General features: G+C 65.9%; 50 protein-coding genes and 1 other RNA gene (1 of these 51 running past the window's edge). 14 read left to right on the top strand and 37 right to left on the bottom strand.

Annotated features, from left to right (window positions below; all coding sequences use genetic code 11):
• Positions 1-504, bottom strand: the 5' portion of a protein-coding gene (locus tag DI605_RS17175; RefSeq protein WP_293976324.1) for a pyrimidine 5'-nucleotidase. 162 nt of this gene lie to the left of the window's left edge; the window shows 504 of its 666 coding nt (coding positions 1-504); it begins with the start codon at positions 502-504; the stop codon falls past the left edge of the window.
• Positions 505-587: 83 nt separating this feature from the next.
• On the opposite strand from DI605_RS17175, the gene DI605_RS17170 reads away from it, so the two are divergent.
• Positions 588-2,894 (top strand): S8 family peptidase, encoded by a 2,307-nt coding sequence (locus tag DI605_RS17170; protein ID WP_293976323.1) that lies wholly within the window; start codon positions 588-590, stop codon positions 2,892-2,894.
• A gap of 66 nt (positions 2,895-2,960) precedes the next feature.
• On the opposite strand, the gene DI605_RS17165 is transcribed toward DI605_RS17170, so the two are convergent.
• The 10 genes from DI605_RS17165 to DI605_RS17120 all read right to left on the bottom strand — a co-directional run bounded on the left by DI605_RS17165 (position 2,961) and on the right by DI605_RS17120 (position 15,548).
• A complete protein-coding gene (locus DI605_RS17165; protein WP_293976322.1) occupies positions 2,961-4,394 on the bottom strand; it encodes a lipopolysaccharide biosynthesis protein in 1,434 nt (477 codons plus the stop codon).
• A 9-nt stretch (positions 4,395-4,403) separates the two neighbouring features.
• Positions 4,404-4,979, bottom strand: coding sequence for a hypothetical protein (locus tag DI605_RS17160; RefSeq protein WP_293976321.1), 576 nt, complete (start codon positions 4,977-4,979; stop codon positions 4,404-4,406).
• Positions 4,976-6,310: an O-antigen ligase gene (locus DI605_RS17155; RefSeq protein WP_293976320.1), complete on the bottom strand. Its 1,335-nt coding sequence runs from the start codon at positions 6,308-6,310 to the stop codon at positions 4,976-4,978. Before DI605_RS17155 ends, DI605_RS17160 begins: the two co-directional genes overlap by 4 nt.
• 168 nt (positions 6,311-6,478) lie before the next feature.
• Positions 6,479-7,582, bottom strand: coding sequence for a glycosyltransferase family 1 protein (locus tag DI605_RS17150; protein WP_293976319.1), 1,104 nt, complete (start codon positions 7,580-7,582; stop codon positions 6,479-6,481).
• Positions 7,579-8,799, bottom strand: a complete 1,221-nt coding sequence (locus tag DI605_RS17145; protein ID WP_293976318.1) for a glycosyltransferase family 4 protein — start codon at positions 8,797-8,799, stop codon at positions 7,579-7,581. Before DI605_RS17145 ends, DI605_RS17150 begins: the two co-directional genes overlap by 4 nt.
• A 3-nt stretch (positions 8,800-8,802) precedes the next feature.
• Positions 8,803-10,014 (bottom strand): glycosyltransferase family 4 protein, encoded by a 1,212-nt coding sequence (locus tag DI605_RS17140; RefSeq protein ID WP_293976317.1) that lies wholly within the window; start codon positions 10,012-10,014, stop codon positions 8,803-8,805.
• Position 10,015: 1 nt separating this feature from the next.
• On the bottom strand, positions 10,016-11,026 hold the full coding sequence (locus DI605_RS17135; protein WP_293976316.1) for an NAD-dependent epimerase/dehydratase family protein: 1,011 nt from the start codon (positions 11,024-11,026) through the stop codon (positions 10,016-10,018).
• A 120-nt stretch (positions 11,027-11,146) separates the two neighbouring features.
• Complete coding sequence (locus DI605_RS17130) at positions 11,147-13,150, bottom strand: glycosyl hydrolase (protein ID WP_293976315.1); 2,004 nt, start codon at positions 13,148-13,150, stop codon at positions 11,147-11,149.
• A gap of 367 nt (positions 13,151-13,517) precedes the next feature.
• Positions 13,518-14,279 carry a metallophosphoesterase family protein gene (locus DI605_RS17125; RefSeq protein ID WP_293976314.1) on the bottom strand — a complete coding sequence of 254 codons (762 nt, stop codon included), beginning with the start codon at positions 14,277-14,279 and terminating at the stop codon, positions 13,518-13,520.
• A gap of 12 nt (positions 14,280-14,291) precedes the next feature.
• Positions 14,292-15,548: a hypothetical protein gene (locus tag DI605_RS17120; protein WP_293976313.1), complete on the bottom strand. Its 1,257-nt coding sequence runs from the start codon at positions 15,546-15,548 to the stop codon at positions 14,292-14,294.
• 301 nt (positions 15,549-15,849) lie between these two features.
• Between DI605_RS17120 and DI605_RS17115 the strand changes: the two genes are divergently transcribed.
• Both DI605_RS17115 and DI605_RS17110 read left to right on the top strand, forming a co-directional pair.
• Positions 15,850-16,119 carry a hypothetical protein gene (locus DI605_RS17115; RefSeq protein WP_293976312.1) on the top strand — a complete coding sequence of 90 codons (270 nt, stop codon included), beginning with the start codon at positions 15,850-15,852 and terminating at the stop codon, positions 16,117-16,119.
• A 3-nt stretch (positions 16,120-16,122) separates the two neighbouring features.
• Positions 16,123-17,532: a hypothetical protein gene (locus DI605_RS17110; protein ID WP_293976311.1), complete on the top strand. Its 1,410-nt coding sequence runs from the start codon at positions 16,123-16,125 to the stop codon at positions 17,530-17,532.
• Between the two features lie 60 nt (positions 17,533-17,592).
• On the opposite strand, the gene DI605_RS17105 is transcribed toward DI605_RS17110, so the two are convergent.
• From DI605_RS17105 to DI605_RS17070, 8 genes are all read right to left on the bottom strand, one after another.
• On the bottom strand, positions 17,593-18,738 hold the full coding sequence (locus DI605_RS17105) for an acyltransferase (protein ID WP_293976310.1): 1,146 nt from the start codon (positions 18,736-18,738) through the stop codon (positions 17,593-17,595).
• A 196-nt stretch (positions 18,739-18,934) separates the two neighbouring features.
• A complete protein-coding gene (locus DI605_RS17100) occupies positions 18,935-20,251 on the bottom strand; it encodes a Gfo/Idh/MocA family oxidoreductase (RefSeq protein WP_293976309.1) in 1,317 nt (438 codons plus the stop codon).
• Entirely contained in the window at positions 20,248-21,063 is an 816-nt protein-coding gene (locus DI605_RS17095) for an aldo/keto reductase (protein ID WP_293976308.1), read from the bottom strand. Before DI605_RS17095 ends, DI605_RS17100 begins: the two co-directional genes overlap by 4 nt.
• Positions 21,054-21,959 (bottom strand): glycosyltransferase, encoded by a 906-nt coding sequence (locus DI605_RS17090; RefSeq protein ID WP_293976307.1) that lies wholly within the window; start codon positions 21,957-21,959, stop codon positions 21,054-21,056. Before DI605_RS17090 ends, DI605_RS17095 begins: the two co-directional genes overlap by 10 nt.
• Positions 21,956-23,281 (bottom strand): hypothetical protein, encoded by a 1,326-nt coding sequence (locus DI605_RS17085; protein WP_293976306.1) that lies wholly within the window; start codon positions 23,279-23,281, stop codon positions 21,956-21,958. Before DI605_RS17085 ends, DI605_RS17090 begins: the two co-directional genes overlap by 4 nt.
• 40 nt (positions 23,282-23,321) lie before the next feature.
• The gene (locus DI605_RS17080) at positions 23,322-25,433 is read right to left on the bottom strand and encodes an AAA family ATPase (protein WP_293976305.1); all 2,112 of its coding nucleotides are present in this window, start codon (positions 25,431-25,433) and stop codon (positions 23,322-23,324) included.
• 61 nt (positions 25,434-25,494) lie between these two features.
• Positions 25,495-26,853, bottom strand: a complete 1,359-nt coding sequence (locus tag DI605_RS17075; RefSeq protein WP_293976304.1) for an outer membrane beta-barrel protein — start codon at positions 26,851-26,853, stop codon at positions 25,495-25,497.
• The gene (locus DI605_RS17070; RefSeq protein WP_293976303.1) at positions 26,853-27,410 is read right to left on the bottom strand and encodes a polysaccharide biosynthesis/export family protein; all 558 of its coding nucleotides are present in this window, start codon (positions 27,408-27,410) and stop codon (positions 26,853-26,855) included. Before DI605_RS17070 ends, DI605_RS17075 begins: the two co-directional genes overlap by 1 nt.
• 321 nt (positions 27,411-27,731) lie before the next feature.
• On the opposite strand from DI605_RS17070, the gene DI605_RS17065 reads away from it, so the two are divergent.
• Positions 27,732-28,892: a glycosyltransferase gene (locus DI605_RS17065; protein WP_293976302.1), complete on the top strand. Its 1,161-nt coding sequence runs from the start codon at positions 27,732-27,734 to the stop codon at positions 28,890-28,892.
• A gap of 187 nt (positions 28,893-29,079) precedes the next feature.
• Here the strand turns inward: DI605_RS17065 and guaA are convergent, their stop codons facing one another.
• Positions 29,080-30,642, bottom strand: coding sequence for a glutamine-hydrolyzing GMP synthase (gene guaA, locus DI605_RS17060; protein ID WP_293976301.1), 1,563 nt, complete (start codon positions 30,640-30,642; stop codon positions 29,080-29,082).
• 213 nt (positions 30,643-30,855) lie between these two features.
• Here guaA and DI605_RS17055 point away from each other — a divergent pair, with 213 nt between their 5' ends.
• A complete protein-coding gene (locus DI605_RS17055) occupies positions 30,856-31,941 on the top strand; it encodes a methyl-accepting chemotaxis protein (RefSeq protein ID WP_293976300.1) in 1,086 nt (361 codons plus the stop codon).
• Positions 31,942-32,060: 119 nt separating this feature from the next.
• Positions 32,061-33,314: a nucleoside transporter C-terminal domain-containing protein gene (locus DI605_RS17050; protein ID WP_293976298.1), complete on the top strand. Its 1,254-nt coding sequence runs from the start codon at positions 32,061-32,063 to the stop codon at positions 33,312-33,314.
• Between the two features lie 47 nt (positions 33,315-33,361).
• Here DI605_RS17050 and DI605_RS17045 read toward each other — a convergent pair whose 3' ends face one another.
• From DI605_RS17045 to DI605_RS17025, 5 genes are all read right to left on the bottom strand, one after another.
• Positions 33,362-33,853 (bottom strand): flavodoxin family protein, encoded by a 492-nt coding sequence (locus tag DI605_RS17045; protein ID WP_293976296.1) that lies wholly within the window; start codon positions 33,851-33,853, stop codon positions 33,362-33,364.
• 14 nt (positions 33,854-33,867) lie between these two features.
• Positions 33,868-34,833: a zinc transporter ZntB gene (locus DI605_RS17040; protein WP_293976294.1), complete on the bottom strand. Its 966-nt coding sequence runs from the start codon at positions 34,831-34,833 to the stop codon at positions 33,868-33,870.
• Positions 34,830-35,579 carry an NAD(P)-dependent oxidoreductase gene (locus DI605_RS17035; RefSeq protein ID WP_293976292.1) on the bottom strand — a complete coding sequence of 250 codons (750 nt, stop codon included), beginning with the start codon at positions 35,577-35,579 and terminating at the stop codon, positions 34,830-34,832. The genes DI605_RS17040 and DI605_RS17035 overlap by 4 nt, the downstream gene beginning before the upstream one ends.
• A 98-nt stretch (positions 35,580-35,677) precedes the next feature.
• Complete coding sequence (gene dnaN / locus DI605_RS17030; protein WP_293976290.1) at positions 35,678-36,790, bottom strand: DNA polymerase III subunit beta; 1,113 nt, start codon at positions 36,788-36,790, stop codon at positions 35,678-35,680.
• A gap of 119 nt (positions 36,791-36,909) precedes the next feature.
• On the bottom strand, positions 36,910-37,500 hold the full coding sequence (locus DI605_RS17025; RefSeq protein WP_293976288.1) for an outer membrane beta-barrel protein: 591 nt from the start codon (positions 37,498-37,500) through the stop codon (positions 36,910-36,912).
• A gap of 137 nt (positions 37,501-37,637) precedes the next feature.
• Between DI605_RS17025 and DI605_RS17020 the strand changes: the two genes are divergently transcribed.
• The 3 genes from DI605_RS17020 to DI605_RS17010 all read left to right on the top strand — a co-directional run bounded on the left by DI605_RS17020 (position 37,638) and on the right by DI605_RS17010 (position 40,631).
• Positions 37,638-38,117: a hypothetical protein gene (locus DI605_RS17020; RefSeq protein ID WP_293976286.1), complete on the top strand. Its 480-nt coding sequence runs from the start codon at positions 37,638-37,640 to the stop codon at positions 38,115-38,117.
• Between the two features lie 72 nt (positions 38,118-38,189).
• Positions 38,190-39,380 (top strand): 23S rRNA (adenine(2503)-C(2))-methyltransferase RlmN, encoded by a 1,191-nt coding sequence (gene rlmN, locus DI605_RS17015; protein WP_293976284.1) that lies wholly within the window; start codon positions 38,190-38,192, stop codon positions 39,378-39,380.
• A gap of 18 nt (positions 39,381-39,398) precedes the next feature.
• Positions 39,399-40,631 (top strand): cyclopropane-fatty-acyl-phospholipid synthase family protein, encoded by a 1,233-nt coding sequence (locus DI605_RS17010; protein ID WP_293976282.1) that lies wholly within the window; start codon positions 39,399-39,401, stop codon positions 40,629-40,631.
• A 104-nt stretch (positions 40,632-40,735) separates the two neighbouring features.
• Here DI605_RS17010 and DI605_RS17005 read toward each other — a convergent pair whose 3' ends face one another.
• The 7 genes from DI605_RS17005 to DI605_RS16975 all read right to left on the bottom strand — a co-directional run bounded on the left by DI605_RS17005 (position 40,736) and on the right by DI605_RS16975 (position 48,627).
• Positions 40,736-41,521 carry an EF-hand domain-containing protein gene (locus DI605_RS17005; protein WP_293976280.1) on the bottom strand — a complete coding sequence of 262 codons (786 nt, stop codon included), beginning with the start codon at positions 41,519-41,521 and terminating at the stop codon, positions 40,736-40,738.
• A gap of 166 nt (positions 41,522-41,687) precedes the next feature.
• Positions 41,688-43,166 carry an RNA polymerase factor sigma-54 gene (gene rpoN, locus DI605_RS17000; protein WP_293976278.1) on the bottom strand — a complete coding sequence of 493 codons (1,479 nt, stop codon included), beginning with the start codon at positions 43,164-43,166 and terminating at the stop codon, positions 41,688-41,690.
• 127 nt (positions 43,167-43,293) lie between these two features.
• On the bottom strand, positions 43,294-44,064 hold the full coding sequence (gene lptB, locus DI605_RS16995) for an LPS export ABC transporter ATP-binding protein (RefSeq protein ID WP_293976276.1): 771 nt from the start codon (positions 44,062-44,064) through the stop codon (positions 43,294-43,296).
• Between the two features lie 104 nt (positions 44,065-44,168).
• Positions 44,169-45,350 carry a glycosyltransferase family 2 protein gene (locus DI605_RS16990; protein WP_293976274.1) on the bottom strand — a complete coding sequence of 394 codons (1,182 nt, stop codon included), beginning with the start codon at positions 45,348-45,350 and terminating at the stop codon, positions 44,169-44,171.
• Positions 45,347-46,534, bottom strand: a complete 1,188-nt coding sequence (locus DI605_RS16985) for a glycosyltransferase family 4 protein (RefSeq protein WP_293976272.1) — start codon at positions 46,532-46,534, stop codon at positions 45,347-45,349. The genes DI605_RS16990 and DI605_RS16985 overlap by 4 nt, the downstream gene beginning before the upstream one ends.
• Before the next feature lie 123 nt (positions 46,535-46,657).
• Positions 46,658-46,993 (bottom strand): YbaB/EbfC family nucleoid-associated protein, encoded by a 336-nt coding sequence (locus DI605_RS16980; RefSeq protein WP_293976270.1) that lies wholly within the window; start codon positions 46,991-46,993, stop codon positions 46,658-46,660.
• Positions 46,990-48,627 (bottom strand): DNA polymerase III subunit gamma/tau, encoded by a 1,638-nt coding sequence (locus DI605_RS16975; protein ID WP_293976268.1) that lies wholly within the window; start codon positions 48,625-48,627, stop codon positions 46,990-46,992. Before DI605_RS16975 ends, DI605_RS16980 begins: the two co-directional genes overlap by 4 nt.
• 225 nt (positions 48,628-48,852) lie before the next feature.
• On the opposite strand from DI605_RS16975, the gene DI605_RS16970 reads away from it, so the two are divergent.
• Entirely contained in the window at positions 48,853-50,142 is a 1,290-nt protein-coding gene (locus tag DI605_RS16970) for an NF038122 family metalloprotease (protein WP_293976266.1), read from the top strand.
• A 10-nt stretch (positions 50,143-50,152) separates the two neighbouring features.
• Here DI605_RS16970 and ffs read toward each other — a convergent pair.
• Both ffs and nhaA read right to left on the bottom strand, forming a co-directional pair.
• Positions 50,153-50,250, bottom strand: an RNA gene (ffs, locus tag DI605_RS16965) — signal recognition particle sRNA small type.
• Between the two features lie 93 nt (positions 50,251-50,343).
• Positions 50,344-51,501 (bottom strand): Na+/H+ antiporter NhaA, encoded by a 1,158-nt coding sequence (gene nhaA / locus DI605_RS16960; RefSeq protein WP_293976264.1) that lies wholly within the window; start codon positions 51,499-51,501, stop codon positions 50,344-50,346.
• 91 nt (positions 51,502-51,592) lie between these two features.
• Between nhaA and DI605_RS16955 the strand changes: the two genes are divergently transcribed.
• The 4 genes from DI605_RS16955 (at position 51,593) to infC (ending at position 56,735) form a co-directional block, all read left to right on the top strand.
• Positions 51,593-52,978, top strand: coding sequence for a glycosyl transferase family protein (locus DI605_RS16955; protein WP_293976262.1), 1,386 nt, complete (start codon positions 51,593-51,595; stop codon positions 52,976-52,978).
• Positions 52,975-53,991 carry a hypothetical protein gene (locus tag DI605_RS16950; RefSeq protein ID WP_293976260.1) on the top strand — a complete coding sequence of 339 codons (1,017 nt, stop codon included), beginning with the start codon at positions 52,975-52,977 and terminating at the stop codon, positions 53,989-53,991. The genes DI605_RS16955 and DI605_RS16950 overlap by 4 nt, the downstream gene beginning before the upstream one ends.
• Before the next feature lie 77 nt (positions 53,992-54,068).
• Positions 54,069-56,075 carry a threonine--tRNA ligase gene (gene thrS / locus DI605_RS16945; RefSeq protein ID WP_293976258.1) on the top strand — a complete coding sequence of 669 codons (2,007 nt, stop codon included), beginning with the start codon at positions 54,069-54,071 and terminating at the stop codon, positions 56,073-56,075.
• Between the two features lie 120 nt (positions 56,076-56,195).
• On the top strand, positions 56,196-56,735 hold the full coding sequence (gene infC, locus DI605_RS16940) for a translation initiation factor IF-3 (protein ID WP_293976256.1): 540 nt from the start codon (positions 56,196-56,198) through the stop codon (positions 56,733-56,735).
• Between the two features lie 44 nt (positions 56,736-56,779).
• Here the strand turns inward: infC and DI605_RS16935 are convergent, their stop codons facing one another.
• From DI605_RS16935 to DI605_RS16925, 3 genes are all read right to left on the bottom strand, one after another.
• Positions 56,780-57,058, bottom strand: a complete 279-nt coding sequence (locus DI605_RS16935; protein WP_293976254.1) for an acylphosphatase — start codon at positions 57,056-57,058, stop codon at positions 56,780-56,782.
• On the bottom strand, positions 57,055-57,408 hold the full coding sequence (locus tag DI605_RS16930) for a hypothetical protein (RefSeq protein WP_293976252.1): 354 nt from the start codon (positions 57,406-57,408) through the stop codon (positions 57,055-57,057). The genes DI605_RS16935 and DI605_RS16930 overlap by 4 nt, the downstream gene beginning before the upstream one ends.
• Before the next feature lie 76 nt (positions 57,409-57,484).
• Positions 57,485-57,671 (bottom strand): FAD-binding protein (locus DI605_RS16925; protein WP_293976250.1); only part of this gene is annotated, 187 nt, incomplete at its 5' end.

The following is a 57,671-nucleotide window of genomic DNA, read 5'->3' as shown; positions in this document are numbered from 1 at the left end:
GGCGAACAGCGCGCGCCGGGGATCGATGCCGAATGATTCGATCATCGAGGCATAGCTGTGGGCGCTGGGCTTCGGCTGATAGGCGCAGGCGTGGATGTCGTGGATCGCCTCGAACGTCTCGGACAGGCCGATCCGTTCCAGCACGCGGCGCGCATAAGGTGCATCGCCATTGGTGAAGATCAGCTTGCGGCCGGGAAGTGCGGCCAGCGCATCGATTAGCCGTCGATCCTCGGCCAGCACGTCCATCTCGATCGCATGCACATCCGCCAGGAAATGATGCGGATCGACATCGTGGAGCGTCATCAGGCCCGAAAGCGTGGTGCCATGTTCGCGAAACAGGCGCTTCTGAAGTTGGTAGGCGGCATCGCGATCGATCCCGGCCGTTCGCGCGACATAGTCCGTCATGCGCTGGTCGATCAGCCCGAACAGATCGCATGACGCCGGATACAGCGTGTTATCGAGATCGAAGATCCAGTTTTCGATATGGGCGAGTGCGGGCAGCATGGGAGCTTCGCTGCTAACCCTCTCGCAATATTCAGGCAATATGACCGCGCTTCCTTATGGTAAACGAGGCGTAGAGGAATCGAATGATCGGCAGGGGGATCAGGGCACGCGCATGTCTGGCGACGGCGCCGTTCGCATTGCTGGCGGGCTGCGGCGGGGGCGGCGGCACCGTCAATTCCACCCCGACGCCGACCAGCACGACGACGACCACCCCCACCACCACGACCCCGACGACCACCACGCCGACATCGACCGTCATCAATCCCACGGCGGCGGCGAGCGCACCGCCCGCCAACTACAATGACAGCCAGTATCAGATCTCGAACGCGGCGACCGCGATCAACGCCGTCACAGCCTATAATGCCGGGGTGAATGGCGAGGGCGTCACCGTGGCCGTGGTGGATACCGGGATCGCGGCGGTGGGCACCGAATTCACCGGGCGCATCACCAGCACGAGCCGCGCCTTCGGCAGCAATACGACCGTCGCCGATCCGGACGGGCACGGCACCGCGATCAGCGCGATCATCGCCGCCGCGCGCAACGGGACGGATATTCAGGGAATCGCCTGGGGCTCGTCCATCATGGCGCTCCGCACGGATACGGCCGGCACGTGCGGCACCACCGACGGCTGCAAGTTCGCCGATTCGACGCTGGCCAGCGCGGTGGACTATGCGCGCGCCAACGGCGCGAAGGTCATCAATCTCTCGCTGGGCGGATCGGCGGCCAACGGCCAGCTGAGCCAGGCGATCCAGCGCGCCACGGCGGCGGGCATCATCGTCGTGATCTCCGCCGGCAATGACGGCACCTCCAGCCCCGACGCCTTCGCGCAGGTGGCCTCTTCAAGCGCCGCGAACGGGCTCGTCATCATCGCCGGATCGCATGATGCCAGCGGCACCATTTCCACCTTCTCCGATCGCGCCGGCAGCTTCGGCCAATATTATCTCACCGCGCTGGGGGAGCGGGTCCGCTCGTTCAACCAGAATGGCGAGGATTATCTCTATTCGGGCACCAGTTTCTCCGCGCCGGCCATCGCCGCCGCAGTCGCCCTGCTTGAACAGGCCTTCCCGACGCTGACGCCGGCCCAGATCGTGGACATCCTCTATCGCAGCGCCACCGACGCCGGCGCCACCGGCACCGACGACGTCTATGGACGCGGCCTGCTGAACCTGACGAAGGCCTTCCAGCCGATCGGCACGACCAGCCTGGCCGGCAGCGCCGTGCCGGTTTCGACGACCGAGACGACGGTGCTGTCTTCCGCGATGGGCGATGCGAACTTCAGCAGTTCCTCACTCGGCAGCGCGATCATCCTCGACAGCTATGGCCGCGCGTTCGAGATGGGGCTCGCCACCCGCACGATCCGCACCGGCGGCGGACGGCCCCTGCGCGAGGGATTGCGCAGCGACTTCCTGACCCGCAACACGTCGCTGGGTCCGATCTCCGTTTCCACCACGATGGCGAGCCGATTCTCCGATGCGCCGTGGGAAGGCTTCGCGCAGCGAGGCATGGCCGGAAACGAGGAGCGCGCACGGCCAAGCTCCGGCACGATCGTCAGCCGCTTTTCGGCCAGCTTCGTCACCGGCATGGCCTTTGGCGAGGGCGCGGCGTCGCTGGCGAGCCGGCTGGAGGACAGCGCCGGACAGGGCAGCTTTCTCTCCGCCCGATCGGCCGCCATGGCGACGGACATGGCCCGGCGCCCGCAATTCGCGCTGGCGATGCGCCGATCGGACGGCGGCCTGGATTTCCACATGGAGGCCGAACAGGGCCGCATGGCACGCGCTTTGCCGGCGGATACGCTCGAGCCTTCCTATTCGCAGATCCGCGTCGGCATCGGCCGGAAAGTCGGCCGGCTCGTGATGAACGCCTATCTTGGCACCTTGCGCGAGGCCCGGACATTGCTGGGCGCACGCCTTTCGCCGGCGCTGGGCTCCGGCGGGGCGACGACGCGCTTCATCGATTTCGACGCGCGGCTGGATCTGGGCGCGGGCTGGTCCGCCAATGGCAGCGTGCGACAGGCGTGGACGCAGGGGCACACCGGAGGCGTGCTCGCCTCGGCCGACCTGCGCAGCATGGCGGCCTCCCTCGGCCTTGTGCGCGAGGCGCGGACGACGCGGCTGGGCTTCCGCTTCGCCTTGCCGACGCGGGTGACGGGCGGCGGCCTGGGGCTGATCGTTCCGACCAGCTATGATTATGAAACGGGCGCGATCGGCTATGACAGCCGGTTCGTGGCGCTCGCACCCCGGGGCCGCGAGACGGATGCGGAGGCGAATGCCGGCATCCGCGTGGGCGACGGCTGGCTGGAAACCAATCTCTTCTGGCGCCGCCAGCCCGGCAACATCGCCACCGCGCCCGACGATATGGGCGCTGGCCTGCGCTACAATCTGCAGTTCTGAGGCGAGGCCGACCCCCGGGCCGATTTGCGCCGCGACGGCCCGCCCCGCGAGCCCGGAAGCGCGGCGTCAGGCGACGACTGCCTCCGGTGCGCGGCGGCTGGCAAGCGTGCGCGCCCATGATTTGAACTGGCCCACGAACAGCGCGTAAACCGCGAGGATCGCGATCGCGAGCCCGATCGAGAGCAGGACGTAGGGCATGGGCAGACGCGGCGTCCACGTATGGAACAGTGCCGCGACCGCAAGTGCCACGGCACTGGAGCAGGCCGCCGGAACGAGCGCGCGGGCGAGCTTCAGCCAGTGCAGGCGCGCCACCCCGACGATCAGCGCGAGGAAGCCGAGCGACATGATCGTGCCGATCAGCGCCACCGCCTTCACCATCCCCATCAGGCCCCAGCGTATCCCGACGATGCAGAACAGCATTGTCGCCACCGTATTGAGCACCGAATAAAGGAATTGCGCGCGCGCCTTGCCCGCGACCAGCAGCAGCGCGCCATTATAGGCCGCGATCGACTGCAAAGCGCCCAACGGCGCCAGCCACGCGAGAATATCCCCGATCCCCTGCCATTTCGGCGACATCGCGCTATTGGCGAGTTCCGGAAAGACGAGGCTGAGGCAGATCATCAGCGGGAAGGTGATCGCCGCCGTGACGCCGATCGTCGCCAGCGTGATCCGCTCGGCCTGCTCGGCATCATAGCCGCCACGGCTCAGCGTCGCCAGCAGCACGCCGCTCGCCGGCCACGTTACCGCGATCATCGGGATCATCATGAACTGGTAGGAAAGGCCGTAGAGCCCCACGCTCGCCGCGCCCAGCACCGCACCGATCAGAAGATTGTCGAAATTGCGCGCGAGGAACGTCACCAGATTGGTGAGCAGCACCCAGCCGCCGAACGTGACGATGCCGGCGCAACGCCTCCACTCCAGCGAGAGGGAGAGGGTATGCCGGGCCAGGAAACAGAAGACGATCGCCCGCAGCGCATTGGTGATGATGGTGAAGGACACCAGCGCCCAAACGCCCGCGCCAGAAGCTGCCAGCGCCACCGCCGTCACCGCCGCAATGGTGACGGCCGCACTCTCGGTGAGCGCGATCTTGGAATAATCGAGCGCGCGTTCCAGCATCGCGCGGGGCACGATCGCCGCGATGCTGAGGATCGCGCCGAACGCCATGCCGCTTAGAACACCGGGAAGACCGGGCATGTGCACGCCATGCGCGATGAACGGTGTGCTCGCGATCAGCAGCGTGCCGAGCGCCACGCCAACGGAGATCAGCAATGTGAAGGCCGCACCGACCGTCTTGCGATCCAGTACCTCCATCCTCACCAGCGCGCTCGACATGCCGAGATCGGTGAGCATGCTGATGAGCACGATGAACGGCGTGGAGAAGGCGACCAGCCCATATTCGCCGGGATCGATGAAGAAGGCGAGCAGCACGTTGATGCCGAGCTGCACGGCGCTGCGGAACACGCTGAGCGCGGACATGGTGGCGAAATTCTTGAGGACCATGACTTGTCGCTATCCGACCTGATCGACACCGAGGACGGCATCCGGCCCGAGCGCCGCCGCGGGCAGGCGCACCGTCTGCGCCTGCGACACGACGATGGTGGCATGATCCGGCACATCAGCCTGGACGAGCGCCGTGGCGCCAATCACGGCACCAGCGCCGACCCGCACATCGCCGACCACCACCGATCCGGGAAACAGCATGGCCCCTGTGCCGATACGGGGATAGCCGCCCTTGCGATTCCGCCCGAGCGTGACGCCCTGATAGAGGCAGACATTCTCCGCCAGCACGGCGCCGGAACCGATCACCACCCCCACGGGATGCGGCAGGAAGAGGCCGGCGCCGATCACGGCATCCGGATGGAAATGGCACCCTGAGCGTCGCGTGTTGAAGGCCCAGAGCAGGAAGCCCGAGCGCCGATGACCCCGCGCCAGCAGATGCGTGGCGACACGATGAAGCCCGATCGCGGCAAAACCGGGATTGAGCAGCCACGCCCATGCCATAGCGCGCCAGCCGCTGCCGCCGGCGTTGGCGGCGAGATCGCTGGCCAGAAGCTGGCGGAGCGGCGGCCGACCGGCCTCGCTCACGTCGCCTGATCCAGCGGGTCCTGCGTCGCCGCCTGGGCATCCGCCTGCCGGCGGCCGGCGGACGCATTCCTCCTGCGCGGCGCGGCGAGCGTGACCGCCCCCGAATAGACGCGAGCCATGATGAGGCCGATGATTACCATGAAGGGATCGGCGAGGGACACGTCCTCGAACATGAACGAGAAGGAGGCCTGCACGGCCGCCAGCATCAGGAAGATATCGAGGGATAGTTTGCGCGGCTTGCGCAGACCCGCGAGCACCACGGTGACGAGCGCCACCAGATACATCAGCACGAAAGGCAGGCCGATGCTGTTCGTCATCGCGATGAAGCCATTGTGCGGAGTCGAAAAACCGGTGCGGCTGCGCAGCGCGGAGCGCCAATCCACACCGGACATTCCGAACGGATGCGTCACGGCCATTTCAAGCCCGGCGAGCGTCGTCCCCAACCGCCCCGAGGCATTGTTGTTGATGTTCGAATCCTCGGTGAAGCGGGCGAAGATGAATTCGGGCGCCGGCAGAAAATAGAGCGCGTAGCCGACCACCGCGAGCAGCGCCAAGGTGATGAGCAGCGGGCGACGCTGCTCCATCACGCTTTCCTTGCGCGCGAAGAACATCGCAATGCAGGTGATGATCGCCGCGATCATGCCACCGCGATTGGCGGTAAAGAAGAAACAGCCGCCCATGATGATCGCGAGCAGGACGAGCGGCGCCCGATCCCGTCTGGACACGAAGAGATAGCCGGCGGCGGGCGCCGAGATGGCGAGGATATGCCCCACTTCGTTCGCATGCCCCCACATGCCCGTAAGCCGGCTGCTGCCATCCACCAGCCCCTGAATCACCTGCCTCGGCTGGGAAAGGCCCAGGCTGATCGCCAGCCCGCCCAGCCCGATCGCCTGCATGACGAACACGAGGAGCGAGGTCAGCGCGCCGAAGAGGAGCCCCCAGCAGAACCAGGCGGTGCCGGATCGTTGCGCCAGGACGATATAGAGACCGACAGCACCGAGCAGATAGATCAGATAGCCCAGCGAAAGAGCCAGATCGACATTGCCGCCGCCGAAGGTGAGCGCCGTTCCGCTGAAGGCGAGATGCAGGAACACGAACAGCACGATAATGGCGCTGTACAGGATCGTGGAAAGCGGATTGGCCCGGCTCAGCAGACGATGGATCAGGAACGCGATCCACGGCAGCATCGCGATCAGCGAGATGCGTGTGACCGGGATATGCCATGCGGCCGGGACGAGATTGAACTGCAGCAGAAAGCCCGTGCCGAATGCGGCCCAGCGATAGACCCCGGCATCTCCCGCCGCCGCTGCCGGCATCAGACGTGTCGCCATAAAGAACTCGCCCCGCCTTGCGCTACTCTACGTCCGCGGCCGCCGACCGATATCGGCCTGCTGCACTGCGGAACCTATATGCGGGGCACCCTTTTGCCGCAACACGGCGCCGGGCGCCCGCCCGCCCCCACATCCGCGCCGGGCCACGATTGATCGTATCCGCCCGCATCAGCGCCCCTCCAGAACATCATCGATGGCGCGTTCATAGCCATCGACCGTGGCATCCCACGAAAAGCGGCGCGCATTCGCATGGCCACGCGCGACCATATCGGCGCGCAGGGCGGGATCCGCCGCAACCCGGCGCAGGATCGCTTCCAGCGCATCCACATCGGTGGGATCGAAAGGAATGCCCCCCTCGCCGCCGACTTCGCCGGTGGCTGATCGTTCCGAAAAGACGGTCGGGCAGCCGAAACGCTGGGCTTCCAGCAACGGCAGGCAGAATCCTTCATAAAGCGAGGGCACGACCAGACACAGGGCATCGCGATAGAGCGCCGCGAGCGTCGGATCGTCTATCCCCCGCAGGCGCCCGAGACGGCCGGACAGCCCGCGCGGAGCAAGCGCGCTTTCGAAGGTTTCACCCGCATCGCTGCCGACATGGACCAGCTTGAGATCGGGAAAATCGGGCGCGATCCGCGCGAACGCCTCCGCCAGGAGGCCGAAATTCTTGTTCGGCAGCACCTTCGCCACCGCCAGCACATAGCCGCCCCGAACAAGCCCCGGGGGCAGCGCGCCGGGGATCACATCATTCATCATCGAATCGGACAGGACAGTCCGCACCCTGGCGGCCGATGCCGGAAAATGGCGCCGCACTTCCGATGACGTCGCTTCCGAAATGCCGACGATCGAATGGCTCCGGCCGAGCACGATACGGTGGATCAGCCGTTCCTTCATCCGCGCGGAGCGGGAGAACATCTCCGGCACCGAGCAGAAATAGATATCGTGCACGATCGTCATGCGCCGCCGACCGCCCGTGGCGAAACCGAGCGAATCCAGATTGAACAGCAGATCGAATTTGGAGGCCGGATGCGTCCTGGGTCCCCGCGCCCAGGTGCGCACCAGATCCTGCAGATATTTCTCGATCGGCGGGATCACCTCGATCGCGGCGCCCTTTGCCAGCTCGGGCGGGAGCTGATCGGCGGACCATTGGCTGCGGAACGTGTAATCGTGCCGGCCACGCAGCACGAGGCGACGGGACAATTCGATGCCGAAGCGCGCAATCCCCCCCTGAACGCCCGCCGGCGGGCTGGAAAGGTTCAGAAGCACCCGGCTCACGAGAGGGCAGCCGCCTTCGCCCGATGCCCCGCCAGCGCCCCTTCGTAGAGATCCAGATATTTGGCCGCCACGGTCTGCGGCTGGGTTTCGGCGAGAATATCTCCAAAACGACCGAACGCCATGTCGTCACGCCCGCGCGCAATCAGCGCGGCCATGCGATCAGCCAGATCGACATCGTCGCCCGCATCGAACAGCCAATCCTTGTTGTCATCCCCGATCAGCTCCGGAATGCCGCCCGATCGCGCGCCCAGCGAGGGGACGCGCATGGCGCTCGCCTCCAGGATCGTGCGCGGCAGCGGCTCCGCCCAGAGCGACGGCACGATCAGGATATCGATCGCCTCGAAAAAGGCCTTGGGATCCATGAACCCCGCGAAATTCACGGGCATCCCGGCCGCCAGCGCCTCGAATTTCGCCATGTCGCTCGGCGCCTTGCCGGCGATGATCGCCTCCCAGCTGCCCGGCTCCAGCCGCCGGAGCGCGTTGAGCATCGTATCGACGCCCTTTTCGGCCGAGATCCGGCCAAGATAGCCGAAGCGGATCGGGCCATCGAGCCTCGGCTTCACATAATCGGGATCGGCGCCCTTCACGATCGCGGGATTCCAGATCACGCGGCGATAGGCCGGCGCGACATGGGAGAAATAGCCCTCGTCCACATGCGTTTGCAGGATCTGGCGGCCGACGCCCGCGACCGCGCCGATCGCCCGGTGCCGCAGCAATTTATCGAGCGTGAGCACCTGGCATTTCACGTGCCGCTTCGCGCACGGCTTGCCATTCTTGAACATGCCCGAATTGGTGCACAGCAGCTCATAATCGCGGATCGTGTGCGCCACCGCGATATTCCGCCTGGCCGCCTCGGACCAGAGCAGGCTGCTCACCTCCACCATCGAATGGCTATGCAGCAGATCGGGTTTGAACTGATCCAGCACCGCGCCGAACTGATGGGCGAGGAAACTGTTGAACGGCTGCTTCAGCTTGGCGACCGTGCGCTCCACGCGGCTGTGCTGATCGGCATCCTCCATCCAGAAGCTGTTGCCATGCTCCATGCGATAGACGGTCACGCCATTGCGCTCGACAGGCGCCACCGCCTCGCGATTCAGGCAGGCCGCGCCGACCTGATGACCCAGCGCCGCCTGCGCTTCCGCCAGCAGCTCGACCGAACGCTCCGCGCCGCCCACGATATGAGGGGGATAGAGTGTGCCCAGATGGAGGATACGCACCGTTTACTCCGCAGCCATTCGTTCAGACAGGACATGTTCGTAGAGGCTCAGATACGAGCGCACCATCTTCCCGGGCGCAACCGCATCCAGCAGGTCACCATAGCTTGCGGGGAAAGGCAGCGCCGCCCGCCGGCCATCGATCAGACCGCGCATCCTGGCCGCCAGCGCGGCAGGATTGCCCGCCGGCACGACCCAATCGCGGCCGAGCCCGCTTTTCTCGACGAGTTCGCCCACCGCGCCATTATCCGATCCCAGCACGGGCACGCCCCTTGCCAGCGCCTCCACCACGGTGAGGCCGAACGGTTCACGCCAGACCGGGGGCACGGCCAGCACATCGAGCGAATCCAGAAAGGCCCCCGGCTCCACGAAACCGCAAAATTCGACCGGCAGGCCGGCAGCGAGCGCCTGATAATCGACATCGCCACGCGCCTTGCCCGCGATCCGCAGCCGCCAGCCTTCCGCCGGCAGCAGGCGGCAGGCGGCCAGCAGCGTATCCAGCCCCTTTTCCGGCATGAGCCGCCCCATGAAACCGAAAGTGAGCGGCCCGTTGCGCTCGCGCCTCTCCGAGAACGACGCCTTTTCCAGCGCGACGCCATTCCAGATCACGGACCGGCGATCGGGCGACACACCCTTCAGCGCGCCCCGCTCCACATGCTCCGCCAGCACGGCCTGCGACACGCCGACGACGGCATCGAACAACGGCGCGTAACGCGCTTTCCAGCGCGAACTGTAATCGCAAGCAGCATGCGCCTTGCCGCAATTGTGGCCACCCTTGAACAGGGTCGCCTTCAGACAGACCATGTCATAATCGTGGAGCGTGTGGACGAGCCGCGCGCCGGCCGATTTCGCCCGCGCCCAGGCCATGGGCGAGAAGATCACCATCGAGTGGGAATGGACCACATCGGGCCGCCACTCCTCCACGATCCGGCCGAACGCCGCCGTGGACCGGGGATTCACGATCGTCAGGGCCTTGTTGGCGACGCGCAGCGGCGCGGGCTTCGAGGGGATATCCTCGATCCAGAAAAGATTGGGGTTGGCGATCGGAAAGGTCTTCACGCCATTGCGATCGCCGGCCGGATCCGGCCCCGGGGAAAGATAGGCGACACCCACCTCATGCCCCTCGCGCGCCTGTCCTTCGGCCAGCATCTCGACGACGCGCTCGGCCCCGCCCAGCACATAGGGCGGGTAGAGGGAACTGAGATGCAGAATGCGCATCTCAGCCGCCTCGCGACGCGCGATAGCCCTTGTACCAGTCCACGAAGATCGGAATGCCGACGGAGATTGGCGTGGTCGGCTGGAAACCCAGATCCTCGCGGATCGCGGTGAGATCCGCATAGGTGGCCGGCACATCGCCCGGCTGCATCGGCTTTTCGATCCGGATCGCCTTCCTGCCGCACGATTCCTCGATCAGCGCGATCAGCGTTTCCAACTGCTCCGCCTGATTGTTGCCGATATTGTAGAGACGGTGGGGCGAAACGCTGCCACCGGCCTTCGGCTGACCGTCATCGGGCGGAGGATTGTCGAGCGCGGCGACGATACCGGTCACGATATCGTCGATGAAGGTGAAGTCGCGGCGCATATTGCCGCCATTATAGACCTCGATCGGCACGCCCGAGAGGATCTTGTCGGTGAAACCCCACACGGCCATGTCCGTGCGCCCCCACGGGCCATAGACGGTGAAGAAGCGCAGGCCCGTCTGCGGGATGCGATAGAGATGCGAATAGGTCTCGCTGATCAGCTCGTCCGATTTCTTGGTGGCGGCATAGAGCGAGATCGGGAAATCCACCCGCTGCTCGACCCGGAAGGGCAGATCCGGGCTGGTGCCGTAGACCGACGAGGACGAGGCATAGACGAGATGCTCGACCTTTCGTTCGCGCGCCAGCTCCAGAATGTTGAGGTGGCCCGCAAGATTGGAGGCGACATAGGCGCGCGGATTGGTGATCGAATAACGCACGCCCGCCTGCGCCCCGAGATGGACGATGCGATCGATCGCGAGCGTCCCGAGCGCCGCATCCAGCGCCTCATGATCCGAAAAATCGACGTGGTGGAAGGTGAAGCGATCCCCACCCTCTCCCGCAGCGACGAGATCCAGCCGATCACGCTTCAGCTGGACGGGATTGTAATCATTGAGACTATCAATGCCGACAACGGTGTCACCACGGGCCAGCAGCCGGCGCGCGACATGGCTACCGATGAAGCCTGCAACACCCGTGACCAGAATCCGCATGGTCTTCCCCGCTACTGTGACGGAGCCGTCCTCCCCCAAGAGCGTGAATGCTGCAAGGGCTCAATGCTGCAGGTGCACACAAAAGCGGGGCGAGCGGGGCGGGTGCGTTGCCGGTGATCGTCATACGAAATGGAAGCCGGCGGAATCCTTGATGAGGTGCGACAAGGCGAGCCCCTCGATCAGGATCGACGTATTGGCATCGATCGTGAGCATCGCGCCCGCGGCGGTCTGCGCGAGAGTCGGTTGCTTGCCCGCTTTGAGCGACGCGGAGAGATCCAGCGTATCCCCGGCACCGAAATCCGCGATCCGGCTATGCCCGGCCTGCGTGAAGACGAAGCGGTCGCTTCCGCCGCCACCGAACAGCAGATCGTCTCCCCCCATCCCGTTGATGACGTTGTTCCCGCCATTGCCGTGCAGCGTGTTCGCCTGGCTGTTGCCGGTCGCATCGATATTGGCGGATCCCGTCAGCCACATCGTCTCGACGAAAGTCGCGGCGAGCCCGTAGCTGACAGAGGCATAGACGGTATCATTGCCCTCGCCGGCCGCCTGCAACTCCACGACTTTGTCGCCCGCATTGTCGACATAATAGATGTCGTCGCCCTTGCCGCCGGCCATCAGATCGGCCCCGCCGCGACCGTTCAGGACATTGTTGCCGGCATTGCCATAGAGCGAATTCACCTGGCTGTTGCCCGTCGCGTTGATGTTCGCGCTGCCCGTCAGCCGAAGCTCCTCCACGAAGGTCGCGGCGAGATCATAGCTGACTGAGGCATAGACCGTGTCATAGCCCTCGCCGACCGCCTGCAACTCCACAACCCTGTCGCCCGCATTATCGACATAATAGGTGTCGTTGCCCGAACCGCCGATCATCAGATCGGCCCCTCCGCGCCCGTCCAGAATGTTGTTGCCGGCATTGCCATGGAGCGCATTGGCCTGGCTGTTGCCGGTCGCATTGATGTTCGCGCTGCCCGTCAGCCGCAACTCTTCCACGAAGGTTCCGGCGAGGCCATAGCTGACCGATGCATAGACGGTGTCATAGCCCTCGCCGGCCGCCTGCAACTCGACCACCTCGTCGCCCGCATTGTCGACATAATAGGTGTCGTTGCCCGAACCGCCGATCATCAGATCGGCACCCGTTCCTCCATCGAGCAGGTCGTTGCCGCCCCGCCCATGGATAAAATCATCCTCGGCACCACCCTTCAGCATATCATTGCCGCCATGCCCGATCAGAAGATCGACGCCGGCCGTGCCAGTATCGACGATCGGATTCACATCCCACGCATAGGGATCCGCACCGTCCGCGAAGATCGCCCTGAAGACGGCCGACGCCGTGGGATACTGGCCGGTGAGCAGCGATCCCGGGAAGGCCGCGTTCGAATTCCAGTAATTCTGGTAGAGCATGCCGTGGTCCCTGGCCCACTGCGCGATCCGCTCAATGAAGGGACCGGCCGTATCGGAGCTCACACCCCATTCGCTGAGGGCCGTCTGCTTGCCGTGGGCGGCCGCGAAATCCTGCTGCCATTCCAGCCCATACGGGGCATTGACGAACCAGTTGAACACGGCCGCCTGATTGCTGGAGGCGACATTGTAGAGATCGAGCCCGATCACATCGACATATTTGTCGCCCGGATAGACGATGGTGGGATCGGTCGTCTTGTCGAGCCACGGATTGCCGGCCTGGGGCGTCCATTCGAACACGAACTTGTCAGATACCGAACGGAATGTATCCACGAACTGGCGGAAGGCGCCGACATAGGCGGCCTCATGCCCCTGCACGGACCAGGGCCAGCCCGGATAATTCATCTCCCAGCCGAGACGGACGTAGATCTTGTCGTCGCCACCGGCGCTGGCGACCATGCTCCTGGCGAGGGCAAGATACTGGCTGGCATATTTTCCGGCGGCGGCATCCTCCAGCGTGGCGCCCCACGGGATCAGGCCGATCGACCAGTGAATGTCCACATCCAATCCGGCGACCTGCTGCGCAATCCACGCCGGAGAATTGCTCCAGTCCCACCAGTTGGCGATTCCACCTACCAGCTGAATAGAATCGAGATGTCCGCCAAGCCATGACTGACTGGCAATAACGCTCGACGCCTTGTTATCGATATAGACGGAATTCTCGACCATCATGGACTTCCCGCGATGAGAGCCGCTTTTCGAACATTACCAGGGTTACGAATAATGCACTGCACAAGCATCACGCATAAGCGCGACAGGACAATCCCGCGCGCGGAGCCGGAATGATCTTGTGATCCGCAAAGGGATATTTCCCTGTTTACGTGGAAATACATGGTTAACAGGTCCGCGGTCCGCGAACAAGCGGCACGAAACCATCACGACGACAGGTCGGGCAAAAGTCCGGACGAGCACCGGCGGCGCTGGGAGCGACGGGACACGACGCCCCCACCCGATGAAATACCAAGCGGCCCGCAGCCCGCCCCCTGGCGCGATCATGAAGGGGGAGGCGCTGACGGCGCTTCGCCCCGAAGCTGCGCTATCCGGCGCCGGCCAGCCGCACCGGGAAGAGGCGCGGTTCCCTGACGCCCGTTTCTATGAGCCGGACCGCATCGCCCGCAAAGGCCGCCGCCGTGAGCCGGCCCGATATATAGCCGCCGCTATCCAGGCACAGCCGCCCCGGCGCGCCATAGGCCTCGGCCTTCGGCGTATGGCCATGCACCACGAGCCAGGGATCGGCCCGTTCGCTTTCCAGAAATTCACGCCGGATCCACAGCAGATCGCGCTTGCTCTGCTGATCGATCGCCACGCCCGGCCGGATGCCCGCATGGACGAACAGCGTCTGCCCGACCGCGATCATCAATTCCAGATCCTGCAGGAAATCGCGATGCGTAGCGGGAACGGCCGCGCGGAATGCCTCCCGCCGCGCCATCCAGGCGGATCGGGAATCCTCGCGCGGGGGCGCCACGCCATAGGATTTCAGCGTCTCGCCGCCGCCATGCCGGCTCCAGCCGAGGCCGCTGATCCGGCCTTCCAGATAATCCAGCATCGTATCTTCGTGATTGCCGAGCAGGAACCGGCATTCGAAGGCCGGATCCCGCCGGAAATCGAGCAGCAGATCGATCACCTCGCGCGACTGCGGGCCGCGATCCACATAGTCGCCCAGGAAGATCGTGAGCGTGGGCGCACCGTCCGCCGCCTCCCGCGCGCGATCGGCACGGATCTGATCGAGCAGCCGCGCGAGCAGATCGGCACGGCCGTGAATGTCCCCGATCGCGTAGGTAAGCCTGTCCACCAGCACCTGAGCGTCGCCTCATCCTGCCGGCACGGCGGCGGCCTGGATCGTGGCGGCCGCATTTGCGCTTTCGCCCCGGCTGGAAGAGCGGCGGCGCACCCTCTTCTCGTCACGCACCACGAACATCGTGGATAGCATCACGCAGAACAACGGATTGAGCGGTGTGAGCAGCGTGCCTTCGAACGAGAACCAGATCGCGATCACGAACGCGATCTGCTTGCTGGGCACGCGATCGAGCAGCGAGAACAGGAAGAAGGCGTAGAAGAGGACCGCCTCCAGCAGGCCATATTCCACCGTGGTCTTCACGATCGGCCACCAGAAGGTGTTGCCGCCTGTTTCGATCTGGCCCGCGCCGACACCGCCATAGATGCCATGCGGATTCAGAAGCGCCGCGCGGATCCGGTCCAGCGGCGCGATGAAGCGCGAATTGGCGCTGCTGCCCGTTTCCTGAAACTCGCCGAAACGATGCGCGACCAGATCGAACCAGTGGAGCTGGAGCGCGACGAACAGGGCGACGAAGGCGGTGGCCAGCAGGATCGCGAAGACGCGGGTGTTCATCTTGCTGAAGATGATCGGCAGGCTGACGATCAGGAGCAGCAGGCCGGTGCCCGCGAACGTCGCCAGCAGGGTGGCACCGAAGAAGATCGCCCGCCGCGCCCGCTGGAAAAACAGCATCTCGATGATCAGCGCGAACGTCAGGAATTGCGAGAGGATCGAGACTTCGAGGAAGGCGATCCCCGAAGGCTTCATCAGGTTCAGCCCCCATTCGATCGGCTGGATATAATTGAATTCGGGAATGATCAGCGTGGGGGGCAGCAACTTGTCCAGATTGGGCCAGTAGCGCCAGCCGATCGTGATCTGGATGGCATGCTGGAGCCATATGATGACGGCGAAGGCCAGCATCACCGTGCAGAAGAAATCCAGACAGCGGCGATAGGTGGCGCGTGTCGTATCGAAGGCCACGATGAAGGGCAGATAGAGGACGTAATAGAGCGCCATGCTCGATGGAGAAAAGGTCTTGGCGAAGAGCACGTTGCTCAGCGTCGAGAAGGTCACCAGCGCGAGATAGAGGATCGTGCGCTCCGGCCGGAATATGGGCCGCGCGAACAGCACACCCACGCCCAGCGCCGCATAGACGATCGGCAGGATGGCCGGGATGACGAACGCCTTGCTGGGCGCATAGCCGATCTTCTGGAGAACGGTGATCCCGATCGTCATGGCGACGAAGATGCCGAAGACGACCTTCTGCTGATCGGCCGTTACAAGATCGGCCACCTCATCGCCGGATCGAGAGTCGCGGCCCGAGGATCCGCCGCGCGAAGAGCCGTCCGACCGGCCCCGCCCGCCTCCACCGCTGCGGCGGCGTGCAGGCTTTCCGGACAGATCGAATGCGGAGGCGTCCTCCATCCGGCCGCTCGACTCACGATGTTCGGCCAAGTCCGGCGTCCCCCAGGTTACTCTACGTCCACGCGAAAATCGCAGAAGCTCGGTGCTTTGTCCACCGATGCCAAAAGGGGCTTTCCTACAGACACGAATAGAACATATCAGGAACATACGACTCGGGGAGACTATCGCCATGCCGACCGATGCCTTTGCCAATTTCACCGATTCCGCCGGCGCTCCGGCGCCCGCGCCCTATGCCATCACCCCCAGCGACAGCGTTGCGCTGCCGATCGTGCCGCGCGGCATCTATGTGGGAACGGGCGGGGACGTGACGTTGCGCGGCATCGGCGCGAGTGCCGACGTGACGTATCGCAACCTGCCCGACGCGAGCTATGTCGCCGTGCGCGCCGCATTCGTGCGTGCGACCGGGACCACCGCCACCGATCTCGTCGCGGAGGCCTGAGCCATGACCAGAACTTCCGGCGCCCTCGGCGGGGTGAGTGACAGCGCGCTCGCGATCCGCGGCATTGCCTTCGGCACGCCGCTCGCGCGGCCAACCGGCTTCACCTACACGCGCAGCCTCTTTCCCTTTGATTTCTGGCGCGATGCGACAGGCCGCGTGCGCACCAATTTCGATCGCAGGGCCTGGGCGCCCACGCCGGACGTGATGCCCTGGACGACACCGGCCACTTATTATGTCGATATCAATCGGGCGGACGATAGCGGGGACGGCCTGAGCTGGGCGGCCGCCAAGAAATCGATCGTGGCGGCCGTCCTCGCCGGCAATGCGGGCTCCGTGCCCTATATCGTCTACGTCCGGGCGGGGCTTTACCCGCGCCTGTACGGCCTCGGCTCCGGATCGACGCCCACCAAAGCCTGCGCGCTGATCGCCGTGGGCGGCCGCGTGGAGACGGGGTTGTTCGATGCGCTGACATGGACGCTGGACACCGGCACCACCTGGAAGGCGACGCGCGCCGACGTGCGGCGCGTGATCGATCTCGGCAATATCGATCAGGATGGACTGCGACCCGATCTCTCCTTCGCGGCCAGCCTCGCCGCATGCCGATCGACGCCGGGATCGTGGCGGACCGACAACACGACCGTCTATGTGAACCGCGCCGACGCCGCGACCGTGACCGATGCGAACACGCGGGCGCTGCTGATGACGGGAAACAACGCTGTCGTGCGCATGTCCACCGGCGGCAATATGTATCTCAGCGGATTTGACGTGATGGGCAGCATCCCGCTGATCCTGCAGAATGCGGCAACCTATCGGTTCGTGGCCGAGGATTGCACCTTCCGCTATTCCTCGGGAGACGATGGCATCGTCGTCACCGGCACGAAGAACATGTGGCATGGCGCGACCATCTTCAACGTGCAGGCGGCAGCCTTCATCCGCTGTGATGCCAGCGCCAATCAGCAGGACGGATTCAACAGCCATATCGCCAGCGGCGCGCAGGCCTTCGTGTTCACGATGGACTGCACCGGCTTCAACAATGGACGGATGGGATCCATCAGCAACAACTTCATCACCACCCACGATGGCGGCAAATGGATCGACCTGCGCGGCGTGGGCGCGCGCAACGCGGGCGGCCAGGTTGCGATCGTCAATGACGGCACGATGATGTGGTGCATCGACACCTTCTGCTATGCGAGCCGGGGAGACCAGATTTTCGGTGGCGTCGTACCGCCCAGCGATTTCCTGGTCGATCAGCAGGAGGGCGCCGGCGGCTCGAAACTCTTCCTGGAAAATTGCGCGGCCGGCTCTTCGCAATATTCGATCAATGCCAAGTTCGGCACCATCTACACGCGTGGAGGCAAGTTCCCCAAGGCGCGGCTGACCGCCAGCGGCGGCACGATCGGCGCGCTCAGCTAGCCGGCCGGAAGAGTGCCTGTCTCCCGATCCGATCCGCCCATAAGGCCGATCGGATCGGGATCAGGCTGCGGCCCCGCCCGCCCGCGCGCGCAGCCCGTGCATCAGGCGGTGGCTGATCTTGACCGCGGGCCGCTCGACATATTCGAACACCAATGTCGCCAGCAGCATGGAGAGCAGGGAGGCGAACAGCAGGATGACGGCCGCCCCTTCCCAAAAGGGCAGCGCGAAGCCGATCGGCCGGCCCAGCCGCAGCAACAGGCCGTGGAACAGATAGAAGGAATAGCTGATTCCGCCGAGATAGAGCGTGAAGCGGGAGACGAACGCCTTGCGGATCATGCAATAGAAGAAGAGCGCGTAGCCGACGAAGATGCCCGTGGCGTTCGCGATCCAGGGATCGGTTTCCGGGGTTTGCGAATAAGCGAGCCAGCTGATCGCGATCGTGGCGACCAGCGCGATGGCGACGATCGGCCCGAGCAGGCGGCGCGCGAGTGCATCCCCCTCCAGCGTCGCCAGCCGCGCGAGCGTGCCGACATGCATCGCCGCGAGGAAGCTGACATAACCGACCGGCAGCGGCGCCTGCGGATGGTGATAGCGCACGAAGGCCGCCGCCAGCGAAAGCCCCAGCAGCGCGATCGTCATGCCGGCGAGGAAACGCGCCGAACGCAGCACACCGAACAGGAACCAGAGGGCGCAGCAGCCATAAAAGGCCATCTCGATGAAGAGCGTCCAGTAAGCGCCGATCACATCGGGCTGACGCAGCAGGAATTGCAGCATGGTCACGTTGGCGAGCACCTGCCTGGCCGGAAAATGGATGAGGCCCAGCGCCGGCAGGATCGTGACGGACAGGAACAGCGACAGCCAGTAAGCGGGATAGAGCCGGAAGAAGCGGGAGATGGCAAAGGCCCGCAGGGCGCAGGGCTGCTTCAGGCTGAACGGCACGACGAAGCCGCTGATGAGGAAGAAGGCGATCACGCCCGCGCGGCCGGGGCTGAAATAGGTGAGGTTCCAGCTCTCCGCGAACGCCCTGTACCAGCCGGGCGCGGCAGGATGGTTCGCGACGATTTCCAGCACATGCTGGACCATCACCAGAAAAGCCGCGATGCCGCGCAGCGCATCGAGATGCCCTAGCCTGCCGCCCTTGCTGCCCTCGGGCGGCGGCATGGTGAACTCCGCCACCGCCGCATCGGGCCCGTGCCCGTCAGCCATCACATGTCGCCTGAGCAGGTGCGGCATGAGCCGGCGCACGCAGAGGGCGGCGATACGGGGCCTGTCCGATGGCGCATTCCTCCGCGTTCAATCGGGCAAAGCGCCGCACGGTGCCGAAAAACGCCCACGCGACAGCCCACCCACAAGTGTTTCTTACCGTAGTGCAGCATGGCTTGCCAGCCGCCATAGGCCGGGATCAGCGGCGCTGCAGACTCTGCACGACGCGCCCCAGCCTCCGTTCCAGAAATGTCGGGCGGTGGGATGCCCGATAGTCGGGCTGGCCGGTGGCGATATCACCGAACATCGCAAGCGGGGTGAAGCTCGTCTGGGGCTTCACCGTCCGCCCGTCCGGTCCGGCCTGCTGCACGAGCAGGGTGATCTCGTTCAGGTGCATCAGGAAATCGGGCGGCATCGGCTGGGTGCGCCCCTCGGCGATCGCCTTGCCCATTTCGGCGATGCCGAGGATCTTGTCCTGCGCATAGACTTCGCGCCGCCTGAGCCAGCTGACGAAACGGTGCTTCAGCGAACTGCCGACACCGCGCTCCGCCTCCACCGCATACGATTTCCAGCGCCGGACGAGCTTCAATCGCATGCCGCCAATGCCGAACCGGCGGCCGATCAGCGGCTGGCTGCGCGCGCTATAGGCCTTGCGCGCGGCAAGGCTGACCCCCGAGAAACGCTCGAGGAAAACGGGCGACTGATCGTGGAAGGCATTGTCCACGGTAAGCTGGCCGGCATCGCCGATGATCCGCATGCTATGATCGCGCGGCGCCACCCACGAACAGGTGATGCGGGCCGCGACCCCGTTGGCGAAATCGAGACAGGCGACCGAGAAATCGGGCGTGTCGGGCGGCGCGAGCGGCACGGGCGTATTCTTGTCCGGCACGAGCGATTTCGAGAAGGCGGTGACGCCCACCGCCGGGCCGAACATCGCGCACAGCCAGGCGAGATGATAGCCGATATGCTCGATCGTGCAGCCTTCCTGGAATTCCTCCGCATAGGGGAAGGGCGCGCCCGTGGGGCTCTGCACCTTATCCATGCGCATCAGATGGGCCGGATTATCGTCCATCTCGGCATAGATCAGCACGGGCCTTCCGATCGCGCCGTCGCTCACCGCTTTCCAGACGGTGCTCACGGCATCCGAATGGAGATTGCACGGTGCCGCCGCGAGCACGCGGCCCTGCGCCTCGGCGATGGCGAACAATTCCCGCGTCGCCGCCAGATCGGTGGTGATCGGCTTTTCGGTGAAGACGTGCTTGCCGGCCTCCAACGCGGCCTTCGTTACCGCGAAATGCGAAGCGATGTTGGTGAGGTTGATGACCACCTCCACCCGCGCATCGGCCAGCAGCGTTCCCAGATCCGGATAGAGAGGGAAGCCATAATGCGCGTGCACCACGGCCGCGCGCTTTTCATCCCGATCGAATACGCCGCATATCTCGATCTCGGGATAGGCCCAGCGCGTGCGCATGTAGATATCGAACACATAGCCGCAGCCGACGAAGGCGATCTTCATGCGCCCGCCTCCGCCAGGGCGAGCGCACGGACGCGATCGATGCGGCGCGATCCGATCAGCGTGCTGCTGACGATCGGCATCGCGCGCGCATTGGCCACGGCCCGCGCGGGCGGAATGCCAGGCTGGAATTTCAGCACTTCGCGGGCGATCACGGCGATGTTGCGCGTTGCGATAGCGGCGGCGCGAGGGCCATCCGCGATCCCGGCCAGCACATCCAACGGAAGTTCCAGGATCGAGACGCCATCCAGCGCGAGCGCGGCGTCCAGCGAAGCGATGTCATCGCACGCGACGCCCACCATCGCGGCACGGCCCGAAGCGGCGATGCGCGAGAGTGCCTCCGCCGGCCCCGCCTGACCGAGCATCTCCGCCGACGGGCTGTGCAGCAGGAAGGCATCCACCCGATCCGTGCGCAGCCGCTTGAGCGATCCATCGAGGCTGGCGACCAGCGCATCGGCGCTCCAGTCCGATCGCATCACGGCGGCGCGACTGGCGGTCACGGCATTGTCCATCTCGCCGCGCGCCAGGAACGGGCGCAGCAGCGGCTTGAGCGGGCGTAGCAGCTTCATCTTGGCCGAGAAGGTGAGCCCCCCCTTGGTGACGATGAATGCCTCGTCCCGCACGCCCGCCACCGCCTTGCCGATCGCCCGTTCGCTATCGCCCTGACCATAGATGTTGGCCGTATCCAGCAAGGTGACGCCCAGCGCCATCGCCGCCCGGATCAGCGCGATGCTTTCGGAAAGCGGGCTCGGATTGTTGAAAGAGCCGACGCGCGCACAGCCAAGGCCCAGCGCCGGCAGGGATGTCACCGCCACAAATGCCCTCCACATTGCCGGATATAGGCCCGCGCCTCGCGCCCGATCGGCTGGCGCCGCAACCGGCCAGGCTTGCGCAGCCACGCCACGAACTGGCGGATCGCCAGCGGCACATCCATCTCCCCGCCCGCAAAGGCATAGGCATAAGGCGGGAAGGCGATCAGGTTCAGCCACACATAGGGTGACGGCATGCGCAGGAAGCTGATGATGAACTTGTTCGTCAGCCGATCGGACTGCACCTGCCGCTTGGGTCGGCGCCCGGCGGGATGCTCCAGCTCCTCGCAGACGATTTCGGGATCGTAGAGGATCGTCCAGCCGCGATCGATCATCCGGTAGGACAGTTCGATCTCCTCCAGCCCATAGAAAAAATCGGGGAGGAAACCGCCCGTCTCCCGCAAACAGGCCGTGCGGAAGGCGACGCAGCCACCGACGAAGCGGAACGTCTTGAACGGCTTCGTGAGATCGATCGCCTTGTCCGTATGCGGAATGAGATCGGGGCGCGCGCGGGTTTCACCCTTCACATATTTGCGGATCGTCACCGCGCCCAGACGGGGTTCCGCCGCAAAGCACGCGCCGAAGCGATCAAGGAAATCGGGCGTGTCGACGAACACATCGTCATCCAGCAGCACCACGATCTCGCCGCGCGCCGCCTCGAAGCCGAGATTGCGCGCGACGACGCCCTTGTTCACGCCATCCCACAGCAGGCGCGCGGAATGGAAGGGGGCGAGCTGCGCGGCACGATCGACGCATTCGACATTGTTGTCGATCAGGACCAGCTCATAGTCGCTCCGGCCGGAGAGATACGCGGCCAGCCGCTCCAGCATGCGCGCGAGAATCTCGTCACGCGCGAAGGTGAGCACGACGATCGAGAAACGGGGGACGGGCGCATCGTTCATGCGAGACGGCGCTCCGCATGGGTTCCGGCCCAATGCTCGATCCCGCGCAGCAGCACGAAATTTCCGGCCTGGGTGACGGCGAAGGCGATCGCCATGCCCGAAACGCCATAGGCCGATCCGATGGCCAGCGCGACGATGGTCACCAGCGCCGTGACGCTCCTCACCGTCAGCATCGTGCGCCCCGCGCGCAGAACGATCAGCAAGGTTTCGGAAGGCAGGTTGAGCCCGAACAGGAAGAAGCCGAGCGCCAGCAACCGCACCTCATGTTCCAGCCCCGCATATTGCCCCTTGAAGGCCAGCGCGATGAGCGGCCCGGCGAACAGCGCGACCAGCCCGAGATAGAGGCCGGTGGCGAGCGCGATCGACAGGCGGGAGCGGTGGACGACCGACCGGAGCCCCGCCATGCCATCGGCCGCGAAGGCACGCGCGGCGCGCGGCTTGTCGATCGAATCGATGGCGGTGACGATGCTCATCGCCGGATTCGTGAGCGTGCGCGCAGCCGAGAATACCGCCGCCGCGACGGAGCCGACGAGCAATCCGATCAGCACCACGATCGTGGCGCTGCTGTAAACCGAGTAAGGCAGGTTGGTAGCCGCCAGCCAGCCCGCATCCGCGCGATTGTCGTGAATCAGCCGCGCCGCTACGGCCCGATCGGGCCGGGCCGGACGCACCGTGGGCAGCGCGATCAGGAGCGCGCAGAGGCTTGCCACCACCCAGGCCGACGCGCCCGCGAACGCCGATGGCGCATGATGGCTCACCAGCCACGCACCGGCGCAGAGCGCGAGGAAATAGGAAAGCGAGCACAGGGCGACCATGTCGGCACGCTCGATCTTGTAGAGCCAGCGGCGCGCAAATTCCCAAGCCAGCATCGCCGGCGAGATCAGGGCCGTCAGGAAGAGCGATTGCGCCAGCCAGCGCCAGCTCGGCAGCGCATCGCCGACCCGCGCGACGATCACGCCCGCCAGGCCGATCGCCACCGAGAGGAGCAGGGCCAGCGCGAGACCCAGCCACCACCAGCCATTATCCTCGCAATGCGCCTCACCAGGATCGCGGGCGAGGCGATGATCGGTGGTGAAGGGCAGCACGATCGCGGAACGATGGAAGCCGGCGATGAAATAATGGAGCCCGATCATCATGCCGATCGCGCCGAACTGGCCGACCGGCAAGGCCCGCCCCAGCAGCGCGAACGCGACAATGTTGGCGACGCCGGACGAGCCCTGATCGGCCAGCGCATAGAGGCGCGCGGCCTTGCCCGCCCCTATGCGACGCTCGATCGGCGCGAGAATCGCCCGAACCGGCAGTTCCAGGAAGGGCGTCGACATCGCGCGTCCTCCTCGTTCGCGAAACGCGCCTTCCGGCACGTCAGGAACTGACGTAATAGTCCTTCATCTCGCTGTAGTAATAGGATGCGTCGCCGTAGCCGGACTGGGCCTGCGTCTTGAGATTGACCATCGTCATCGCGACGCCCGCCACCGCCGCGCCGACCGTATCCAGCTGATGCAGCGCCGCGCGGATCGCCTTGACCGGCGTGGTACGCCAGTGGGCGAGCAGCACGAAGGAATCGAGGTGCGGCATCATCGCGCGGGTATCGACCAGCGCGAGCACCGGTGCGGTATCGATCACCACCACCTCGAAATGCTCGCGCAGATGGGCGAGCATCTCCTCGAACTTGCCGCTGTCGAACACACGCTGCGCGCGCTCCGAGCCGGGGGCCAGCGGCAGGATGATCGCGCCGGTCTGATCCTCGATCATCACCTCGCTCAGCGTCGCCGTGCCGTTCAGCACGTCGATCCAGCCCTTCTGGGTTTCGGGCGCGAGCGTCTCCGTCACCGAGCGGCGGCGAAGATCCGAATCGATCAGCACCACCTTGGTGGCGGCCATGGCGAGGACGCGCGCGATCGAGATGGTCGTGGTCGTCTTGCCTTCGCGCGGGAGCGCCGAGCCGACGCCGATCACACGGCCGCCTTCCGCCTCCGCCTTGCGCGCGTCGAAGATCAGCGTCTGTGCGAGGCTGCGGAAAGCCTCCGCATAGGAGGAGAGCGGATGCAGGATCACCGCCTCGGCCGGATCGCGCGTCTTCGGCTTGTCGATCGAGGACTGGAGCGTCGGGATGGTGGTGAGGAATTCCACACCGAGCAGGCGCTGCACATCATCGATCGTATTGATCGTCTGCGACCAGCGCTCGCGCAGATAGGCGACCGCGACGGCGATGGCGAGGCCGGCGACGAAGCCCACCAGCAGATTGATGAGCATGCGCGGAGACGTGGGCGCGAGCGGCACGACAGCCGGCGTGACCATCTGCGCATCCGGCTGGATCAGCGCGGAATTGGCATTCTGCTGGCCCGATGCCGTCAGAAGATTGGTGTAGAGCGTATGGGCATTATCCGCCCTGCGCTGCAATTCGGCGAGCTGCACGCTGGCATTGACGGCGCCGGCCAGCTTGCTCTGCGCCTGGGCCAGGCTGGCCTGGAGCGAGGCGGAACGCGCGGCGGCGGCGGCGGATTCGGCGCGCGCGCTGCGCGACATGCTCGCCATTTCACGGCCGATCGCCGTATCGAGATCCGCAACCTTCTGGCGCGCATCGATCACCTGCGGATTCCTGTCGCCATAGCGCGACGTGAGGCCCGCCAGATCGCGTGAAGCCTCGGCGCGCTGCTCACGCAGGGTGGAGAGGGCGGTCGTGTCGACGCCACCCGAAATCACGGTCGATCCGCTGGCCGCGCTGCGCGTTTCGGCCTGCGCCGCGGCGCCGCGCGCATCGGACAGCTGCACGCCGATATTGGACAATTCGTTGTCCGGCAGCGTCGCGTTCGGATCGGTCAGGATATTGTGCTTGAGCCGATAGGCGGCAACGGCGGCATCAGCCTCCAGCGCCTGCTGGCGCAATTTCTCGACCTGGCCCTTGAGCTGGTTCGACGTGGCCGATCCCTGACCAAGCTTCTGCTGGGCCTGCACCGCAAGATAGGCGCCGGCCACGACATTGGCGATGCGGGCGGCGGCCAGCGGATCGCCATCGCTATAGCCGATCGAAAACAAGGCGGTGGTGCCCACGCGGGCGGCGGAAACGCCGGAGAGAAGCGCGGCGGCCATCGCATCGCTGGATTTGCCCGACGGATCGAACGCCTTGGCGCGCGCCAGGATCGTGGGATTCTTCGCGACCTCGGGATCTTGCAGCGCCCGGATCGCCACCGGCAGCGACGTGGCGATCTGAAGCTGCGATTCGATCGCGGCATCGCGCGCGGCATCGGTGGTCTGGGTCGGCGGCGCGGGCTGGCCGTCACGCGAAAGCGCCTGCTGCGGCGAATAGCTCAGCTGCGCCGACGCCGAATATTTCGGCGTCATCATCTTCGTCGCGCCATAAGCGAGCACCATCATCAGAACGATGATGGCGAAACCGATCGGCAGGTGACGGCGGAACCGCGAAACGATGCCCGCCAGATCCTGTGTGGCCGAACCATCTTGTTCTTGATTCATAGGAGACCTGCTCTCTGGATACGAAGGGAGCGCCCGACGCGTACGCTGAAGAAAGGATCGTTCATGGCGTGAATTTCAGCGCCACCGATCCACGGAATTCATTGATGTTCGGCCCGCGATCCGTGCCGTGGCTGACGCGGGAGACATAGGTGCCGCTCACGGTGACCATCCAGGCCCGGTTGAGCTTGTAATCGACGCCGCCGCCCGCATCCCACGAACGATCGTCGCGATCGACGCCCTTGAACTTGGAGGTGAAGCGATCGGCGAACAGATAGGGGATCAGGTTGCGCAGCAGCTCATGATCCACGCGCGCGCCATAACGCGTCGCCACATAGCCGGAGGATCCGGTGACCGCCGCCTCTTCCAGCTGCCGCGAAACGATCGCCGTGATCGTCGTCAGCTGCGTCAGATAATAATCGGCGCGCAGATCGACCGCGAGACCGCCCACCGAATGGAAGACGGTCTTGTTGTCATAGGTGCGGTGATAATAGCCGATACCACCGGCGATGCGCATGAGATTGGTGACATCCGCGATCGCGCCGACGCCGACGCGCCATTCGTCGCTCGTGCGATCGTCGATCGCGCTGGTCGTGCGATAATCGGTGCGGCGATACGTGCCCTGCGCGAAGACCGAATTATCCTGGCCGAGCAGATATTCCACGCGCGCGCTGCCACGATAGACATCGCGATTGCGGAAGGAGAGATCCAGCCGGGCACCGGTGGTGGAAATCGTATCACCATAAGTGAAGCCGTTATAATCGGCGCTCGCCGTCCAGCGCACACGATTGGAGACGTAGGTCGCGCGCAGCAGGGCCTGCGGCTGCCGCACCGCGATCGCGCCGCCGCCATTGGCCGGGAAGGTCGCCTCCTGCTGATCCTCGTAGGTGCGGCGATAGGATGCCGAGCCGAAGATCGAGCTCTGATCGTGAATGTCGATCGTTCCATCAGCCTTGGCGAGGAAGCCATTCTGGTTCTTGGCCTTGGTGTTGAAATAACGCTGGCCATCATAGGATACAGTCGCCGTCAGCGCGTGACGCGCCCAATCGCTGCGCACGATGACTTCGGGCTTGATCTCGCCATAGCCATCGGCGCGGCTGCTCACCTCGGCGCCCACGACATTGCTGGTATAGCCGACGCCGGCCAGCACGCTCGGATAAACATGGAAGCTGCCCATGGGCAGCCCGATCTGCTCAAGCTCCGGCTTGACGCGATCGCGCACACCGAGATTGCGCCCGGTCACCGTCTTGAGCGGGATCTCCGATTCCAGCAGCTGCCCGTAAAATTGCGCGGATGCGGCCGTGGGCCAGATCGCCCCGGCCATCACGGCTCCGGCCATCACGGCGCGGCGCAGGCACAATGGCAGTGCCGCATCGCTGCGGGCACCGCGACGCGCCCGCGAGAGCGAGCGGGCGATCACCATCAGAAGTAGCGCTCGCCGACGCGGATCGTGTCGCCCGGACGGATCGGCAGATCGCCGGTCAGCTTCACGCGCTCCTCCGCGGATCCGCCCTCATGCTTCACGAAGACCTCGCTCTTCTTGGCGCGATAGGTGAAGCCGCCGGCACGGGCCACCGCCGAAAGCACCGTCATGCCCTGCGCATATTCATACTGGCCGGGCGTGTTGACCTCGCCCAGGATATAGAAGGGCCGATAGGTCTGGATCGTGACGGTCACGCTGGGATTGTGGACGAAACCCTCGGCCAGCTTGGCGCGAATTTCTTCCGACACGTCGCTTACCGCGCGGCCGCTGGCCTTCACGCGTCCGATCAGGGGCAGGGTCACGGTCCCGTCAGGGCCGACCTGCTGTTCGCCGGACAGCTCCTCCTCGCCGTAGACGTTGATCTGAAGCTTGTCGCCCGGCCCCAGAGCATAACCGCCCTGGGTGGCTGCGGGCGCGGTCTGCGCCACGACAGAGCCCGAAAAGCCGCCCATCGCGACTGCGAGCAGACCGACAAACGCCACCGTCTTTCGTACCATTCCAACGCCCCTTTACCGATCGGCAACCTCTACGAAGCCGTCGCCCGCGTCAATATGCTGCGATGCAGCATCCACTCCGCTTCCCTGCATGGCGCAAAAGCCGTTAGTCCGCTAGTGTCGGGCTCGACGGTAGCTTTACAGTAGGTGCGGCGCATGGTGTTATCGATATGTTTACACCGCCATTTTCCCTTTGCACTACCGCATGCTAGGTTTCAGGGATTATGTGCCGATTAACGAAAATGTGGGACTTCGCGAATCGGTTTCTCCTCTCCGGAGCGTTCGGGGGCCATCATCGGCACGGGTTTTGATCTGGCAGTAGCGATGGCTGCGGCGCTTCTTGCGCTGTCGGTCCATCCGATGCTGACCTACCCTCTCAGTCTCGCGGCATTCGGCCGCAAACATGCGCCAGCCCGGCTGCGCGCGCCGGATGCGCCGCGCCCGTCGCTGGCCATCTGCATGTGCGCCTATCGCGAGCAGGAGGTGATCGCCGCGAAAATCGAGCGGCTGATCGAAATCGCGCGCGCTTATGGCCCGGCCACCATTCACGTCTATCTTGATGCCCCCTCCGACGATACGGTCGCGATCGCGCAACGTTATGCCGATCGGATCGATCTCGTCATCGGCACCGAACGCACCGGCAAGACCTACGGCATGAACCTGCTGGTGGAGCGCAGCCGGAGCGAGCTGCTGCTGTTCACCGATGCCAATGTGGAAAGCGAAGCGGATGTCGCGATCGAGCTTTCCGCGCCGCTAGCGGATCCCACGATCGGCTGCACCACCGCCCAGCTCATCTATTCCAACAGCAGGGAATCGCCGACCAGCCGGCTGGGATCCTTCTATTGGGCGCTGGAGGAGTGGATCAAGCGCATCGAAAGCGACCGGATCGGGCTGGTCGGATGCGATGGCGCGATGTTCATGATGCGGCGGTCGCTGCATTCGCCGCCCCCGCCCTATCTGATCGACGATCTTTATCTGAGCCTGCAGATTCTCGCCTCGGGCAGCCGGATCGTCTCGGTCGATCATGTCCATGTCTATGAACGCAGCGCCACCGGCGCCGACGAGGAAAAGCGCCGCAAACAGCGGATCGCCTGCCAGGCGCTCAACGTCCATCGCGCGATGTGGCCCCGGCTGCGGCGGATGCGCTGGCTTCCGCTCTACGCCTATGTCTCGCACCGGCCGATCAAATGGTTCATGCCTTTCTTCGTGGCGGGTGCGATCATCGCCGGATTCGTGGCACTGGGGCTGGCCGCCGGTCCGCTCGTCGCCGGGATCGCGCTGCTCGTCGCCGCGATCCTGCTCGTCGTGGGCGAGCGTGCCCAGATCAAGCCGTTCTCGCTGATATCCTCCGCTTTGCTCAGCCTGTTCGGGGTGGGCCAGGGCGTGCTCGAATCGATCTTCCTCAAGAAGACCTACGCGATCTGGGACCCGGCGCTTTCGGTCCGCCTGGAAACACCACCACCCACACCCGAAGCGCAAGGCTAGTCCAGAAGCGATCGACATGGTTCCGAACACCCGGACGGCTGCCCGGCACGGATCCGTCCGCTCTCAGCGGCGACCGGCCTCCTTCCTGCAGCCAACGCGCACAGGACCGCGCGGCAGTCCTACCCCGGACAGCTCAGCATATGGCAATGCGATCACGCAGCTCGCCGGGAAGCACCCGGCGGCGGAGTCACTCCCACTCGATTGTGCCGGGCGGCTTCGAGGTATAATCGTACACCACCCTGTTGATGCCCTGTACCTCATTGACGATGCGCGTGGCACAGCGGGCGAGGAAGGCGGCGTCGAAGGGATAGATGTCCGCCGTCATGCCATCCGTCGAGGTGACGGCGCGCAACGCGCAGACGCTGTCATAGGTGCGATGATCGCCCATCACGCCCACCGTGCGCACGGGCAGCAGCACCGCGAAGGCCTGCCAGATCGCTTCGTAAAGACCCGCGCGACGAATCTCGTCCAGATAGATGTAATCCGCCTTGCGCAGGATATCGCAGCGTTCCTTCGTCACCTCGCCGGGAATGCGGATGGCGAGGCCCGGCCCCGGGAAAGGGTGGCGGCCGACGAACGCGTCGGGCAGGCCCAGTTCCTTGCCCAGCACGCGTACCTCATCCTTGAACAGCTCGCGCAGCGGCTCGACGAGTTTCATGTTCATCCGCTCGGGCAGGCCGCCGACATTGTGGTGGCTCTTGATCGTCACGGACGGGCCGCCGGTGAAGGAGACGCTCTCGATCACGTCCGGATAGAGCGTGCCCTGCGCCAGGAAATCGGCGCCGCCAATCTTCTTCGCCTCGGCTTCGAACAGCTCGATGAAGGCCTTGCCGATGAACTTGCGCTTGGCCTCCGGATCGGTGAGCCCCTTGAGGCCGCCAAGAAACTGCTCGCTCGCATCCACATGGACGAGGGGGATGCCATAATGTTCGCGGAACAGGCTCACCACCTGCTCCGCCTCGCCCAGCCGCATCAGGCCGTGATCGACGAACACGCAAGTCAACTGATCGCCGATCGCCTCGTGGATCAGCACCGCCGCCACCGCCGAATCGACGCCACCGGAAAGCCCGCAGATGACGCGGCCGGAGCCGACCTGCTCGCGGATTTCCGCGATCTTGGCGGCGCGGAACTCGGCCATCGTCCAGTCCCCCGCCAGCCCGCAGACATGGCGCGCGAAATTGGCGATCAGCTTGCCGCCATCGGGCGTGTGGACGACTTCCGGGTGGAACTGGACACCGTAGAAGCGGCGCTTCTCGTCCGCCGTGATGGCGAAGGGCGCACCTTCGGAAACGGCGATCGGCGCGAAGCCTTCCGGCAGGCGCGTGACCTTGTCGCCGTGGCTCATCCACACCTGATGGCGCTCGCCCCTGCTCCAGAGGCCGTCGAACAGACCGGAGCGGGCCGTGACCTCCACGAAGGCACGGCCGAATTCGCCGCCCTCGCCCGAGACGACGACCTCGCCGCCCAGCTGCTGGCACATCGTCTGCTGGCCGTAGCAGATGCCGAGGATCGGGATGCCGGCCTCGAAGAAACGCTGCGGCGCCCGCGGGCTCGTCGCCTCCGTCACGGAGGCGGGGCCGCCCGAAAGGATGATGCCGGCAGGCCTCAGCCGATCGAAAGCGGCATCGGCGGCGTTGAAGGGGGCGATCTCGCTATAGACGCCCGCTTCGCGCACGCGGCGTGCGATCAGCTGGGTCACCTGGCTGCCGAAATCGACGATAAGGATGCAATCTTGCGGGGCGACGCTCATGCCCAAGGCCGGATAGGGGCGACATCGAGGCATGTCCAGCGCCACGAGGCCAGCTTGCGGCCCAAATGAACGGCGGCAAACGCACGGGCGGGACGATCCCGCCGCGCATCCATTTTGCAATGCAATGAAATCGCGGCCGCCCGGACCGGCGCTAAGCCTTCATTTACCAATTAGCGCCTAGATTTCCCTGCTTTTCCGTCAACGGACATCCAGATGCCCCGTCGCATACGAGCATTGCTGTCGATCCTGCGCGAGGAGGTGGAGCTTCATGCCGCCGAATCAGAGCGTGTGGCCAGCCATACGAATCTGCTCGCGCTGAACGCGACGATCGAAGCCGCACGTTCCGGGGAAGCCGGACGCGGCTTTTCCGTGGTGGCGCAGGAGGTGAAGGCGCTCGCCGGCCAGGCGCGCAAATCGGCCGCCGCCTTCCGTGCCGACGTGCTCAACCGGCTGGATCGCGCGAACGGGATCGCCGACGAGATGCTGAACGAGATCGAGGGCGCGCACCTGGTGGAACTGGCCGAGCGCTACATGATCCAGATCACGCGGACGCTGGCGGGCCGCGCGGAGCATCTGGCCATGCTCTCGACAGACCCCGCGGTGGTGGAGGCGACCCACCTGCGCACGCCCGAGGCGATCGCCGCCGGCAATGCGCGGCTGGCCCACCTGACGGACGTGAGCGGCGAATATCGCAACGCCTTCGTCGTATCCGCCGAGGGCCGCCTGATCATGAACGCCCGACCGGCCGCCAATCTCGCGCTGCACGATTTCTCCGATGCCGAGCAGTTCAACAGGGTGATGGCGTCGACCGATTCCGCCGCCTGGTTCACCGATGCCGTGTGGCAGAATCCCTTCTCCAACTATCGCGCGGTGCTCGTCTTCGTGATGGGGGTGCGGCCGCATCCCCATGCGAAGCCGGAAGGCGTGCTGTATCTGGAATTCGACTGGCAGCAGCTGATGGAAGAGATTCTCTCGGAATCCTCGCTGCGCGGCGAGACCGGGCTCGAGGCAACCGTGACCATCGTGGATGCCGATGGCCGTTCGGTCGGCTCCTCGCACGGCGGCGGATTCGGCCAGCCCGTCGCGCTGCCGCCGGGCACGTCATCCGGCATCCAGCGCCGGCCCGACAGCGTGGCCGCCTTTGCCACGGCCAAGCCCTTCCGATCCTTTTCGGGCCTGGGCTTCCGCTGCCTGATCGAACTGCCCATGCCCAGCGAGGCCGAGATCGCGCAGGCGATCGGGCCGGGCCGGCGACAGGCCATGCCGGCACCGATCGCATCCGGGCTGCGCGCCGCCTGACGGACAGGCATTTACGGCGCCCGAGAAGCGGCTAAGCTGCGCTTTCGCGGGGCTGGCAAGGCAAGGCGTGCCGGAGGCACGACGCCGGTCCTCGCGCAGATGAGGGCGCCACGCACCGCATGAACCGTTTCCTGCTCGGCCCGATCGGCATGGCCATTCTCGTCCTGGTGGCCGTGATCCTTTCCAGCGATCGGCGCGCCATCCGGCTCCGCGTTGTGGGGGCGGCCTTCGCGCTTCAGGCCGGCATCGCCGTGCTCGTCCTCTATGTGCCAGCCGGGCGCTATGTGATCGGGGCGCTTTCCGAAGGCGTCGGCGCGCTGCTGGGTTATGCGCAGGCGGGCACCGATTTCATCTTCGGGCCGATCGCGGCGCCCGAAATCGGCGGCCGTGCCTTCGCCATCGCCGCATTGCCGGTGATCATCTTCTTCGCGTCGCTCGTCTCGATCCTCTATTATCTGGGCATCATGCAATTCGTCGTCCGCTGGATCGGCGGCGGGATCGAGAAGGTGATCGGCGTTTCCAAGGTGGAATCGCTGTGCGCGGCGGCCAACATCTTCGTGGGCCAATCGGAATCGCCGCTCGTGATCCGCCCCTATCTGGCGGGGCTCACCCCGACGCAGCTTTTCACCGTGATGACGAGCGGCATGGCGGGCGTCGCCGGAACGATCCTGGCCGCTTATGCCGCAATGGGCGTGAAGATCGATTATCTGCTCGCGGCCAGCTTCATGTCCGCGCCCGGGGGCATCCTGATGGCGAAGCTGATGATGCCCGATCCCCGGCCGGGATCGGGTGCGGCCGCGGAAAAGCTGGAAGACGATGCGATCGCGATCGCCGAGGTACATGAGGCGGAGGAACGCCCCGCCAACCTGATCCAGGCAGCGGCCGAAGGCGCGCAACTGGGCGTGCGGCTGGCGGTGGCGGTGGGCGCGATGGTGCTGGCCTTCGTCGCGCTCGTCGCACTGGCAAACGGGCTGCTGGGCGGGATCGGCTCTATGCTGGGCCAGCAGGACCTGACTTTCCAGAAGCTGCTCGGATCGGTGTTCGCGCCCGTCATGTATCTTCTGAACGTGCCCTGGAACGAGGCGCGCGCCGCCGGTGGTCTGTTCGGCGAGAAGATCGTTCTCAATGAATTCGTGGCCTATATCCACCTCGGCAAGCTCGCCCCGCCGCTATCGGAACATGCCACTGCCGTCGTCACCTTCGCGCTGTGCGGCTTCGCCAATTTCTCTTCGATCGCGATCCAGATGGCGGTGACGGGCAATCTGGCGCCCAATCAGCGGCCGATGATCGCCAAGCTCGGCATTCGCGCTCTCTGCGCCGGCAGCCTTGCCAATCTGATGTCGGCGGCGCTGGCGGGCATGTTGATCGCCTGACGGCAGAAAGCCCTCACCCGCCCGCACTGATGGGCAGGCGATGATCGTCAGTAGATCCCCAGTGCCAGCCCGCCCGCGATCGCCGCGCCCAGATCCCGGCAGCGATCGAGATCCGCAGGCGCGATGATTTTCGGCGCGGCAATCGCTTCGGGCGTCTGGGCATGCGTGAGCAGGATCAGGGGATCCGCCACGGCGCGCAGGCGCCAGCCCTTCGCGATCCGCTCGATCTGGCGCGCGGCACTGGTGCCGTCGCTGCCCGCGCACACCATCTGCGCATAGGCCCGCCCCTCGATCCGGCCGAGCGCCGGATAATAACAGCGATCGAAAAAGTCCTTCATCAGCCCGGCGATGGCGGCGAGATTTTCGGGCGTGACGAACAGATAGGCATCGGCCGCCAGCACATCGCCCGCATCCGTCGCATCCGCGCGCCGCAGGATCGTTTCGACGCCCTCCTGCCCGCGTGCCGCGTCGGCTGCCGCCTCCGCCATGGCGCGGGCGCCGCCCGTCATCGAATGCCACACGATCAGCAGGCGCCTCATCGCAGCGCCCCGGCTCAGCGCCCGAACCAGTGCTGGCCCGCGAACCAGCCGCCAACGCCTGCCGCCAGCAGGGCGCACACGCCCGTGACGCCCCAGAAGGCCCATGGCTCATGCGCGAAGGGAATGCCGTCCACATTCATGCCCAGCAGCCCGGTGAGGAAGGTGAGCGGCAGGAAGATCAGCGCCACCACCGAGATGAGAAGGGCGCGATTCTCGATCAGTTCCGAGCGGAGATCCGTCAGTTGCTCATGGATCAGGGCCGATCGCTCGCGCACCGATTCCAGTTCCTCGCCCATGCGCGCGAAGCGATCGGCCGCCTCGCGCAGGTGCAGCCGGTCATCCTCCTCCAGCCAGCTCGCCTCCAGCGCCGCCAGCGTCGTCAGCGCCTCGCGCTGGGGCACGATGAAGCGCCGGTAAACGATCGCATCGGATCGCGCGGTCGCGATCCTGCGGCGCGTCTCGAAGGCTTGATCCGGCTCCAGCATCGTCTCGCAATCGTCGACGAGATCGCCGAGATCGGCGATGATCGGATCGATCCGCTTGGTGATGAGCATCGCCAGATGAGAGACGAAATCGCCCGGATCCCGGATCTGGCCGGCCTCCATCTGCTCGCGCACGACATGGATGGGCGCGATCGGCCGGTAGCTGACGGAGATGACGCGCCCCTGCTCCAGCCACAGCCGTATGGAGGCAAGCGGATCGCCGTCGTCCGCCGTTTCCGCGGGGCCGCGCAGATTGACGAGCGCCCCCTCCCCGATCTGCTCGCAGCGTGGACGCGTCTCGATCGCGGTGAGCGCGTAGATCACCGTTTCGGGCATGCCGCCATGGGCGCGCAGCCATTCCAGCGTCTCGCCCTCATTGCCATCGAGATGAACCCAGACAAGGCGGGCGGGATCGGGGGATCCGGCGCAAGCCTCGGTCGGCTCCACGCGATAGCCCCTTCCATCCCCGCGAAGCTCGATGGCGAAATGATTGCTCATGGGATGACGATCAGCTCCACGGAAAGGCCGGGCGGCGGCACGGCCGGGGCGGATCCCATGATGCGCGCCGCGTCGGCGCGCGCGCGATCGAGGATGGCGGCGGGCGCGTCGGCCGGATGATAGATGCGATCGGCCAGCGCGAGCAGTCGCGCGGCGCGCAGCGTGAGTTCGTCGGGATCGGGCGAGGTGAGGAGGATCCGCTCGAGCGACGCTGCGGGCGCTTCGTGGTCCTCCGGCGCGATCTTTGGATCGGCATGCGCGATCAGGGGATCGAGCGCACCGCCAGGCGCCAGCATCACGGCCAGCGCACGGCGGCGGTCGCCGGCATCGGGATAATAAGAACGAAGCGCGGATCGGGCATCGAAGAGGGCACGCGCAAGCCTGCCCAGGCCGTGCGGCAGCAACGCCTCCAGCCGCTGACGCAGTGCCGCCGCAAGCCCTGCGGAGGCGCCGCCCGTGCCGATCGCGATCATCACCGGATCGCGATCCACGATCGCGGGCAGGGTGAAATCGCAAAGGTCGGGCCGGTCCGCCACATTCAGCAGAAGGCCCCGCGCGTGGAGACGCACGGCGATCGCATCCGGCTCTTCGATCGCGACGAAGGCCAGTTTCGCGTCCGCCGCCTCATCGACGATCACGGCGCCCGCGCGCTCCAGCAGGCGGCGCTTCGCCTCGCCGGCCTCGCCCTCGCCCACCAGGATCACGGGCAGGCCGCGCGCGCGCACGAAGATGGGGAGGCTCTGCACGCACGCCTTGTCGCGCGCTACGAGTGCATTGCCAAGCCGGCTGCGGTCAGCACTCCGGGATCTGGCTTGAGAAAAGGATCAAACCCTTGAGAGCGGGATCACACCCGCATCGGCATCAGCACATAAAGCGCCGGGGCCTTGTCGCTCTCGCGGATCAGCGTCGGCGCGGCGGCGTCGGCGAGGTGGATCTCCACGGAGTCGCCCTCGATCTGGCCGAGAATGTCGAGTAGGTAGCGCGCGTTGAAGCCGATCTCGAACGGCAGGCTCGCATAATCGCCGGGTACTTCCTCGGCAGCGGTGCCGTTTTCCGGGCTCGTGACCGAAAGGGTGATCTTGTCGCGCTCCAGCGCCATCTTCACGGCGCGCGTCTTTTCACTGGCGATGGTGGCGACGCGATCGACGCCATCCTCGAAGCTGCGCGGATCGATCTTCAGAAGCTTGTCGTTCGCCGTCGGGATGACGCGGCTGTAATCGGGGAACGTGCCATCGATCAGCTTCGACGTGAGGATGGCCGAGCCCAGGCCGAAGCGGATCTTGGTAGGCGAGAGCGATACCTCGACCGAGCCATCCACCTCATCCAGCAGCTTGCGCAGCTCGCCGACGCACTTACGCGGGATGATGACATCCGGCATGCCCTCGGCGCCATCCGGCCTCGGCACGGTGACGCGGGCAAGCCGATGGCCGTCCGTGGCGGCCGCCTTCAGCACCGGCGTCGCATCGTCGGACACGTGCAGGAAGATGCCGTTCAGATAATAACGCGTCTCTTCGGTCGAGATGGCGAAGCGCGTCTTGTCGATGATCTGCTTCAGCGTTTCGGCCGGCAGCTCGAACTTGGTAGGCAGTTCGCCTTCCGCGATCACCGGGAAATCGTCGCGCGGCAGCGTCTGCAGATTGAAGCGCGCGCGGCCCGCCACGATCAGCATCTTGCCGTCCGACGCCGAAAGCTGGACCTGGCTGCCTTCCGAAAGCTTGCGCGCGATATCGAAGAGCGTGTGGGCGGGAACCGTGATCGCGCCGGGAACATCGACGGCGGCGCCGATCGTCTCCACGATCTGGAGATCAAGGTCGGTCGCCATCAGCTTCAGGCCGCCGTCGGCGGACGCCTCCAGCAGCACGTTCGACAGGATCGGTATGGTATTCCGTCGCTCCACGACCGATTGCACATGGCTCAGCGCCTTCAACAAGGTCGCTCGCTCGATCGTCGCCTTCATATTCCGCCCCGAAATCCGCTGGGACAAGGCTTATAGCGCGGGCGAAGCGCTCGGCTAGAGTTAGTTTGCGCGTGGCCGGCCCGGAGAACCGGGCCGGCCACGATACCGGGGGGATGAGGTCAGAACCGCATCCCGAAGCCGCCGACCAGCTGATGGCGGGACACGCCCTGCTCATAGTTCGAATAGCGATATTCGGCCTTCACATAGGTATTGGGGCCAAGCGCATATTCCGCGCCGGCCCCGACGCGGACGCCATCCAGATCCGTCCGGGCCAGCGTCGTGCGGCTCGATCCGTCATCGCTGGTGAACTTGTAGCGCCCGTTCGTGTAGCCCGCCTTCGCATAAAGCAGTGTGCGCCCGCCGACGACCGTTCCCACACGGCCGCCCACATACAGATCCCGCGCGGCGCGCGCGCAGAGCCGGGGATCAGCCGCCGTGCCCGCGCCGCCGCACACTTTCGCCGTGCTGTCGTTGATCTCGCCTTCGAGGCCGGCAATCACCTTGCCGCTGTGGCCCAGCGCGACATCATAGCCGGCACCGATGCCATAGACCGCGCCATCCTTATGATCGTCATAGGCCTGGTTGCGATCCAAGCCGACGATGCCCTCGACCCGCGCGCCCGTGAAGCCGGCCGCGTCCGCATCCTGCGCGAAGGCCGGGGCGGCGGCGCCGATGATGCCGATCATGGCGAGGGGGGCAAACTTGAACATCTTGAAACTCCGTCGATATCTTGTCCGGCCGCGACCGGGCCGGCGCTAGGACGCCTTTCGACCTGTCTCCCGAATGAATCCGCGCCCCGATTATCGGCCGGATTGTGCGGTTCGTCGCATTGCCGCAGAGAAACGCGATGAGGCGCCCCGCAATCCTGACGACGATGATGCTGGCCCCCTGCCTCATCGCCGCATCGGGGCCTCAATCGATCGGCCAGTTCGGCCGGTGGGGCGCGTTTCGCGCGGCGGACGGCGCCTCCTGCTATGCGATCGCCCAACCCTCTCGATCGGGGCGCGAGGACGGAGCCTATCTTACGATATCGTCATGGCCCGCCCGGCGCCTGGTGCGGCAGATCCATGTCCGCTTCCGCGGCGTGCCGGCCGACGGCGCCGTGCTTTCGATCGGCGAACGGCGCTTCCCGCTAGCTACCAACAGCGCGGACGGCTGGCCCGCCTCGCCCGCCGACGGGCGGCGGATCGCCCGGCTCGTGCGCGAGGGCGGCACCTTGCGCATCACCGCGCGGATCGGCGGGCGGCGGATCAGCGACACTTACGCGCTGGCCGGCGCGCCCAGCGCGATCGACGCGGCCGACCTTGCCTGCCTGCGGGAGCGGTGAGGCCGGGCATTTCCCGCTCCCAACTAGCCGAAAACGCCCTCTTCCCCTATATGGCGGGCGATGAACGCCCCCATGCCCATTCCCGGACTGATCGATCCCGTGCCCGTGCCGCGCGCGCCATCGCTGCGCGCCGATGGCCGGATCGACCTGATCGGCCTTTCGCGCGAGGCTCTGCGCGATGTGCTGGCCGAGGCCGGGCTGGACGCGAAGCAGGCCAAGCTGCGCGCCAAGCAGATCTGGCACTGGATCTACAATCGCGGAGCGCGCGACTTTTCGGCGATGACGGACATCGCCAAGGCGATGCATCCGTGGCTGGAAGAGCGTTTCGTGGTCGGCCGGCCGGACGTGATGGAGGCGCAGGTTTCCACCGATGGCACGCGCAAATGGCTGCTCCGCTCCGACGATGGCCATGATTATGAGATGGTGTTCATCCCCGATGCGGATCGGGGCACGCTCTGCGTTTCCAGCCAGGTGGGCTGCACGCTCAATTGCAGCTTCTGCCACACCGGCACGATGCGCCTCGTCCGCAACCTGACTGCGGGCGAGATCGTGGGCCAGGTGATGCTGGCACGCGATGCGCTGGGCGAATGGCCAAGCCAGCCCGAGGGCCGCCTGCTCACCAACATCGTGATGATGGGCATGGGTGAACCGCTCTACAATTTCGATGCGGTGCGCGATGCGCTGAAGCTGGTGATGGATGGGGACGGCCTCGCCTTGTCCAAGCGCCGGATCACGCTTTCCACCTCGGGCGTGATTCCGATGATGGCGCGCGCGGGCGAGGAGATCGGCGTGAATCTCGCCGTGTCGCTCCATGCCGTGACCAAGGATGTGCGCGACGAGCTGGTGCCACTCAACAAGAAATACGGGATCGAGGAGCTGCTGGAGGCCTGCGCCGCCTATCCCGGCGCCAACAATGCCCGGCGCATTACCTTCGAATATGTGATGCTGAAGGACAAGAATGATACCGACGATCATGCGCACGAACTGGTGCGCCTGATCCGCCATTATAAATTGCCCGCGAAGGTGAATCTGATCCCGTTCAATCCATGGCCGGGATCGGCCTATGAATGCTCGACCAGGGAGCGGATCGCGCGCTTTTCCGACATCGTGTTCAAGGGCGGTATCTCCGCCCCGGTGCGCACGCCGCGCGGGCGGGACATCGATGCCGCCTGCGGGCAATTGAAGACGGCGGCCGAGAAAAAACGGCGAAGCGAGCGGGATCGCGAGGCGGCTGCCGCCGTGGAGATTGCGGCGACGGCGTAAAGCCTTACCTAGCGGATCATGTGGCTATTCGATCGCGCGTTCAAGAAGCTCATCCGCAAGGGCGAACTCCAGGTCACCGATTACAAGGGCAGGGTCTATCGATACGGCCAGCCCGAGCCGGGGCGCCCGCTGGTGGCGGTGCGCTTCACCGATCGCACCACGCCCGAGCGGATCGTCTCCGCCCCGTCGCTGGGCGCGGGCGAGGCCTATATGGATGGCCGGCTGATCATGGAGCAGGGCGACATCCATGCCCTGATCGATCTCGTCACCTTCAACAATCGCTGGGAGAAGCGCGGCGATCGCGCCAAGCTGGAGCGCAAGGTGCGCATGCCGGGTCGCGATCTGGGCGGCTGGCTGCGGACCTGGAATTATGAGCGGCGGGCGAAGCGCAACGTCGCCCATCATTATGATCTCTCGGCGCGGCTCTACGATCTCTTCCTCGATGCCGACCGCCAGTATAGCTGCGCCTATTTCACCGATCCTTCGAACAGCCTGGAACAGGCGCAGCTCGACAAGAAGGCCCATATCGCCGCCAAGCTTCACCTGAAGCCGGGGCTGCGCATCCTGGAGATTGGGTGCGGCTGGGGCGGGCTTGCGCTCTATCTTCACCAGAAGACCGGCGCCGAAGTGCTCGGCATCACGCTTTCCGAAGAGCAGCTGGTGATCGCGCGCCAGCGGGCCGAGGCGGCCGGCGTGGCGGACAAGGTGAAGTTCGAACTGATCGATTATCGTGCCGTGACCGGCAAGTTCGACCGGATCGTCTCGGTCGGCATGTTCGAACATGTCGGGCCGGGCCATTTCCGCCAGTTCTTCGCCTGCTGCCGCAAGCTGCTGGCGGATGACGGCGTGATGCTGCTCCACACGATCGGCCGGCTCGGCAAGCGCCGCCCGACCGACGCCTGGACGGTGAAATATATCTTCCCCGGCGGCTATATCCCCACGCTTTCCGAAATCGCCGAGGCGACCGAAGCGGTACGGCTGATCACCACCGATGTGGAGACGCTGCGCCATCATTATGGCTACACGCTCGAACACTGGCTGCGCCGCACGCAGGCGGCCAAGGCCGAGATCGAGGCGATGTACGATCCGCGATTCTACCGGATGTGGGAATTCTATCTGGCGGGATCCACGACCGGCTTCTTCAACGGCCAGATGATCAACTATCAGCTGCAATATGTGCGCGATCGCACGGCGCTGCCGATCACGCGCGATTACATGATCGAGGCCGAGCGGACGCTGCGGGGGAGCTGATTTCCCTTGCTCCCGCAGAGGCAGGAGCACCGAAAATCATATGCGGGAGGCCCCGCACCGGCCGGCGCCGCTCCCCATGACCGGAAGAGCGACGCCGCCGGGGTTCACTTGCTCTCCGGACCTCCGCGACCACCCCTGTCGCGACCGGGACCATCGCCGTCACCATGGCCGCCCCAGCGCCCATGGTCGCGCATCGCCACGATCATCTCGTCGCGATCGATGGTGCCATCGTGATTCACGTCCGCCTTGTCGAACGCGGCCAGCGCCGCCTTCTGCGCTTCGGCGAGCGTGACCTTGCCGTCATGATTGGCATCGGCCCGTTCGAGCAGCCGCCCGCCCATCATGCCGAAGCCGCGAGGCCCCATCGGCCGATCCCGGCCGCCCCGTTCGCCCATGCCGCCGTTGCCGGGGCCACCCGGTCCGCCGGGACCACCCGCTCCATCGGGGCCGCGTCCGTGGCCGGGACCTTCCTTCCCCGCGGGACCCCGTTCACCGGGGCCGCCCGGCCCGCGTTCGCCCGGCGGCGGAGCCGGCCGCGCATCGAATTCCTCTCGCGAGATCGAACCATCCTTGTTCGTATCGAGCGCGGCGAACATGCGGTCGCGGCGCGCCTTCATCGCGGCCTCCATCGCCTCACGGCGCTTGGCGACCATCGCGACGCGATCGGCATCGTCGATCACACCATCCTTGTTGAGATCCATCATCGCGAAATGCTTCGCGACCATCGCGGGCACGTCCGCCCGCTTCAGCGGCTGCATCGGCGCCATCATCGGCGGCGGACCATCGGGGCCACGCTCGCCCGGCGGCGGAGCCATGCCACCCTGCTCCTGCGCGATCGCCGCGCCCGCGATCAGGACGCTCAGCGCCACGCCCGTCAGAAAAACCCGCATCTCGTCGACTCCAGATTCGCGGCCCGATGCCGCAACATGGCCTCAATGTTCGAGTCGTCTTGCAAGGATAGTTCCGCGCCGATGCGATGTTACGGCGGTGACATGTTCGGGGCTGGGCTACGGGCTCTGGGAGGCGCGCCGCGCCGCCGCCTGATGGGGGGCGAGCCTATCTCGCCAGCGCGCGGGCCCTTCGCCGTTGCACGGAGGAGCCCAGACCGATCGCCTCGCGATATTTCGCCACGGTCCGCCGGGCGAGGCCGAACCCCCTGGCGTTGAGCACCTCCACCAATTTGTCGTCGGAGAGGATATCGTCCCCCTCCTCGGCGATCAGCCGGGCGATCTGGCTCTTCACCGCCTCGGCTGAGACGGCGTCCCCTCCATCCACGGCGGCCACGCCGCTCGTGAAGAAATATTTGAGCTCGTGGAAACCGCGCTCGCAGGCGAGATATTTGTTGGAGGTGACGCGGCTCACCGTCGATTCATGCATGCCGATCGCATCGGCCACGGCCTTCAGCGTGAGCGGCCTCAAATGGCTGACACCGTGGAGGAAGAAGCCCTCCTGCTGCTTCACGATCTCACCGGCGACCTTGATGATCGTGCGCGCGCGCTGATCCAGCGCCTTCACCAGCCAGTTGGCGCTCGCCAGGCAATCGGCCACCCATGCCTTGGACTGGCGATTGGCCGCGCCCGCGCTCAATTCCGCATGATAGCGCCGGTCGACCAGCACGCGCGGCAGCGTGGCGCTGTTCAATTCGATCTGCCAGCCGCCCCGGGTGCGGACAACGAAGATATCGGGCGAAACCGGCGTGGCCGGCTCGCCCCCAAATTTCAGGCCCGGCTTGGGATCATAATTGCGCAGCTCCCGGATCATGTCCGAGAGATCCTCCTCGTCCACACCGCAGATGCGGCGAAGCTGCGGCAACGCGCCCCGGGCCAGCAGATCGAGATGATCGAGCAGGGCCGCCATGGCGGGATCGTAGCGATCCGCCTCGCGCGCCTGGATGGCGAGGCATTCGGCCAGGCTGCGCGCGCCGACGCCGGCGGGATCAAAGGCCTGAATCACGGCCAGCACACGATCGACCTCGCCCGGATCGATCCCGAGCTGATCGGCCAGTTCCCCGGGGGGCTCCGTCAGATAGCCGGCCTCATCGATGGCATCGATAAGGCGCGCGGCGATCAGCAGATCGATCCCATCCAGCCGCTCGCCCGCCTGCGCCGCGAGATGATCGTGAAGCGAGATGCCGCCGACGGCGACCGCCTCCAGATCCAGCCCTTCCTCCGGCGCACCGCCCGATTGCTGCCCGAAGGAATCGATCGCGCTATCGTGGTGGAACGTTTCCTCGACATAATCCACATCCAGCGGGGCATCGACGGAGGCATCGCCCGCCTCGATCAGCCGATCGGCCGTCACGGGTTCCTCCGGCAGATCCGGCAGATCGGCGATGGCCTCGACATCGGCGTCCGGCGCGGCGGGATCGCCTTCCTCGGCACCGCCGGTAAGGAGAGGATTCTTCTCGATCTCCTCGGCGATGAACGCTTCGATCTCGAGATTGGACAGCGCCAGCAACTTGATCGCCTGCTGCAGCTGCGGCGTCATCACCAGCGACTGGGATTGGCGCAGATCCAGGCGAGGGGCGAGGCTCATTGCCGCTTGTGATACTCGAAGCCGTGGGCGCCGGGTGATGCCGGAGCGCGCACGCGGCCAGTGGCGCTCAACGCGCACTGCTGGACGTCGCTCGGCACGAACGGAGTTCCCCAGGCGCACGCCATGGCTAGAGCTCGAAGCTTTCGCCCAGATACAGGCGCCGCACATCCTCGTTCGCGACGAGATCGGCCGGGCTGCCCTGGAAGAGCACGCGGCCATCATAGATGATGCAGGCGCGATCGACGATATCGAGCGTCTCGCGCACATTGTGATCGGTGATGAGCACGCCGATGTCGCGGCGCTTCAGATCCTTCACCAGATCGCGAATGTCGGAAATCGAGATGGGATCGATGCCGGCAAACGGCTCGTCCAGGAGCATGATGGAGGGATCGGCGGCCAGGCTGCGCGCAATCTCGCAGCGGCGCCGCTCGCCGCCCGAAAGCGCGGTGGCCGGCGCATCGCGCAGCCGCTCCAGATGGAATTCGCCGAGGAGCGATTCCAGCCGCTCGGCGCGGACCGTCTTGTCCGGTTCCGAAACCTCCAGCACGGACATGATATTCTGCGCGACGCTCAGGCCCCGGAAGATCGATGTCTCCTGCGGCAGATAGCCCAGGCCCAGGATAGCGCGGCGATACATGGGCAGGCCCGTCACGTCATTGCCATCCAGCAGGATGCGGCCGGCATCGGGCTTCACGAGGCCCATCACCGAATAGAAACAGGTCGTCTTGCCTGCGCCATTGGGGCCGAGCAGGCCCACGACCTCGCCACGCGCCACCTCCAGGCTCACATCGTGGAGCACCTGGCGCTTGTCATAGGCCTTGGCGATCGAGACGATCGCAAGCCCCGCCACCTGCTCGGGCACGGAGGGCGCGGACGCAGACATGGTCATCTCGTTCATGGCGCTGTCCGTAAACGTTTGGACGCGTATCGGCAATTCGGCTTGGTTCTTGCAGGGAACATTCCGGGCCGATGCCCCCGCCGGTATGCCGCGATCTCTGGCCTTCAATCCACCCGTTCGGTGCGAATCCAGTCGGGCGTCTCGCGGCCGCGCACGATGCGGGCGTACAGGGCCAGCTTCCAGACCATGTAGAGCGGCAGCCGCGCGAGCGTGGCCGCCGAAAGCATCGCGCGGCCGGCCAGCGCCCAGGCCGCCAGCACGGCGACCACGACCAACCCGCAAAGGCCCAGCGCCGCGATCGGGGCGACGAGAGGCGCGGCCCCGATCAGCCACAGCACGCCCCACAGGGCTACCGCCGCCGCATTGAGAATCAGCAGAAGCGTCAGCGGCGCCGTGAGCAGGTGGAGCCCCATCCACAGCATCTGCCAATCGAGCCGCCCGATCCCGCGCAGCAGCAGGGGCAGCCCGAAGATGCGCGCGGTGGCGAGGAAGCCGCCCTCCCAGCGCGCGCGCTGGGTGCCGGTGCCCTGCTCGCTCGACGGATGGGACCAGATGGTCGCGCGCGGCTCGAACAGGGGCGCGCGGCCGCGACGGACCAGATCCACGCCCATCGCCAGATCCTCGACGATATTGCCGGTGGCGAGATCGAGCGACGCATAAACCGGCCACGGAAAGGCCATGCCCGATCCGGTCATCAGCGCGGGCGCGCCGATCCGCCGGCCGCCGCGCTGGCGCACGAGATTCTTCACGAGCATCGCGAAATTGGAGATCTGCACGATCGGCCCGGCATCGCGGCGGGGCGCGAAGAGGTAGCTCGCCTGCACCGCGCGTCCGCTCTTTTCGGCGGTGGCGGCCAGACGGGCGATGGCGCCGGCCGCAGGCGTGCAATCGGCATCGACGACGATCACCGTGGCCGGAGGCGCGGCCATCAGCGCCGCCTTGCCCCCCGCCAGCGCATAGCCCTTGCCGCGCCGGTCGGGCTCGTCCAGCACATGGACTTCGGCGCCGCCCGCGCGGGCCTGCTCGGCCGTGCCATCGCTGCAATTGTGCGCGACGACGATCACGCGCGTGCCGGCCGGCGCCTCCGCGATCATCTTCTCCACGGAGGCGCGGACGACACCTTCCTCATTGTGTGCGGGCACGATCAGCGCGATCGATCCGGATGGACGGGCGAGGCCACCCTGCCCGCTGGAGCGCAGCCCCAGCAGCACTTCCACCAGAAAGACCGCGTCGGTGACGATGAGCGGAAGGCAGGCGAGGCCGGCAAGGATGGCGAGAAGGATCATTGGCGGAACAGATCCGCCATCGCCGCGCCATTCGCGCGCGCATCATGACGGGCGAGCACGCGGGCGCGCCCCACCTCACCCATTTCCCGGAGCCGCGCCGGATCGGCGGCCAGCGCCAGCTCCATCGCATCGCACAGCGCCTCGATGGAGCCCGCCGGGACCACCCAGCCACAGGCCGTATCGACCAGCTCGGGCACGCCCGCAATCGCGGTCGTCACCACCGGCACGCGCAGCGCCAGCGCCTCCATGATGACCACCGGAAGCCCTTCCGCGAAGCTGGGCAACACCATGGCGCGCGATGCCAACATGTGGCTACGGACGCCCGCCGCATCGAGATAGCCGGTGATGGCGACGATCCCGCCGAGATCACGATCCGCGATGGCGCGCTCGATCTCCGCGCGCATCTCGCCATCCCCCACCAGGGTCAGATGGAACGGCACGCCGCGATCCCTCAACCGGGCCGCCGCATCGATCAGCAAGGGCAGGCCTTTCTGCGCGCTCAATCGCGCGACGCAGCACAATCTGGCATCCGCCACGGGCGGCGCGGCCGGTGCCGCGGCGAAGCCCTCGTCTATCCCGCAGCGAACGACGTGAAGCTTGTCCCACATGGCGGGCTTCGCCCAGCGCATGAGCTGGCTGCGGCCGAAATCGCTGATCGCGACGACCTGCGCTGCATCCGCGATCTTGGCCGGCAGATCGAGCGCGCCGGGCGCATCGAATTCTTCGGGGCCATGGACGGTGAAGCTGTAGGGAATGCCCGACAGGATATGGACGAGCCGCGCGACGGCGGCGGGGTTGGTGCCGAAATGGGCGTGGAGGCGATCAACGCCCTTGAGCTTGCCCGCAAGCCAGCACGCCTCGACCAGATAGATCAGGTGCCTGAGCGCGATCTTCGGCCGCCCCTGCGCCATCTTCACTGCGGCCGAAAGCGCGCGAACGAATCGGCCGGTGCGGGTGACCGCCATGCACAGGGCGGCCATCAGCAGCGCGGCCTTCGATTGCGCGAGAATCACGGTGGTGCGCGGCAGCTCCGCGCGATCGGCGGCATCAGGAAGCGAGGCATCGGGCGGCCGGATCGAGAAGCGCGCGACATCGACGCCTGCCATCTCCACCCCCGCAATCTCGCGTCGGATGAAGCTGTGGCTCACGGCCGGATAGCGATTGACGAGATAGGCGACGCGCATTGTCCCCCGGACGTCTGCCTTCAAAGGATGGCGACCGGGTTAACGCGCGATCGTTTCACCGTCCAGCGCCCTGGCCACGGGGGCGTCCCCCGGCGGACACGGGACCAGCCGCCCGCCCGAGGATCAGAAAGGCAGCTTGAAACCGGGCGGGAGCGGCAGGCCCGCCGTCATCTTGCTCATCTCGGCATTGCCGGCCGCATCGGCCTTGCCGCGCGCATCGTTGAGCGCGGCGGCGATCAGATCCTCCAGCATCTGCTTTTCGGAAAGCACCATCAGCGAATCATCGATCGCAACGCCGAGGATGCGCCCCTTGGCCGTCGCGCGGATCTTCACGAGGCCGCCGCCGGCCACGCCTTCCACTTCCAGCTTGTCGAGCCCCGCCTGGGCATCGGCCATCTGGGCCTGGATGGAAGCGGCCGCCTCCTGGGCGGCGGCCATCAATTCGTTGAGGTCCTTCATCGAGCGATACTCCTGCTATCCTCCGGCGCGTAGCCGATCAGCTCCGCATCGGGAAAGGCGGCGAAGGCCGCGGCAACGACGGGCGCGGCCAGAATCGCGTCGCGCGCGGCCGTTTCCTGCGCCTTCTCCTCATCATCCAGCGAGGGCCGGCCGATCCCGTCCGCCACCTCGACCCGCCAGACATGGCCGGGCAGCGCCTTGCGAAGGCAATCCTGCACTTCGCGCGCGAAGCCGGCATTCACGCCGGGGCCGGTCGCCATCAGCAAGGTGGGCGCCTCGAACCGGATGAACCGCGCGGCCCGCACCTGCACGGCCAGCCGGTGCGCCTTGCTGCTTTCCAGAAGATCATGGAGCGCCTGCGGATCCTGGGGAAGCGCCGGCATCGGCGGCTCACTCGCCACCGATACAGGAGGAAGCGGGGCTGCGACCGGGGGGGGCGCGGCGGCCGGGCCGGTGGACGGCACCGAAAGCTCGCCCGAACGGAGCCTGCGCGCCAGATCCTGCGGATCGGGCAGCTGGCTGGCATGGACGACGCGCAGCAGCGCCATCTCGGCCGCCTCACGCGGCAGAACGGCCGTCTGCACCTCGCCATGGCCCTTCAGCAAGAGCTGCCACAGGCGATGGAGAGTGGCGAAGCCCATGCGGCTCGCCCAATCGGAAAAGGCCTCGCGTTCCTCGGCGGAGAGCGCGGGATCATCTGCACCGCCCACCTTCGCACGGGTGACGCCGTGAACCGTCTCCAGCAGCCCCTTGAGCATCGCCACCGGTTCCACGCCCAGCGCATGCTGCTGTGCGACCGATGCCAACACCGCCGGCACGTCGCCCACGAGCAGCTGGCCAAACAGCCGGCGGATCGCGCCGCGATCGGAAAGACCCAGCATGTCGCGCACCTGGGCGGCGGTGACGCCTCCCTCCGCCGCGCCATGCGCGATCGCCTGATCGAGGATCGAAAGCCCGTCGCGCGCGGATCCTTCCGCCGCGCGCGCGATCAGCGCCAGCGCCTCGGCTTCCACCTCGACGCCTTCCTCCTCCACGACATGCGCGAAATGGGCGGCAAGGCTGTCGGCCGGGATGCGGCGCAGATCGAACCGCTGGCAGCGCGACAGGACGGTGACGGGCACCTTGTTCACCTCGGTGGTGGCGAACAGGAATTTCACGTGCGCGGGCGGCTCCTCCAGCGTCTTCAGAAGAGCGTTGAACGCATTCTTGGTCAGCATGTGGACCTCGTCCACGATATAGACCTTGTAGCGCGCGGAGACGGCCGCGTAGCGCACCGCCTCGATGATCTCGCGCACATCGTCCACGCCGGTATGGCTGGCGGCGTCCATCTCCACCACGTCGATGTGGCGCCCCTCCGCGATCGCAACGCATGGCTCGCACACGCCGCAGGGATCAATGGTGGGGCCGCCGTGCCCGTCCGGGCCGATGCAGTTGAGCGCCTTGGCGATCAGCCGCGCCGTGGACGTCTTGCCCACTCCGCGAACGCCCGTGAGCAGGAAGGCATGGGCCAGCCGATCCCGGGCGATGGCATTGCCCAGCGTCTGCACCATCGCATCCTGACCGATCAGTTCGGTAAAGCGCTGGGGCCGGTATTTGCGCGCGAGAACGCGATAGACGGGGGCGGATTCGGACATCGAAACCAGACTAGCCGCTCCGCACCGTCCCGTCATTCCCCGCCGCGAGCAACAAAGCGCGGAATATCCGGCGCGGCCGCCGTTTTGCACGAATCATCGCAATTCAAGGATTTCTGCGTGCCGGGTGCGATCGACCCTTGACGCTCCGCAGCTTTCCGGCAGTATCGTTAACATGCAATTCATAATTCAGACATGTCGGAGAACCAGTAAAAGGGGGTAAAGAGTATGGTGCGTGCACGTATCAGGCGTATCGTGGCATCCGTGATCGCATTCGCCGCCTTCACGACTCAGCCGGCGCAGGCCGTGACCTTCAACCTCACCGATATCGGCGGAACCGCGCAGGGCACGCTCGCCCGTCAGGGCTTCGATATCGCCGCCAAATTCTGGTCCTCGGTGCTGACCGACGATGTGACCGTGAATCTCGAGATCGGCTTTTCCAGCCTCGGCGCCAACATATTGGGTTCCACCGGGAGCAACTCGCAGGTCGCCTACGTTTCCGACGTCTATGGCGCCCTCGCCGCCGACAGGAGCTCGCTGATCGACCAGACGGCGGTGGCAAACCTGCCCCACCAGTTTGGCGCCAATGGCGCGATCAACATGGTCGTGAACGATTATGCCAATCCGGTGACGCAACGCGGCTATACGGACAGTGGCACGCGCTTCGACATCAACCGATCCGCGAACAATTATGTGCTGGACGTCAACACCGCGAATCTGCGCGCGCTGGGCTTCACCACGGATGCCAATGGCGACCCGATCGATACCAGCTATGATGGCACGATCGTCTTCAGCAGCGATTTCGCCTTCGACTTCAATCCGACCGATGGAATTTCCACCGGAACCTCGGATTTCATCGGCGTCGCGATCCATGAAATCGGCCACGCCCTGGGCTTCGTGAGCGGCGTCGACACCTATGATCTGCTCTCCGGGCCGAACAGCCCGGTCTACGCCGAGGTCAACGGCATTCCGATCACCTATGCGCAGGCGCTGCGCCTGGGCATCCTGATCCCCGGCGTCTACAATATCGAGGATTTCGCGATCGGCAGCGTGCTCGATCTCTATCGTTACAATGAGAACGGGCTGCTCGACTGGTCAACCAGCGACGGCAAGAAACTCTTCTCGGTCGATGGATCCACCGCCGTCTACGGTACCGGCGCCTTTTCTCTCGGCGCCTTCAACGGAGACGAAAATCAGGCGTCGCACTGGCTGCAGCCGGCCGATCAATCGACCCGCGACGGGGCGTGCAGCAATTTCCTGGGCATCATGAACCCCTATATCTGTAGCGGTCAGGGCGATTCCGTGACGGGGCTGGATCTGGCGGCGATGGACGCGATCGGCTGGAATCTCGCGGACAATGCGCGCGACACCGCCGGCTACAGCTTCAGCACGGCGGATGCCTTCCGTGCCTTCGCGACCGACGTGCCGGAACCGGCAACCTGGGCGGAGTTCGTGCTAGGCTTCGGCCTGATCGGCGGACTGGGGCGGCGCTATCGAAGCAGGGCCGCGCTGGCATGAGGCGCTGAGCGAGGGTGGGAGCCGGAACGACCCGATACGAAATCGTTGCGGCTGCTTCCTTCCGGACCTGACCGGGTTGGCGACGGCACCGTCCGCCCGACTCCCGCGCGGGCATATGATCGAGTGCCGATCCGCTGGCAAGGGCTGGCTCGATTCCGGGGCGGGCAGGCGGGACGTGTCCCCCGGGACCTGGCAAGAGCTTCACTGATAGGCGGGAAGCGGTCGGGCGAAGCGGAGCAGCAGGAAACCGGCCAAAGCCGACAGGAGCGATCCAGCGAGGACGCCCAGCTTCACCTCATCGAGCATGGCGCCCTCCCCGAAGGCGAGGCCGCCGACGAACAGGCTCATCGTGAAGCCGATTCCCGCCAGCAGCGCGACTCCGTAAAGCTGCATTCCGCTGGCGCCTTCCGGCCGCTCCGCCAGCCGGAAGCGGAGGCACGCGAAGGTGCCGATGCCGATCCCTGCCTGCTTGCCAAGAAACAGGCCGAGCGCAACCGCCAGCGGGAGCGGCGCCAGCAGAGCCATCGGATCCAGCCCCTTCAGCGAAAGCCCTGCATTGGCGAATCCGAACAGCGGCACGATCGCGAAGGCCACCCACGGATGCAGCGCATGTTCCAGTGTACCGAGCGGAGAGGTGCCGTCATGTCCGCGCGACGGTATGGTGAGCGCGGCGAGCACGCCGGCGACGGTGGCGTGGACGCCCGAGCGATAGACGGCGACCCATAAGAGTGCGGCAAGCAACAGATAGGGCCACAACCTGTCCACACCGCGCCGGTTGAGCAGGATCATCACCCCCAGAATCGCGGCTGCCGCCGCCAGCATCACGAGATCGACCTGCGCCGTATAGCCGAGCGCGATGATGAGCACCGCGCCGATATCGTCAACCACGGCGATGGTGGTGAGGAACAGGCGTAAAGAGGCCGGCACCCGGCTTCCGGCCAGCAGCAGCACGGCCTGCGCGAAGGCGATATCGGTGGCGGCGGGAATGGCCCAGCCCCGCGCCAGCCCCGGCGCGGACCCGGCGATCGCCAGATAGACCAGCGCCGGCACGATCATGCCCGCCCCCGCCGCGATCACCGGCAGCACGCGCGCTCCCCCAGTGCTGAGCGCGCCTTCCAGCGCCTCCCGTTTCACTTCCAGCCCGACGAGCAGGAAGAAGAAAGCCATCAGCCCATCATTCACCCAATGCGCGGCACTGAGCGGCCCAAGCCTGGCATGAAGCGCGGCCTGATAGGAGGCCGCGAGCGGAGAATTGGCGACGATCAGCGCCAGTGCCGCCGCCACGATCAGCACGATGCCGCCCGCCGCCTCCCCCGCGATAAAGGCCAGAACGGCAGGCGAGGACTTGGTTTCGACCATCCCGATGCAGCTATACGAGCGGGAAATCCCCGGCAATTGCCGATTCGCCCTTGTAAGTGGCCGATCCGGACCTACGCTGGCCGATGGGGACATGGGGGAAATCGAAACCGCAACACAGGCTGCGGCGTGGCTGCTCGCGGCACTGGCGCGCGAACTGGGGCTGTTCGCGGCGATCGGCCTGGCCATTGGCGGGCTGGACGACCTTGCGGTGGATCTGCTGTGGATCACGCGGACCCTGTGGCGGCGTGCGACCGTCTATCGGCGCCACGCCCGGACGACGATGGCGACGCTGCCCCCGCCCGAAGAGCCGGGCACTCTCGCGATCTTCGTGGGTGCATGGGCCGAATCCGCCGTGATCGGCCCGATGCTGCGCACCGCGCTGGCCGGCATCCGCCACCGCAACTATCGGATCTATGTCGGCACCTATCCCAACGATCCGGAGACGGAACGGGCGGTGCTCGGCATCGGGGATGCACGCGTCCGCATGGTGAGCGGCGTGCTGCCGGGGCCGACCACAAAGGCAGAGTGCCTCAATCGCGTGTGGCGCGCCATGCTGGCCGACGAGCGGGAATCGGGCCGTCGCTTCAAGGCGATCGTGCTGCACGATGCCGAGGATGTGATCCACCCGCACGAACTGGATCTCTACGACCGGATGATCGAGCGCTTCGATCTCGTGCAGATCCCGGTTCTCCCGCTGCTCGCATCGGAGAGCCGCTGGGCCTGGATGGTTTCCGCCACCTACGCGGACGAATTCGCCGAATCGCACCAGAAAAGCCTCGTGCTGCGCGAGGCGGTGGGGGCGGCCGTCCCCTCGGCCGGGGTGGGCTGCGCGATCCGGCGCGAAATGATCGCGCGCATCGCGGACGAGAGCGGCGGCCTGCCCTTCTCGGCGGAAAGCCTGACCGAGGATTATGAGCTGGGGCTGCGCGTATGCGCGATCGGCGGGCGCAGCGCGTTCGTGATCCTGCCCGTTGCGCCGGGGCACGGTCCCGTTGCCGTGCGCGCCCATTTTCCCGAGACGGTCGAAGACGCGGTGCGCCAGAAGACGCGATGGATCATCGGCATCGCGCTGGCGGGATGGGACAGGTTGCGCTGGGAGGGCGGCCTCACCGAGCGCTGGATGCGGGTGCGCGATCGCCGCGCCCCGATCGCCGCGCTGGTGCTGGCCGTCGCTTATGCGGCGCTTCTTCTGACGATCCTATGCTGGATCGTGGGCGTCGATCCCGGCTGGCCACCGGCACTGAATTCCCTCCTGATGCTGACGAGCACCCTGCTCGTCTGGCGACTCTCGATGCGCGCCTTCTTCGTGACGAGGGCCTATGGCTGGCGCGAGGGGCTGTGCGCTATCCCCCGCGTGTTCATCGCCAATCTCATCGAAATCGCCGCAGCACGGCGCGCGGTGATGCGCTATGTGCCCGGCAGGACGCCCGTGTGGGACAAGACACGTCATCGCTTTCCTGAAGGGGCAGGCGATTGAGAGGGCGTCAGGGCCGCTTCCTGCTGCTGGTGATCGGCGGCTGGGCGCTGGCTCGCGCGATCATGCTCTGGCCGGCGGCGGCGCCGCCTGTCGCGAAGGCCGGAGCGGTGATGGCAAGCGCGAACGACGGACCACGCCCGCCGCATATCTCCCCCTCCGTCTCCACCGCCCAACCCGTCGCCGGGCGGGCCGGAGAGGAGGGCGGTCCGGGACACTTCAGGATCAGACACGCCATCCGGAGGAATCCGAAATACGTCCGCGAAACCTACCCCGCCATCATCATCTCCTGGAGGGGCGGGCCCTCGCCGGAGGCGATCCCGGGTCCGCCTGATCCGCCCGAACGAAACCGGGCCACCGCCCTGCCCGCCCCTGGCCGGGCTTCACGGCCCGGCATCGAAGCGCAGGCCTATCTTTTCCTGCGGCCCGGCAGCGGGCGGGCGCTGGCCGCCGGAAGCGCGCTGGGCGGAAGCCAGGCAGCCCTGAGAATCGCGATGCCGATCGATGGCGACGGCCATGGGACGGCGGCCGCGCGACTCTATGCTCCGCTCGCAGCCAAGGGTGCCGAGGCGGCGTTGGGGCTCGACTGGCACCCTTACGCCGGCCAGCCTCTGCGCATCTCGGTGGAGCGGCGGCAGCGGATCGATTCCGGCGGGCGTTCCGCCTGGTCGGCCTATGCCGCTGGCGGATTCTATCGGACGCTCGGCGCAACACTGAGGCTGGACGCCTATGCACAGGCGGGCATCGTCGGCGCGCGGCGGGGCGATCTGTTCGCCGACGGCGCCGTGCGGATCGAGCGGCCAATCCCGACAGGGCGGGCCGCGATCGGCCTGGGCGGCGGCCTCTGGGGGGCGGCACAGCCGCGTGCGGCGCGCCTCGATATCGGGCCGCGCGCCGTCTTCCACCTGCCGATGGCGGATCATGCGCTGAGCCTCGCGATCGAGGGGCGCCTGCGAATCGCGGGGGATGCCCGCCCCGGATCGGGCATCGCCATCACCCTCGCCACCGACCTTTGAGGCACGCGCATGCTTGCCTATATCCCGCAGGCCCGCCTAAGCGCGGCTTCCTCCTTTCAGAAGGCCCGAAAGAAATCATGTCCGCACTGCTGAAGATCAGTCTGCCCGATGGCTCCGTCCGCGAAGTCGCGGCCGGCACCACCCCGGCGGACATCGCGGCGGCGATCGGGCCGGGCCTCGCCAAGGCGGCGATCGCGGCGCGCGTCGACGGCGAACTGCGCGATATCATGCGCCCGCTGGAACAGGATGCGAGCCTCGCTTTGGTGACGGCGAAAGACGAGGCCGACGCGCTGGAACTCGTGCGCCACGATTATGCGCATGTGCTGGCGGAAGCGGTGCAGAGCCTGTTCCCCGGCACGCAGATCACGTTCGGTCCCTCCACGGACGACGGCTTCTATTATGATTTCGCGCCGAAGGATCGCGCCTTCACCGAAGAGGATCTGCCCGCGATCGAGGCGGAGATGCGCCGCATCATCGCCAAGGACGAGAAGCTGGTCCGCGAAGTGTGGGATCGCGACGACCTGATCGCCTTGTGGAAGCGGCAGGGCGAGACGTTCAAGGCCGAATGGGCGGGCGAGCTGCCCGAGGGCGAGGAACTGACCGTCTATCGCGCGGGCGACTTCCTCGACATGTGCCGTGGCCCCCATCTCGCCTCCACGGGCAAGCTGGATCCGAACGCCTTCAAGCTGACGCGCGTCTCCGGCGCCTATTGGCGCGGCGATCAGAAGAATGCGATGCTGAGCCGCATCTACGGCACGGGCTGGCTCAACAGGAAGCAGCTCGATGCGCACCTGACGCGGCTGGAAGAGGCTGCCAAGCGCGATCACCGCCGGATCGGGCAGGAGATGGATCTGTTCCACCTCCAGTCCGAGGCGCAGGGATCCGTCTTCTGGCACCCCAAGGGCTTCGTCATGTGGCGCGCGCTGGAGGCCTATATGCGCCGCCGGCTGGATGCGGCCGACTATGCCGAGGTGAAGACGCCACAGCTGATGGACGCCCGCCAGTGGGAGCAGAGTGGCCACTGGGGCAAATATCGCGAGAACATGTTCGTCGTGCCGGACGAGGTACCCAACACCGAGGAGGAGGGCCCCGTCCTGACCGGCGAGGGCGATCTGATGGCACTGAAGCCGATGAACTGCCCGGCGCATGTGTTGATCTTCAAGCAGGGCATCAAGAGCTATCGCGACCTGCCGATCCGCATGGCCGAATTCGGCTGCTGCCATCGCAACGAGGCACATGGCGCGCTGCACGGCATCATGCGCGTGCGCCAGTTCACGCAGGACGACGCCCACATCTTTATCCGGCCGGACCAGCTGGTGGATGAGGTGACGCGCTTCTGCGATCTGCTTGACGTGGTCTATAAGGATCTCGGTTTCGAGAAATATGCGATCAAGCTGGCACTGCGCCCCGAGAAGCGCTTCGGCAGCGAGGAGATGTGGGACTGGGCCGAGCAGAGCCTGCGCGATGCCGTGGCCGCCACGGGCCGCGCCACGGAGGAATTCGGCTGGGAGGAACTGCCCGGTGAAGGCGCTTTCTACGCGCCGAAGCTGGAATTCCACCTGACCGACGCGATCGGGCGGACGTGGCAGTGCGGCACACTGCAAACCGATACGGTGCTGCCCGAGCGGCTGGATGCGGCCTTCGTGGGCGAGGACGGGGCCAAGCACCGGCCGATCATGCTCCATCGCGCCATCCTCGGCACGTTCGAACGCTTCATCGGCATCCTGATCGAGCATCATGCCGGCCGCATGCCGATGTGGCTTTCGCCGGTGCAGGCCGTGGTGGCGACGATCGTATCCGACGCGGATGATTATGCGAATGCGGCGGTGGCCAGGCTGCGCGCGGCAGGACTGCGCGTGGAAGGCGATCTGCGCAACGAGAAGATCAACTACAAGGTACGCGAACACAGCCTGGCGCGCGTGCCGGCTCTGCTGGTGGTCGGTCGTCGTGAAGCCGAGGAAGGCACGGTCGCGATCCGCCGCCTCGGCCGGGAAGGCCAGCAGATCGTGTCGCTCGACGAGGCGATCGCCATGCTTTCCGCAGAGGCGACCCCGCCCGATCTGGCGGCCGTTTCCGCCGCCTGAGCGGACCGGAGCGACCTCGAACCGAACGGAGTGGCCGCGCCTTTAAAAGGCCCGGTCACTTCGCTATATTGGAAAGAGCGGCATCCCGCCGCGACAGGAGAAAGCGTTATACCACCGCCCATGATGCGCCGTCCGCTCGGCCAGCCGCCGATGCCGCTGAACGGCCCGCGCTACAACGAGTTCATCCAGAGCCAAAAGGTTCGGGTGATCGACGAGAATGGCGAAAATCTGGGCGTGATGTACACGCGCGAGGCGATGGCGCAGGCCGCCGAGGTCGGGCTCGATCTCGTCGAGGTCTCGCCCAATGCCGATCCGCCCGTCGCCAAGTTCCTCGACGTCGGCAAGTTCAAATACGAGACGCAGAAGAAGGCGAATCTCGCCCGCAAGAGCCAGAAGACGCAGGAGATCAAGGAGATCAAGATGCGTCCGAACATCGACGATCATGATTATGAAACGAAGATGAAGAAGATCTTCGAGTTCATCGAGGAAGGCGACAAGGTGAAATGCACCCTGCGCTTCCGTGGCCGCGAGATGGCGCATCTTCAACTGGGCATGCAGGTGCTGCAGCGCGTTCAGGCGGACACGGCCGAAGTCGCCAAGGTCGAGCAGTTTCCGCGCACCGAAGGCCGCCAGATGCTGATGGTGATCGCGCCGAAATAATCGGATCCGTCGACATCTTCGGATCGACATAACGCCCGGCCGTCTCAGACGGTCGGGCGTTTCTCAAAGCCCCGCAGCGTTTCGGCCGGCGCATCGTCGGTCACGATCACATCCGCCACGCGCGATGCGGGCGAGCCTTCGCGCGCGCGGGCGATGATCGTATCGATCATCTCGCGCGGGCCGCGCACCACCGCCTCGACGCTGCCGTCCGCGCGATTGCGCACCCAGCCATCGAGGCCGAGCGCGCGCGCCTGATCCGCGAACCAGGCGCGATACCAGACGCCCTGCACCTTTCCCGTAATGCGCAGATGCCGTGCGATCATCGTCTCCTCCCCGTCGTACCCCTGCCGCCGATCAGGAAGGCGAGCAGGAAGGGCCAGAAGAACGTCCAGAACAGATCGGCGATCGTGCCCGAAAGCGTCCAGCGATAGGGAAAGAGATAATCCGCAACCTCGTTGAGCGTTTCCAGCAGCACGAGGGGAAGAAGGTTGCGTTTGTCACCCCACGAGCGGCCACGCAGCAGCACCGTCGCCAGCCAGAGGATCAGGCCGGCATTCATGTGCAGCAGCTTGTCGCTGGCGGGGCCGTTGCGCTCGATCCAGAGCGCGGCATCGTGATAACGATGCATCCAGCCGAGCAATGTGGACTGGATCATGTGGAGGGTCGGCATCATGTCCGGCCGGGCCTAGCCGCCGATGTGGTGAAATGGGAAGCGGGGCGGTCCTGCGACCGCCCCTTCCTGCCTAATTTCAAATTTTCCCGGTGAGTTCTGGGAGGATTTTGAAGAGGTCGCCGACGAGGCCGATGTCTGCGACCTGGAAGATGGGGGCGTCCTCGTCCTTGTTGATGGCGATGATGGTCTTGGAGTCCTTCATGCCGGCAAGGTGCTGGATGGCGCCGGAGATGCCGACCGCGACATAGACTTCGGGCGCCACG

This window comes from Sphingomonas sp. (genome assembly GCF_003248515.1).
Lineage (GTDB): Bacteria > Pseudomonadota > Alphaproteobacteria > Sphingomonadales > Sphingomonadaceae > Sphingomonas_I.
This window is presented reverse-complemented; position numbering and strand designations above follow the sequence as displayed.

Excerpts from the sequence above, each read along its gene's own strand:
- DI605_RS17170 (WP_293976323.1), top strand. The coding sequence starts at position 588 with ATGATCGGCAGGGGGATCAGGGCACGCGCATGTCTGGCGACGGCGCCG.
- DI605_RS17165 (WP_293976322.1), bottom strand. The coding sequence starts at position 4,394 with ATGGTCCTCAAGAATTTCGCCACCATGTCCGCGCTCAGCGTGTTCCGC.
- DI605_RS17155 (WP_293976320.1), bottom strand. The coding sequence starts at position 6,310 with ATGGCGACACGTCTGATGCCGGCAGCGGCGGCGGGAGATGCCGGGGTC.
- DI605_RS17140 (WP_293976317.1), bottom strand. The coding sequence starts at position 10,014 with ATGCGCATTCTGCATCTCAGTTCCCTCTACCCGCCCTATGTGCTGGGC.
- DI605_RS17135 (WP_293976316.1), bottom strand. The coding sequence starts at position 11,026 with ATGCGGATTCTGGTCACGGGTGTTGCAGGCTTCATCGGTAGCCATGTC.
- DI605_RS17130 (WP_293976315.1), bottom strand. The coding sequence starts at position 13,150 with ATGGTCGAGAATTCCGTCTATATCGATAACAAGGCGTCGAGCGTTATT.
- DI605_RS17115 (WP_293976312.1), top strand. The coding sequence starts at position 15,850 with ATGCCGACCGATGCCTTTGCCAATTTCACCGATTCCGCCGGCGCTCCG.
- DI605_RS17110 (WP_293976311.1), top strand. The coding sequence starts at position 16,123 with ATGACCAGAACTTCCGGCGCCCTCGGCGGGGTGAGTGACAGCGCGCTC.
- DI605_RS17105 (WP_293976310.1), bottom strand. The coding sequence starts at position 18,738 with ATGGCTGACGGGCACGGGCCCGATGCGGCGGTGGCGGAGTTCACCATG.
- DI605_RS17100 (WP_293976309.1), bottom strand. The coding sequence starts at position 20,251 with ATGAAGATCGCCTTCGTCGGCTGCGGCTATGTGTTCGATATCTACATG.
- DI605_RS17090 (WP_293976307.1), bottom strand. The coding sequence starts at position 21,959 with ATGAACGATGCGCCCGTCCCCCGTTTCTCGATCGTCGTGCTCACCTTC.
- DI605_RS17085 (WP_293976306.1), bottom strand. The coding sequence starts at position 23,281 with ATGTCGACGCCCTTCCTGGAACTGCCGGTTCGGGCGATTCTCGCGCCG.
- DI605_RS17080 (WP_293976305.1), bottom strand. The coding sequence starts at position 25,433 with ATGAATCAAGAACAAGATGGTTCGGCCACACAGGATCTGGCGGGCATC.
- DI605_RS17075 (WP_293976304.1), bottom strand. The coding sequence starts at position 26,853 with ATGGTGATCGCCCGCTCGCTCTCGCGGGCGCGTCGCGGTGCCCGCAGC.
- DI605_RS17070 (WP_293976303.1), bottom strand. The coding sequence starts at position 27,410 with ATGGTACGAAAGACGGTGGCGTTTGTCGGTCTGCTCGCAGTCGCGATG.
- DI605_RS17065 (WP_293976302.1), top strand. The coding sequence starts at position 27,732 with ATGGCTGCGGCGCTTCTTGCGCTGTCGGTCCATCCGATGCTGACCTAC.
- guaA (WP_293976301.1), bottom strand. The coding sequence starts at position 30,642 with ATGAGCGTCGCCCCGCAAGATTGCATCCTTATCGTCGATTTCGGCAGC.
- DI605_RS17055 (WP_293976300.1), top strand. The coding sequence starts at position 30,856 with ATGCCCCGTCGCATACGAGCATTGCTGTCGATCCTGCGCGAGGAGGTG.
- DI605_RS17050 (WP_293976298.1), top strand. The coding sequence starts at position 32,061 with ATGAACCGTTTCCTGCTCGGCCCGATCGGCATGGCCATTCTCGTCCTG.
- DI605_RS17045 (WP_293976296.1), bottom strand. The coding sequence starts at position 33,853 with ATGAGGCGCCTGCTGATCGTGTGGCATTCGATGACGGGCGGCGCCCGC.
- DI605_RS17040 (WP_293976294.1), bottom strand. The coding sequence starts at position 34,833 with ATGAGCAATCATTTCGCCATCGAGCTTCGCGGGGATGGAAGGGGCTAT.
- dnaN (WP_293976290.1), bottom strand. The coding sequence starts at position 36,790 with ATGAAGGCGACGATCGAGCGAGCGACCTTGTTGAAGGCGCTGAGCCAT.
- DI605_RS17025 (WP_293976288.1), bottom strand. The coding sequence starts at position 37,500 with ATGTTCAAGTTTGCCCCCCTCGCCATGATCGGCATCATCGGCGCCGCC.
- DI605_RS17020 (WP_293976286.1), top strand. The coding sequence starts at position 37,638 with ATGAGGCGCCCCGCAATCCTGACGACGATGATGCTGGCCCCCTGCCTC.
- rlmN (WP_293976284.1), top strand. The coding sequence starts at position 38,190 with ATGCCCATTCCCGGACTGATCGATCCCGTGCCCGTGCCGCGCGCGCCA.
- DI605_RS17010 (WP_293976282.1), top strand. The coding sequence starts at position 39,399 with ATGTGGCTATTCGATCGCGCGTTCAAGAAGCTCATCCGCAAGGGCGAA.
- DI605_RS17005 (WP_293976280.1), bottom strand. The coding sequence starts at position 41,521 with ATGCGGGTTTTTCTGACGGGCGTGGCGCTGAGCGTCCTGATCGCGGGC.
- rpoN (WP_293976278.1), bottom strand. The coding sequence starts at position 43,166 with ATGAGCCTCGCCCCTCGCCTGGATCTGCGCCAATCCCAGTCGCTGGTG.
- lptB (WP_293976276.1), bottom strand. The coding sequence starts at position 44,064 with ATGAACGAGATGACCATGTCTGCGTCCGCGCCCTCCGTGCCCGAGCAG.
- DI605_RS16990 (WP_293976274.1), bottom strand. The coding sequence starts at position 45,350 with ATGATCCTTCTCGCCATCCTTGCCGGCCTCGCCTGCCTTCCGCTCATC.
- DI605_RS16985 (WP_293976272.1), bottom strand. The coding sequence starts at position 46,534 with ATGCGCGTCGCCTATCTCGTCAATCGCTATCCGGCCGTGAGCCACAGC.
- DI605_RS16980 (WP_293976270.1), bottom strand. The coding sequence starts at position 46,993 with ATGAAGGACCTCAACGAATTGATGGCCGCCGCCCAGGAGGCGGCCGCT.
- DI605_RS16975 (WP_293976268.1), bottom strand. The coding sequence starts at position 48,627 with ATGTCCGAATCCGCCCCCGTCTATCGCGTTCTCGCGCGCAAATACCGG.
- DI605_RS16970 (WP_293976266.1), top strand. The coding sequence starts at position 48,853 with ATGGTGCGTGCACGTATCAGGCGTATCGTGGCATCCGTGATCGCATTC.
- nhaA (WP_293976264.1), bottom strand. The coding sequence starts at position 51,501 with ATGGTCGAAACCAAGTCCTCGCCTGCCGTTCTGGCCTTTATCGCGGGG.
- DI605_RS16955 (WP_293976262.1), top strand. The coding sequence starts at position 51,593 with ATGGGGGAAATCGAAACCGCAACACAGGCTGCGGCGTGGCTGCTCGCG.
- thrS (WP_293976258.1), top strand. The coding sequence starts at position 54,069 with ATGTCCGCACTGCTGAAGATCAGTCTGCCCGATGGCTCCGTCCGCGAA.
- infC (WP_293976256.1), top strand. The coding sequence starts at position 56,196 with ATGATGCGCCGTCCGCTCGGCCAGCCGCCGATGCCGCTGAACGGCCCG.
- DI605_RS16935 (WP_293976254.1), bottom strand. The coding sequence starts at position 57,058 with ATGATCGCACGGCATCTGCGCATTACGGGAAAGGTGCAGGGCGTCTGG.
- DI605_RS16930 (WP_293976252.1), bottom strand. The coding sequence starts at position 57,408 with ATGATGCCGACCCTCCACATGATCCAGTCCACATTGCTCGGCTGGATG.